This is a genomic window from Cellulophaga sp. RHA_52 (genome assembly GCF_007827205.1).
GTDB lineage: Bacteria > Bacteroidota > Bacteroidia > Flavobacteriales > Flavobacteriaceae > Cellulophaga > Cellulophaga lytica.
In genome coordinates, this window is sequence record NZ_VIRZ01000001.1 from 807,400 (window position 1) to 865,070 (window position 57,671).

The window sequence follows — 57,671 nt, forward strand, 5'->3', positions numbered from 1 at the left end:
ATATATTCTTGATAAAATAGGCGCAATTAATAAGGGTATTAACTGAGCTATTGCTGTGCCCGAAATTAAAGTAAAAACATTTTTAGAAAATTCAGACTTAGTAAACCTATTTTTTAAAAAAGTTATGAAATTATTTCTTTTCATTTAAAAAAGTATGATACTCGCCTTTTAATCCAACAGGTTTAGTGTTTCTAATATTGTGTACAATATTAATAGCTGTTCTAGCTGCATCTAAACCATACCCTTTACCACTAAGTATGTCTTTATATACCATTGTGTGTAAATCTGTAAAACCGCCACTAAACTCTAATTCTTCACCATCTATAGTTATAGATCTAAATGTTGTTTGTCCTTTATCTCTAATGTCTTTTGGTAAATAATCCGAATTAATAGATAAAAACCAACGTACTCTAGCATTTTCAAACTCTAAATAACCTGCTGCTCTGTCTTTTTCATGAACATGCACAATATTTTCTTGTACATCTCCAAATATCCAAGATAACATATCATAAAAGTGCACACCTATATTAGTAGCTATACCACCAGACTTAGAAACATCCCCTTTCCAAGAGGTAAAATACCAATTTCCCCTAGATGTTAAATACGTTAAATCTACTTCAAATTTTGTGTCTTTTTTAGTATTTGCTACTTTTTCCTTTAAAGCTATAATACTTGGGTGAACTCTTAATTGAAGGATATTGTATACTTTTTTACCTGTTTTCTCCTCTACTTTTTGAAGTTTGTCTATATTCCAAGGGTTAAGAACCAATGGTTTTTCACAAATTGCATCTGCTCCACTACGTAATGCAAAACGTATATGTGCATCATGCAAATAATTAGGAGAACAGATACTTACATAATCTAAATAAGTTCCTTTGTCATATTTGAGTTTCTCAATATGCCTGTCAAAACGTTCAAATTCCACAAAAAAGTCGGCATTAGGGAAGTGAGAATCTATTACACCGACACTGTCTCCTTTATCATAAGCAGCAAGTAAGCTGTTATTAGTATCTTTGATAGCTTTCATATGTCTTGGTGCTATGTAACCAGCAGCTCCTATTAATGCAAAATTTTTCATTTATAGCAATTTTATTAAATTAGTGGATATATATTCTACTTCTTCTTCTGTTAAATATGGATTCATTGGTAAGCTCATTATTTCTTGAGACACTTTTTCTGCCATAGGAAAATCACCTTGTTTTCCTCCAAGGTAATTAAAACATTCCTGTAAGTGTAAAGGTACAGGGTAATGTACTGCTGTAGGTATTCCTAATGACTTTAAAGATTCCTGAATCTCACTTCTGTTTTTTACACGAATTGAATACTGTGCCCAAACAGATGTTCTATCTTGTTCTACAAAAGGAATTATTGTATGATTCTTTAGTAGTTCAGAATATTTTAAAGCTACATTATTTCTTCTAGAAACATCTACATTATAGTGTTTTAGCTTTTCATTTAAAACAGCCGCCTGTAAAGCATCTAAACGCCCACCCATACCTATATATTTATGATGGTATCTTTTTGTTTGCCCATGCAATCTAAGACTTTTTATTTTTTCTGCTAATTCGTCATCATTTGTAAAAACCGCACCACCATCTCCGAAACACCCTAAAGGTTTTGCTGGAAAAAAACTAGTACAAGCTATATGACTAAGATTGCAGCTTTTTTTATTCTCATAAGTTGCCCCAAAGCTTTGTGCCGCATCTTCAATAACAATTAAGTTATGTTTTTCTGCTATTTTATTTATCTCTAACATATTAGAAACCTGACCAAATAAGGAAACTGGCATTATTGCTTTAGTCCTATCTGTTATAGCCTCTTCAATTTTAGAACTATCAATATTGTAGGTTTTTTCATCAATATCTACAAACACTGGTTTAGCTTTTAGAAAAGCAATTGTTTCTGCTGTTGCTATAAAAGTAAATGGAGTTGTAATAATTTCATCTCCTGGTTGTATATCTACAGCCATCATTGCTAATAACAAAGCATCTGTACCAGACGCACAGGAAATACTATGCTTTACTCCTACAAAATTCGAAAGTCTATCTTCTAACTCTAAAACAATTGGTCCCATTATAAAACTAGACTTGTTCAAAACATCAGACATTGCTGCATCTATATTCTCTTTGTGCTCTTGGTATGCTAACCCTAAATTGGCAAAATCTATTTTCATAAAACTTAATCTATACGAGTTACGGAATTATTCTCTAATTTATATTTTTGGTTACTTTCTGGACAAACTGCAATATCTACATCATTAAAATTTAATCTATGTCCATACTCACTAACCCAACCTATTTGCTTGGACGGGTTACCTACAACTAAAGCATAAGCTTTTATTGTTTTTGTCACAACAGATCCAGCCCCTACTAAAGCGTATTCTCCAATATCATTACCACAAACTATAGTAGCATTAGCACCTATTGATGCTCCTTTTTTTACTATGGTTTTGGAGTACTGCCCTCTTCTGTTAACAGCACTTCTAGGGTTAATAACATTAGTGAAAACCATTGAAGGACCTAAAAAAACGTCATCTTCACAGATTACTCCAGTATACAAAGAGACATTGTTTTGAACCTTAACGTTATTGCCTAATATTACATCTGGAGAAATGACTACATTTTGACCAATATTGCAATTATTCCCAAGTGTACAGTTTGACATTATATGACTAAAGTGCCATATTTTTGTTCCTTCACCAATAATACAATCGTCATCAACAAACGCTGAATTATGTGAAAAATAAGATTTATTATTCATCTTTAATCTATATTAAAAACTATTAAACACTCCCCTCACCAATTCTGTAATACACAAAACCTATTTCTTGAAGTTTATTTTTATTTAACACCCCTCTACCGTCAAAAACAAAGGCTGGTTTGTGCATATTATCATAAATACGTTGCCAATCATACGTATTAAACTCCTCCCATTCTGTTAAAATAGCAATAGCATGCGAGTCTTTACAAGCCTCATATGCATTACCACTAACTTTTAACCTATTATTCACCTCATCGGTTTCAATAGAACCTAATGCATTAATATCTGTATAAATTTGAGATTCTTTTACTTTAGGGTCCCAAACAGATATCTTTGCCTGTTCTGACAGTAATTCTTCTGCTACATATATTGCAGGAGACTCTCTAGTGTCGTTTGTATCTTTTTTAAATGCCCAACCCAAAAATGCAATTTTTTTGTCTGAAACTGTATTATATAGTGTTTTAACAATATTATGTGCAAATCTTCTTTTTTGATGATCATTAAGAATAATTACCTGCTCCCAATAATCTGCTACTTCGTTTAATCCATAGGATTTGGCTATATAAACTAAGTTTAATATATCTTTTTGAAAACATGAGCCACCAAAACCAACTGACGACTTTAAAAATTTTGGACCAATACGACTATCCATTCCTATTGCCTTTGCGACTTCATCTACATCTGCTCCTGTAATTTCACATAGCTCACTCATTGCATTTATAGAAGACACTCTTTGCGCTAAAAATGCGTTTGCTGTTAGTTTAGATAATTCTGAAGACCATAAGTTGGTTGTTAAAATTTTATCTTTAGGCACCCAGTGAGCATAAACATCTACCAAAGCCTGTACTGCTTGTTTTCCTTTTTCAGTTTCTTGCTGTCCGCCTATTAACACCCTATCTGGATTGGTTAAATCTGAAACAGCCGTACCTTCTGCTAAAAACTCTGGATTAGATAGTATTTCAAAATTAACATCGTTACCTGTATGGTCTAATATATTTTTAATTGCTTGTGCCGTTCTAACAGGTAAAGTCGACTTTTCAACCACAATTTTATCGGACGTAGCTACGCGTGCTATTTGCCTTGCACAGAGCTCAATATATTTTAAGTCTGCAGCCATGCCTTTGCCCTTACCATAGGTTTTTGTTGGCGTGTTTACAGAAATGAAAATCATATCTGCCTCATCAATAGCTTTATCAATGTCTGTGTCAAAAAATAAATTTCTTCCTCTTGCCTCTGCAACTATATTGGACAAACCAGGTTCATAAATAGGAATATTAGATACATCTGCATCATTCCATTGATCTATTCGTTTCTGATTTAAATCGACAACCGTAATTTCTATTTCAGGACATTTTTGAGCTATAATAGACATTGTTGGTCCACCAACGTATCCTGCCCCAATGCAACAAATTTTCTTTATCACTTTATATATTTTATTGTATCAATCAAAGTTAATCACACAAAAGTGTACTATTCTTAGGCCTTTTAGCAAAACTACGATAATTATTAGCCCTTACAAGCTTTGTAGTCTTATCTAGCTGATTTTTTTTTAATATTTCTTTAGTAAAATCAAACCACGTCATAGGTATTCCGTCTGTAAAGTGTTTAATTCCAAAATCCTTATTATCAGAAATAATTATATCTATAATATACTTAGCTAAGTTGTTTGCATCTGTTGGGCAACCAATTTCTGTATCTATAACGGACAGATTTTCTCCCTTTTTAGCCTTGTTTAAAATAGTTTTATAAAAATTATGCCCAAATTCTGAATACAACCAGGACGTTCTTATAATAAAATATTCTTCTAGTATTTCTTTAATATACTTTTCACCCATTAGTTTAGATTTTCCGTACTCATTAATAGGGTTTGTACTATCTGATATTGTATAAGGAGAGCCTTTTTCTCCGTCAAAAACATAATCAGTAGATATATGCACTAGAGTTACACTATGTTTTCTACATTCTTCTGCTATGTTTTTTGCTCCCTGACCATTGACCAAATAAGCTTTATTGGGAGTTTTTTCTGCCTGATCTACATTTGTATATGCCGCACAGTTAATACAATAGTCAAATTTATATTCCTGAAAAAAAAACCTTAACCTTTCTTCATTAGTTATGTCTAGCTCATCTGAATTACAAAATGTAAATTCCAAATTAGAATAAGCATTCTTTAACACTTGTATACACTGACCTAATTGACCATTTGCTCCAGTTACTAAAATTTTAATCATACCAAAACCTCTTTCAATGTTGGTAAAATCAAGTCTTTTTCTGAAACCTTAATTTCCTCGGGATTAACCTTCCAATCAATGTTTAAAGTTGCATCGTTGTATATTATACCACCTTCAGATTCTTTATTATAATAGTTATCACACTTATATAGAACTTCAGCAGTATCACTAAGAACAGAAAACCCATGAGCAAAACCTCTTGGCACAAATAGTTGTTTTTTATTTTTTGAAGACAATTCAACTGAAAAATATTCTCCGTAAGTTTTAGAATGAGGTCTTAAATCTACCGCCACATCTAAAATAACGCCATTTAAAACACGTATTAACTTTGCCTGTGCATTATTTCCTTTTTGATAATGTAACGCTCTAATAACCCCCCTTGTAGAGAATGATTGATTGTCTTGAACAAAATTAACTTCTTGATCAACAATATCATTAAACCGATTGGTATTGTAGCTTTCAAAAAAATACCCTCTATCATCATTAAATAGTGTAGGTTCTAAAACCAAACAGCCTTGTAACTTAGTTTTTATAACCTTCATCATCATCTATTCAATATTCCTAAAAGATTTTTTCCATAACCACTTTTCATTAATGGTTCTGCCAAAGCTGTAAATTGATCTTTAGTAATGAATTTCATTTCATACGCAGCTGCCTCAATAGCTCCAATGGTTAAACCTTGACGCTCTTCTAAAACCTCTACAAACTGTGATGCCTGCATTAAGGACTGAAAAGTACCTGTATCTAACCAAGCCGTACCACGATCTAATATACTTACACTTAATTTACCTTTTTCTAAATACGCTTTGTTTACGTCTGTAATTTCTAACTCGCCACGCTTACTTGGCTTTATGTTCTTAGCAATTTCCACAACAGTATTGTCATAAAAATAAATACCAGGAACCGCATAATTAGATTTAGGCTCCAACGGTTTTTCTTCTATACTAATGGCCTTACCCTCTTCATTAAACTCAACCACTCCATAGCGTTCTGGATCATATACTCTGTATGCATATATTATTCCGCCATCAGGATCATTATTAGATTGTAATAATTTTGCTAAACCAGATCCGTAAAAAATATTATCACCTAAAACAAGTGCTACCTTATCATCACCTATAAATTCTTCACCAATAATAAAAGCCTCCGCTAATCCATTAGGATTTTCCTGAACAGCATATTGAAAACTGCAGCCATATTTAGCGCCATCACCCAACAAATCTTTAAATAAAGGTAAATCTTTAGGTGTAGATATAATTAAAATCTCTTGTATACCCGCATACATTAATGTTGAAAGCGGATAATAAATCATTGGCTTATCATAAATAGGCATTAACTGCTTGCTTACACTTAATGTAAGTGGATGCAGCCTTGATCCAGAGCCTCCAGCAAGTATAATACCCTTCATAACTCTTTATTTAATTATATTGTTTTTTATAATACTCTTGATAGTTACCAGATGTAACACTTTCTAGCCATTCTTCGTTTTGCAAATACCAATCAATTGTTTTTTCTAAGCCCTCTTTAAAAGTTACAGATGGCTCCCAACCTAATTCTTTATTAATTTTTGACGCGTCTATCGCATACCGTAAATCGTGCCCAGGTCTATCTTTAACATAAGTAATTAGTTTTTCACTATCACCTAAAGGCCTGTTTAGTTTAGCATCCATTAAACTACACAACAACTTTACCAAATCTATATTTTTCCACTCGTTAAATCCGCCTATGTTATACGTCTCTGCGTTTTTACCCTTATGAAAAACCAAATCTATAGCTCTGGCATGATCTATTACATATAGCCAATCTCTAGTGTAATTACCATCTCCATAAACAGGTAATGCCTTTTTATGAATTATGTTATTGATAAATAACGGAATTAACTTTTCAGGAAAATGATTTGGCCCATAATTGTTAGAGCAATTGGTAATTACATAAGGTAACTTATACGTTTCTCCGTATGCTCTTACAAAATGGTCTGAACTTGCTTTAGAAGCTGAGTAGGGCGAATTAGGATCGTACGCCCTAGTTTCTGTAAATAAACCAGATTCTCCCAAAGCTCCGTACACTTCATCAGTACTAATATGATAAAATCGTTTACTTTCCAAGTCATTTTTCCAAAAATCACTGGCTGCATTAAGTAAATTTACTGTTCCAATCACATTTGTTTTCACAAAAGCCATAGGATCGGTAATAGACCTGTCTACATGTGATTCCGCTGCTAAATGAATAACTCCATCAAAATTATATTTTTTGAATATATCTTGAATAAAATTCTCATCTGTAATATCACCCTTTAAAAAGGTATAATTAGAAGAATCTTCTATATCTGATAAATTCTCTAAATTACCAGCATACGTTAAGGCATCTACGTTATAAATATGATATTTTGGATATGACTTAACAAACCTCCTAACTACATGAGATCCAATAAAACCCGCCCCTCCTGTAATTAGTATATGCATTATTTTTTTGAGTAACCTTTTAATATTTTATTAAGCTCTAACAATAATAATAATACAAGCAATACAGATACTAAAAGTATAGGTAGCATAAACTTATACTGATTCGTAATCCCTCCTAATTTTGCCCCTCTGGTAGGGAAATCTGAAATTACATTAAGAATAGTTGCTTTATTGGCCTTTTCTAGATTTAAAGCTACAATTTTTTGCTTCAATTCGTCTCGCTCCTTTAAAAGCTCAATCTCTTTATTTGTTCCACCACCATTATCAGCCAAACTAATATTAGTACCCCCTATTTCTTTAGAGGCTTCTTTAACCATTACATCTTTATACAGTTCTTGAAGCGAAATAATTTCATTTAATTGCTGATTGTATATTTCCTCTTGAAAATTGATGTTCTTATCATTTGTAGCCTTCTGTTCTTTAAAGTACGTATTGGTAGAAATAGACTTTACAATAGCAGGTTGTGCTTTTTTAGCAACTGTACTGTTTGTACTTATCAGGTTTATTTTATGAAAACGAGCATCAAATGTATTAAAGTTTTCTAGGTAAGCTTCAAAATCCAAATTCTTAACGGTTGTAGAATCTAATTCTCTTATAAACTTATCAAACAATAAAACTTTTTGGTTTTCATCTGAATAGGATTCTATCTCTAACTTTTTAATGCTAGCCGCTTCACTTGACGTAATTTTTAACGCATTAGCAAGTGAAATTGAATCTTGTGCTTTAGCAAGTTCATTGTAAAAACTAACATTATTATACAGCTGTTGTACACTATTAAAGTTTGGCTCTACTACCATACTTGAAATATATTTTTGATCGTTTTTAATATCCAAAAATATACCTACACCTATACCAACTACTCCTGCTATTACAAACTTTATAAAGTGCTTTTGAATAAATAATAAAAACATCATTATAACGTGGAAAACACCTTTAAATATGCTTGCTATAAAAGCAACTAGTTTTTTAAAAGCATTTCCTATTAACTGAAATAACTGACCTAAATCTATTTCCTCTGAAGATTGTTGTGGCTGTTGGTTGTTACTCATTTTTACAAATTAAATAATTGTTCTAAAATTTTGTTGGTTATTAAGTATGTTGGTTTTACACCTGTTGTTCCTAAACCACCAGATGCCAATGTACTTCCTGTTTCTAAAGGATTGTCTGAAGCATAATACGCATATCTTACTTTAACATCCTCTTTAATACTTTTTCGTATTTTAGATGCAGCCTGAATTGCTTTTTGGTAATGAACTCCTTCCATTTCTAAACCTATAACTCCCCAAGTAGAATCTTTAAAAAACTGCAGAATATTTTTATTCTGTAAAGACGTTCCCAATACGGTTACCATTGTCCCTTCTAAAACCTTAAGACCGTGACCTTCAAAATCGGCTGCAGAAAGTTCGTTTTTAAAAGGATAGTTATCTGCTGTTCCTTCAAAAATATGAGCGGTAGCAATCATAATATCACCTTTACCACCTTCTAATATTCCGGCTTTACCCATAATAGAAACAGATTCAATGTTTAAAAACTCTTTTGTAGTTCCTTTTTGATACGGTTTTAAAAGCTCATCTATAGTTTCATAAGCTTGCTCTCCAAAGGCATAATCCATTACGAAAATAACAGGTTTTTCATCGTCTTTTAATCCTTCTGGAAGATCAAAACAACACGCTTTATCTCCAAACTTAGCCGAATCAAAAATCTGAACATCAATATTTGTTCCAGAGGTATCATTCAGAGAAATCATTCCGTTTTTCTTGGCATAGGCTGTTACTTTTGCCCTTAGTTTATCATTTTTAGACTTACTTAAATCCTCGTAAATTTCTAAGCTATCTTTTGAATTTGGATACTCTTTAGCCAATGCTTTTTTAGCAAACAAAGAATTCATTACACTGTGCATATTTGCACTAATTATGTGTATTGGTCTATGCAGTATACCGTTTTTTTCTAAAGTCTCTTTTATGGTTAACGCCCAAAGATCTCCGTGAATATGGTGACCTAAACGCTCACGTAAAACAGGACTAAATGTAATTATCCTTTTATCGCCTAATGTTTCTTCTTCTATAGCAAGTTTTCCCATCCAGTAAATGGTACGTAAAAACTTTTCTGGGTTTTCTTTGGTTGCAAATACCTGGTGCATTGCTTTAACCTCTACAAAAGATCTACCCAAAATATTAGCAGTGTAACTTAGCGCAACCTCTAATTCTGCCTGTGATAACTCATCAGACTCTAACGCAGTTTCTAACTTAGTCCAATCTCTTATTGTTTTTTTTGTATCTTCAATTAATACACGTTTGCATATTTTTTCAGACTCAATAAACAAAAAAGTTAAGTGTGTAAGAATATCGTAAATATCAGATCTACCTCTGGTAATTACAATATTCATTTGGTCTTCATCTATACGGTAACAATCTCTTCTTCTTTTTGCAGGTATTATGGCTTTAAAGTGAGATTCTCCATAACCTTCATCTGAAGTTAAGTTAATGTATCTACATTGTTCAATTCCCTCTGGAAGACGCTCTAGAACGTATGTTAAACCGTTTAATTCTGATTTTTCTTCTCCTACGGACCCGTAAATTTCTGGTCTTAATTGCAACAATGCATTGCGTAGTGTTTCTCCCGAAACACCCATTGGCTTGTAAAAACCTCTATTAAACAGGTGCCTCATAGTTATATACAAACGCTCTATGGCATTTGTAGACTCCTGTGCTCTGGTTGTATTTATTATCTTATTCATATTTCTTCTTCGTTGCAAATCTACATAAATTAACACTATATTGTTAAGGTAGACACGTTAGTTTACAGTAAATTCTTTCAATCCTTCAGCAAGTTTTCTATCATTAGACAAACGTTGTACTTTATTTTGACCTCCAAATTTGCCAATATTTACCATATAATTTTTAAAACCGTTTTTTTCAACTTTAGTAACTTTTAAAGTTTGGAGTACTTTACCATCAATTAAATCAAAGTAATAACTATTTTGTTTTTGTAAAGACTCATCTATTGTTTTAACAAACAATTCCATATCCTTTGGCTCATTTTCAAACTCTATAAACCACTCGTGATAAGGCAACTCATTATTTGTTACCGTTTGTGGCGCTACAGTAAACTCATTTATTCTAGCATCGGTTGCTTTAATAGCCATTTGCATTGCCTCTTCTACTTCTTTAGCAATAACGTGCTCTCCAAAAGCTGATATAAAATGTTTTATTCTTCCTGAAACAATTACCTTATAAGGATTTTTAGAAATAAACTGAATGGTATCTCCTAAGTTATAACCCCACAAACCAGCGTTTGTAGAAATTATCATTACATAATTTACTCCTATTTCTATATCTTTTAGAGTGATGCGTTCTGCATCATCCTCATAAAATTCATCAGCCTTTATAAATTCATAAAATATACCAGAATTTAAAAGCAATAGCATTCCGTTTTCTTGCTGTGAATTCTGATATGCAAAAAAGCCTTCACTAGCCGGAAAAAGTTCTATACTATCTACCTTACGACCAATTAAATTTTCAAATTTTGCACGGTAGGGTTCATAATTTACGCCACCATAAATAAAAAGCTGAAATCCTTTAAACAAATCACCAACCTTTTTACCTGTATCGGCCTGTAGTTTCTCAAAATACATTTGCACCCAAGATGGTATACCAGCAATTACGCTCATATTTTCATCTTTAGTCTCTTCAACAATCTTATTTACCTTAGTTTCCCAATCTTCTATACAATTGGTATCCCAACTTGGCAATCTGTTACGCTGCAAATACTTTGGCACATAGTGCGCAGAAATACCTGATAAACGACCAAGTTTTACGCCATTCTTCTCTTGTAAGATAGGACTACCTTGCAAAAAAATCATTCTACCAGTTACAAAATCTGCTTCGCCAGTTTCATTAATATAATTTAAAATGGCATCTCTAGAAGCTTGAATTTGGTATTTAATAGACTCTTTGGTTATGGGTATATATTTTGCTCCTGATGTAGTACCAGATGTTTTTGCAAAATAAGCTGGTTTGCCTGGCCAAAGCACATTAGATTTACCTTCTACAACCTCATCTACATAATTTTTTAATGCCTCATAATCTCTTACAGGTACATTTTTAACAAAGTCACTATGTGTTTTTATAGCATTAAAACTATGGTCTTTACCAAACTTAGTATTAGCTGCTTTTTGTATTAATTGTTTAAATACTTTTTCTTGAGTCTCTATGGGTTTAGAGATCCATTTGGCATTTTTAGCCGCTATATTTTTAGCAAAAATTTTTGCTGCAAAAGATTTTAAAGACATAATTTACTTATTTAAAATCTATATAATTTGTAGGGTTAACAGAGGTACCGTTACTCCACAGCTCAAAATGCAAATGTGGGCCTGTCGTTATTTCTCCTGTATTACCAATAGTTGCAATAACCTCACCTGCTTTTACAATTTCTCCTTGTGCTTTATGTAAAGCGCTATTGTGTTTGTAAACAGACAAAAGATTGTCTTTATGCTCTACAATTATTACGTATCCTGTTTCTGTGGTCCAATCTGCAAATATTACCGTGCCCTGCGCAACAGATTTTATAGGGCTGTCTTTTGGAGCAACAACATCTACTGCAAAGTGTTTTTTATCTTTATCATAGTCCTGTGAAATTGTACCACTAACAGGAGAAAATAAAACTAAAGAAGATTCTGTTTTTGTGTTTCCAAATAAATTGTATTTGTCTTCTAATGCAACTTGAGCTCTTAAATTTAGATCTTCCTTAATTGGGCTAAGATCTACAGTATTAGGATCTATTTTAACCTGTTCAAAAAGCGAATCCCTATTCATTTTATTGTTGGCAACGTCTCCACTTAAAACCATACGTATATTAGATAAATACTTATTGGTATAATTTAAAACATTTACTAAAGAGTCTGTCTTATATGTTAATTCTGTAGCCTGTTTTTTTAATTTGGTAGAAGAGTATCCTGGTATGTATTCTCTTAAAGGCGTAAATGCAATTAAAACCGTGGTTAGAGCAATTAACACAAAAGTAGAAATCCACCCCAAAACAAAAACATTAAGTCTACTAAGCTTAAAGGAAATTTTTTCTTCAAAAGTATCTTCATTAAGAATAACCAAACGATACTTATTTAAAAGCTTGCGTTTAATCTCCTTTCTTTTTTTCCTGTCTTTTGCCATAACAAACAAATATAAACTTTAGAATTTTATTACACTAACAAAAATGGGGTTCAAAGTACCAAAATTAAGTTAAATAGGTATAAAACATTCACTACAAGTACAAAAAGTAATTCTATTTCTAATATTAACATTGTTGTAGTTACTTTTTATTATCTTTGTTTTTCAAAATTAATTATTATGATTTCATCAAATATTATGTTAGCCATACCAGGTGGTGCATCTATAGCACTTATAGTTGTTGCAGTTTTATTACTTTTTGGAGGTAAAAAAATACCTGAATTAATGCGTGGTTTAGGAAGCGGTATTAAAGAGTTTAAAGATGCCTCTAAAGACGATGACTCTAATGACAAGCTAGAAGAGAAAAAGTAAATTACAATATATCTTATTTTACAAACCCTGCACGAAAGTGCGGGGTTTTTTGTTTCTAAAATATAGATTTTACCAAAAAATAAAATTCTCTTACCACATTCTTTAGCATCTTTAAATACATATATACCTCATTTACAACAATTAAAGTTAAAAAAATACAAAGTAACGCTATCTTTGTTTTTAATTAAAAGTTGCTTTGTACAGCTTTAATAATTTCAAAAAACAATCCCTTTTAACCTTAAGTGCTATTAATTATTAACACACTTATACACGAAACTTTAAATAAAGTCGTTAGTTATAAACTGAGACAACTTTAAAAAAAATACTTTTAAAGCTCAACTGTTTCTCAAAAACTTAAACTAAACCCTAGATTTTTTTAACAACTTGTAATGAAAAAACTAATACCTACTTGTTTATTCTTGCTTTCTTTAAGTGTCTTTTCTCAAAAAGAACAAGAGAAGACCACTATTAACAATCCTCAGACTAAAAAAGGATATACTATAGCAAATTTAAAGCCTGCAAATAGCAACTCTTATTTTAGTGATGAAACAACAAACAACAATTCAAATACTAGTAAAAATAAAGTTACAGTTAAGGAAAGTAAGCTAATAAAAAAGGCTTATGAGTATTTTGATATGCTTTGGTATGCTGAAGCAGCAAAATTATTTGAGCAAGCTTTAGAAGAAAATAAAGAAAACTACACAAAAGATATATTGCAAAAGGCTGGAGACTCTCATTATTATAATACAAATATGGAGAGAGCTTATCATTGGTACCAAATATTATATGATACATACAAGGATGATTTAACTCCAGATCAAATTTTTAAATATTCCCACGCTCTTAAAGGAAATGGAAAATACGGGAAAGCAAAACGTTTTATGCGTATGTACAATCGTATGAAAAAAGATGAGCCAACAGGAGTTGAATTAAATACCGAAGATAATGCCCGTAATGAGCAAGTGTTAGATCAAATTCTAAATAAAAAACCTAATTATGAAGTTAAAAACTTAGCTGTAAATACAGAGAATTCAGATTTCTCTCCAATGTTTTATAGTAATGATAAAATAGTTTTTGCTTCTGCAAAAGATTCTTCTTTTTTTAATACCAGAAGATATAAATGGAATAACCAACCGTATTTAGATTTATATGTTGCTAAAATAAATCAGCAATCAGACGATTTAAAAGACGCTATAAAATTCTCTAAAAAAGTAAATACCAAGTATCATGAGGCATCTGTTACTTTTTCTCCAGATAACAAAACAATGTATTTTACCAGAAATAACTATGGCAAAAAATTAAAAAGAGATAAAAACGGCATTAACAACTTAAAGTTATACATGTCTAAAAAAATAAATGGAGAATGGTCAGAGGCTGTAGAACTACCTTTTAATAGTGATGAATACTCAACTGGTCACCCTGCTTTAAGCCCAGACGGCAAACAGCTATATTTTGTGTCTGATATGCCAGGTAGTATTGGTGAAACAGACATTTTTGTAGTAGATGTATTAGAAGATGGCTTATTTTCTACTCCCAAAAACCTAGGTCCAGAAATTAATACAGAACAAAAGGAAATGTTTCCTTTTTTAAACAACAAAAAACTATACTTTTCATCTAACGGACATATAGGTTTAGGTGGTTTAGATGTATATGAAGTTGCCTATGATGAAGAAGGTTTTAAAGATGTTGTTAATGTTGGACAACCAATTAACAGTAATAAGGACGATTTCTCGTATATAATTAATGAGGAAACACAAAAAGGATACTTTGCATCTAATAGAAAAGGTGGCAAAGGTGATGATGATATTTATTCATTTAAAAACTTAATAGTAGAAGAAGTAAATGAAAATGCAATTGCTGGTGTAGTCACAGAAATTGTAACTGGAGATCTAATGCCAAATGCGCTTGTTACTTTATTAGATGAAAACAACATAAAACTAAAAGAAATAGTTACCGAAGAAGATGGCAGCTTTGTTTTTGAAGATTTAGACAGTAACACTAAATACAAATTACAGGCTAATAAAGAAACTTTTTTCGATGAAGAGCTAAACACTGCAACTAAAGAAAACCAAGTAGTAAATGCAGATATTGCAATGAGAAAGTTGCATGATATGATTGCTATTGAAAACGGAATTAAAAAGCTTAAAACAGAAAAAATATTCTTTGATTTTGATAAGTCGTACATAAGACAAGATGCAAGTGTAGAATTAGACAAACTTGTTGATGTTATGACAGAATATCCTAATATGAAAATTAAAATTGAATCCCATACAGATGTAAGAGGTAATAATGCGTATAACAAATACCTATCAGACAAGAGAGCTAAGTCTACAAGAAAATACATTATATCTAAAGGTATAGACGAAAACAGAATAATTAGTGCTATTGGTTATGGAGAAGAACAGTTAATTAACGGTTGTGAAGATGGTGTAAATTGTTCTAGAGAAAAACACCAAGAAAACAGACGATCAGAATTTATAATAGTAGAAATGTAAAAACAGAAAATATACATATTTAAAAAGCTTCTAGGTAAAACTAGAAGCTTTTTTTGTTTACATATGTTACAAGTCTTAGACTATCATAAAGACTTTACTTACAAAAAAAATACAAGCTAACTATCTGATAATGTAGTTCATCGGATAAATATTTTAATTGTTGGAATAGAACCTTTTTACATAACGGTTTAACTAAAATTGTTGCTTTATACCGAGCCCTAATACGATATTTACAACTTAATTAATTAAATGCACGCTCATGAAAGGAATTTTACTTTGTAAAGAAATCTATTTAAATGGATTTAAAAACCTTGGGCACTTTATTTTAAAAAACTATTTCAAGATGTTTTCTTGGTTTTGTTTTACATTAATCGTTATTGCAGCTTATGCTTTAATGTATAGAGTGCTAACCGGGTTCGCTTTTGTTTAAATAGGCAAAAAGGTTTAAACAAAAAGACACAAATTAAAAAACTAACCAATTGCATTTAATAGTGCAATACTATGTGAAAATTAAAGGCTCCAATTTTATTGGAGCCTTTTTAGTTTTATAATGTATAGCTAATACTTAACTAGAAGCCTTCTTAGGCAAAAACTTTAAAGTTTTAATAATAGCTTCCAGCTCAAACATAAAGTCTCTTTTAACAGCTGCAGGGGCAAACGTAAAGCCTTCTACAACTAACTTGCGGTTGTTTTCTTTATCATTTATAATGTATGACACATATGGGCCAGCCATAGAATAATTATAAATCTCCCAACGCCCTCTAATTTCAGCCGCTTTTTCACCTCCTATTTCTGCAGGAAAAACAGATGGTGCAAATGCCTTTTCTGTGTCCATATACGTACCCTCGTTAGGTCCTGGAATATACTTTTTACCTATAGAGTCTCTTTTACTAACAATATCACTAATAAAAGTAGCATTATTACTAAAAGAATCCCACGGTAAAGCATACACAATTAAGTTCATTGTACCGTTTTTAATATCCCTATCTAACCATATAAAATTATCCTCTACTTTACCAATAGAATATACAGATGGTATATCCATTGTTACACCAAACATATCTTCTATACTAGTATCTTGTAACAATGAGCGTTTAAAGTTACCCTGTGTTACTTGCAAATCTGTTTTATTAAATTCTGATATAATATGATCTGCGTTTTTATTGATAGTTTCTATAAGCTCATCTTCTGTAGGAGCAACAATAACTGCTACGTTCTGAGGTCTAGAATAGGTGTTTTTATTAATGTATGATAAGCTTGTTGTATCCTTTTTTTGAACCACTAAAATAGACCTAGATTTACGTACAGCTCCAGTAAATACAGTTTCTGGTAAATGACGCAAGGTAAAAATTGGTTCATTCCAAGCAATTCCTACTACAGATTTGGCAAATTGATCTCTAACATTATCTCCTACCTTGCCTTCCCATAGTTCATTACTCATTACTACTGTAAGCGAGTTTACTTGTCCTATTGATGCTGGTGTAAAATCTTGTTTGGTACTAGCACCATCTTTACATGAAGTTACTGCCAAGCAAGTAACAAAAACTAAGATTAAAATTTTTCTCATCTGATTAAAAAATTGGTTTAACGGTTATATTTTCTTGGTAGAGCAATCGCACAACATAATTTTTGTGCCCAGCTTTAAGTTTTTACCACTAATACCGTTCCAATCTTTTAAATTTTGAACAGAAATTCCAGAATATTTTTGTGCAATGGTCCAAAGTGAGTCTCCAGATTGTACTGTATGCGTTTTTGCACCAGGCGGAATAGGCTTTTGTTTTGGTTCTGGTTTTGCTGCTGCAATGGCTTTAGAATTTCTAGAAAAAATAGTTAAACGCTGCCCTACTCTTAAATTATTGCTTCGCAAACCATTCCATCTTTTAATTTCACTAACCCTAACTCCAAATTTTTCTGCAATTTTACCTAAATAATCACCGCTTCTAACTCTGTATCTAGATTGTGATTCTGCCTTAACCAACTTTGGTAATGGCTTTTCTACCTTTTTTAATTCTTCTTCTGCTAAAACATAAATATCATCTTCATTAGACACAAATTTCCCCATAACACTAGTTGGCAAACGTAGAGCGTGGTTTCTATCTTCTTGAAAAGGAATTATATTTAGTTTGTATGATGGGTTTAAAATTTCTAACTCTTCAACACTTACACTTGTAAATCTCGAAATTTGATCAAAAGTTAGCATACTTTTTACATGAACTGTATCCGTTTCAAAATAAGGTCTGTCTACAACTTCACCATATATGCCGTGCTCTTTTGCATATTCAAAAATATACATTGTAGCCAAAAACGCTGGTACATAACCTGCTGTTTCTCTTGGTAAATGATTTCTAATATTCCAGTAATTCGTATATCCGCCAGAACGTCTAATAGCTTTATTTACATTACCAGGACCAGAGTTGTAGGCAGCAAGTGCCAAGTCCCAATCGTTATAAATACTATATAAGCGTGTTAAATATTCACAAGCTGCTTTGGTAGATTTTATTGGATCACTACGTTCATCTACATAGCTATTAACCTCTAGGTTTTGCTCCTTACCTGTACCGTACATAAATTGCCACAAGCCTGTAGCTCCTACTCTAGATTTTGCTCTAGGGTTTAAGGCAGACTCTACAATAGCTAAATATTTCATCTCTAACGGCATATTAAAATTATCTAGCTCCTGCTCAAACATAGGAAAGTAAAACTGACTAATAGTTAGCATACGTTCCATTAAGCCTCTGTTACGAGATAGGTACGATTTTATAACGCGTTCTAAAGACTCATTATACTCAACATTAAAAGGTGTTTTAGCATTTAAGCGAGCTAGCCTAGCTTTTAACGTATCTGTTGGCAAATCAATAAAACTGACTGGTATATTTTCTATACGTTCAGTAGCAATTTTATTGTAAATAGTATCAAATAAAGAAGCACTTTCTTTTATTTGTTTTAACCAAGCTTTATCATAATTAGCCGCATTTTTATAGTCTGATAATTGATACTTAGTTGCTGAAGAATCTTCAGAAGTAAGCGCAATAATAGGTTGCACTTTTTGTGGTGCATCTACTTGCTTTTTTACAACGGTATCTATAGTGTCATTCTTTACAACACTTAAAATTTCTGTACTTACAGATGTGGTAACAATGCTATCTTTTTCTTGTGCAAAAATAGCGGTACCAGAAAACAGTAGTACTCCTAAAAAAATACGTTTCATTTAAAATTCTCTTTTGGTTAGTTTAGTTGATTGCTTGGTAAAGTCGTGTTTTTTTATTTAAAAATAAAATTTTTAACGCTTTTTAAAGCAATCAACAATTGTGCCTAACCTTATATTATGCGGTAATTGCAGCAATACCTGGTAAAGATTTACCCTCTAAGCTCTCTAACATAGCACCACCACCAGTAGATACATAGCTTACTTTGTCTTGAAAACCAAATTGCTTAACTGCAGCAACAGAGTCTCCACCTCCTACTAATGAAAAAGCTCCTTTTTGGGTAGCTTCTGCAATATAATTTCCTATTTCTATAGTTCCTTTGGCATAACTTTCCATTTCAAAAACACCAATAGGGCCGTTCCATAAAATAGTTTTAGATTTTAAAATTACATCTTTAAAAATCTCTAAAGTTTTTGGCCCTGCATCTAAACCTTGCCATCCTTCTTCAATTTTATCTACATCTGTAATTTTTGTGTTTGCTGTATTGCTAAACTCATCTGCAGCAATAACATCTACAGGAATGTGTACCTCAACTCCTTTTTCTTTTGCTTGTTTTAAAATATCTAGAGCAAGTTCCATTTTATCATCTTCACAGATAGAATCTCCTACTTGTCCGCCTTTTGCTTTAATAAAAGTATACGTCATACCACCACCAATAATTAAGTGGTCTACTTTATCTAAAATGTTTTCAATAATTGTAATTTTAGAAGATACTTTTGCTCCACCTAAAATTGCTGTAACAGGTTTTTCCCCTGTTTGCATTACCTTGTCTATAGCTTCAATTTCTTTAGCTAATAAAGCGCCAAAACACCTGTTCTCTGGAAAAAACTTAGCAACTACAGTTGTAGATGCGTGTGCTCTGTGGGCAGTACCAAAAGCGTCATTAATGTAAACATCTCCCAATTTAGATAACTGCTCTGCAAAGTCATCTCCTCCTTTTTCTTCTTCTGCGTTAAAACGTAAATTCTCTATTAATAACACTTGTCCGTTTTCTAAATTAGCAGCAGCTTTTTCTGCTTCTTCACCAACAGAAGTAGACACAAAATTTACTTGTACACCTAACACATCAGAAACAGTACTGCAAATGTGCTCCAAAGATAAATCTGGTACAACTTGCCCTTTTGGTCTTCCTAAGTGACTCATTAAAACAACACTACCACCATCTTCTAGCACTTTTATAATTGTTGGCTTAGCAGCTTCAATTCGGTTGGTATCTGTTACATTAAAATTTTCATCCATAGGAACATTAAAATCTACACGTATTAATGCTCTCTTATTTTCAAAATTAAAATCGTTTATTGTTTTCATAATGTGTGCTTGTTAAATTTAGCTTAGTTAGACTTACAAACTCCAAATGTAAAGATTTAAGTATAGCCTATAAAACCATTAACAGTATTTTTAGCTTTGCCCAGTGTAAAGACTATATCATTATCATAAAAACTAATTTTGGTATATATTTTTATGTATTTTACATTTATTTTCAATGCTATTTTAAAAAGTAAAAAATAAGCAAAGTTATTTGCTAATATTTTTAAGCATTAGCATTATTTTTAATTTGCTTCATTTGCATATCTTTGACGGTATGCAGTTTCAAGATATTTTAGGACTTTCTCACATAAAAAAACACTTATGTTTAAGTGCAGATGCTGGCCGTATACCACACGCACAACTTTTTGTAGGTAATGAGGGTTGCGGTACATTGCCAATGGCTATTGCGTATGCACAGTATTTGTTGTGTAAAAATATAAACGGAGAAAACTCTGGTGGCATTGAGGCTTGTAATTTAAAGTGTGCTAACTTGTCTCATCCCGATTTGCATTTTGCTTTTCCGGTAACAAATTCAGACAAAGTAAAAAGTCACGCTGTTAGTAACCATTATATGCAAGATTGGAGACAATTTGTAAACGAACAGCCATATGGTAATTTGTTTGATTGGTATAGACTTATTGGTATTGAAAAAAAACAAGGCCAAATTGGTGTAGATGAAGCACAGGATATTGTTAAAAAACTTACTTTAAAATCTTATGAAGGTGGTTACAAAGTAATGATTATGTGGATGGCTGATAAAATGAACATAGCCGCTGCCAATAAACTGCTAAAACTTATTGAAGAGCCACCTGAAAAAACCATATTTATTTTAATTGCAGAAGACGAAGAGCAAATTATACAAACCATACGTTCTAGGTGTCAAATTTTGCACTTTCCGCCCCTAGCAGAAAATGCAATAACTGAAGCACTAATAAAAAAAGGATTAGACCAGCAAACCGCTTTTAAAATTGCACACGAAGCAAACGGAAATTTTAACAAAGCGCTAGATCTAATGAATAACGACTCTGAAGATTTGGTGTTTGAAAAATGGTTTGTACAATGGGTGCGTACTGCTTTTAGAGCAAAAGGAAACAAAGCTGCAATACAAGATTTAATTTTGTGGAGTAATGAAATTGCCAAAACAGGCAGAGAAACACAAAAGAAATTTTTAACGTACTGTATGGCTATAATGCGCCAAGCTATGTTGGTTAATTACAATACCAATGAGCTCGCTTTTATGGAAATGCATGTAGAAGGATTTAAACTAGAAAAATTTGCTCCTTTTATTCATGAAAACAATATTGTAGATATTATTACAGAGCTAGAGCAAGCAATGTACCATATAGAACGTAATGGTAATGCCAAATTAATTTTAACCGATTTATCAATAAAACTAACTAGATTTTTACACAAAAAAGCAAGCTAAAAATGACTAACGTACACGAAAATATCACTGAAATTTTATTATTAATCTTTCTAATTATTACTTTTTTACAAAGTGGTTTTGACAAGGTTGCCGACTGGAAAGGAAATTTATCTTGGCTAACGGGTCATTTTAGTGAAACACCTTTAAAAAATGTAGTTCCGTTGCTATTAGGCATCATTTTAGTTATTGAAGTATTGGCGGGAGCACTTTGCGGTGTTGGTGTTATACAATTTATTTTAGATGGTGAAAGTACTATGGCTATTTACGGTACAATTTTATCATGTATAACACTATTGTTTTTATTGTTTGGCCAACGTGTTGCCAAAGATTATGAAGGTGCTAAAACCATAGTTATTTACTTTATGCCAGCTGTATTTTTATTATATATTTTAGCTAGTAACTAATATACAAAAGCAATTTAAAATTTTAATGCTATTACTTTTAATGGTAATAGCATTTTGTTTTTTATATTATGAAATAACAAAGTACCATTACCTAACTTTAATTTCGGTTACAGTATACATTGTAAACGGAAGATTATTCCTTAGAAGATGACAAGTTTTCCTGTAACTGCCTCTACCCTTTCTGCAACTGCTTTATGCAAGCTGGTTAAAGAAAAATACCAATTAACCGAAGATTTTAAGTGTTTACTATACAGAACAGGTATTAACCACACCTACTTTATAAAAAATAAACATAACACCTATGTACTACGCGTATATTGTTACAATTGGAGAACAAAGCAAGAGATTTTAGAAGAGTTAAAACTTTTAGAGCTGTTAAAGGATAACCAGCATAGTGTTTCTTATGCATTAACAGATAAAAACAAAAATTTTATACAGCAAATACAAGCACCAGAAGGTATACGTTATGCTGTACTTTTTTCTTTTGCTGAAGGAGGAAAAGTTAGGTTTTTAGACCACCAAACAACCTTTGCTATTGGTGCGCTAATGGGAGAAATACACAACACCACTGTAAATAAAACAATAGCGCGTGTTAACTATACCACAGAAACACTAACTACCAAACCCTACAGCTTTACACTTAAATATTTTGATGCCAAATTACCTGAAATGAAATACATTAGGGAAGTAGGTAAAAAGGTTGAAGTAGCCTTTAAAAATAAAAAAATACCAGAAGGTATTATTCATTTAGATATTTGGTATGATAATATGGCCATAACAGACAATAGAAAAATTACAATTTTTGATTTTGATTTTTGTGGTAATGGTTACTTGGTACTAGATGTAGCCTATTTTTGCGCACAACTTTTTCATATAGAAACAGATAAAGAAGCCTATAAACTAAAGATAAAAGAGTTTTTAAAGGGATACCAAACAAAGACTAAATTAAGTAAAACAGAGATAGACTTAATACCTATTGCTGCAACAGCAGTATGGTTGTTTTATTTAGGTGTACAATCACAAAGGTTTGACTGGTCTAACATATTTTTAACGGAAAACTATTTAAAAATGTATTTGGGAAGATTAAAAAACTGGATGAATTTTTGTGAAGAAAACCCCAATACTTTTACACTGTAAGTAGTGCATCTCTTTTTTTAATTAAATAGGTTTTCTCTGCAAAATTTGGCACACTTTCTATAGCTGTGTTTAAGTAACTTATAGCTTTATCAATATTCCCCACACATTGGTAATATTTTGCTTTAACACCATAAAACAAATAAGAGCGTTGCTCTAGCGCATTTGGCTCTAACTTTTGTAAAATTAAATATGCATTTTGCGGTTCATTTAACTGTATATACACCACTGCCATAGATAAAGAAACAATAGTATTTTCTTGGTGCTGTTCTAATTGTTTGTAAAGTTCCAAAATTTGTTTCCAGTTGGTAGCTTCAAAAGTAGGTGCTTTTATATGTTCTGTAACAATAGCAGCTTCAATATGATAAGTAGAAAAATCTGGGTATTCATTAGCTTTTTCTAAAGCATTGACACCTAAATTAATTAGTGGCAAATACCATTTACTGCGGTCTTGATTTTTTAAATCTATACTATTAAAATTTTCATCAACCTTGGCTCCTAATCTAGATGAGTTTAAACACAATAATGAAAATAAAGCATAACTAGCACCACACCTAAACTGTTCTTGGCTTAATATTAATTTAGTTAATCTAAGCGCCTCTCCACAAAGTTCTTTACGCACAAGTAATTTGTTATGGTTAGAGTGAAACCCTTCGTTAAAAATAAGATAAACTACCTCTAACACATTATGCAACCTACTTTGTAATTGCTTTTTAGCAGGCAGCTCAAAGTTCAGTTTTCTTTTAAGTATAGTTTGTTTAGCTCTGGTTAATCTTTTTTTTACAGTTTCAGGTTTTAAAAGTAATGCAGTTGCTATTTCTGATGAGCTAAAACCACCAATAGTTTTTAAAGCAAAAGCTATCTGGTCTTTAGGGTCTAATTTGGGGTGGCAGGCAGTAAAAATCATACGTAGTTCACTATCCTGTATTTCTTCTTTTTCAAATAAATTATTAAATGCAATAGCAGAAGCACTGTAATTTAGTTTTTCAATTCGGCTTTTATCTGCATCTAATTTTCGTAACAAATCAATAACCCTATTTTTAGCAGCAGTAGTAAACCACGCTTCTGCATTGTCTGGAACTTTTTTACGCCACTGCACCGTTGCTTTTGCAAAAGTATCTTGCACAGCATCTTCAATAAGTTCAATATGTTTTAATCCAAATATTCGAATTAAAATAGAAACCATCTTTCCATACTGGTGTCTAAAAAGATGGTCTATAAGTTGCTGATTTTGCATTTTACATTTCGTCAAAAACTAAAACTTCTCTAACTTCTACAGTATTGCCAAGATCATAATCCGGAAAGTCTTGTGCAATTTTACAAGCATGATCTAAATCCTTGGCTTTTACCATATAATAACCGCCAACAATTTCTTTAAGTTCTGCTGCTGTACGGTCTGTAACAGTTCTGTTAGGTCCAGATATTTGCCTAACTTCTGGGTGTAATGCTTCTCCGTGTTTAACAACACCTTCTTTTTGCATTTTTTGGTTCCAAGCAAACCATTTCCCCATTCGTTCTTGCATTTGCTCAGGAGAAAGTCCCAGGTCTGTGTACTCTTTACCAATAAAAATAAGCATAAAATCTTTCATTCTTTTTGTTTTAAAATTAACAATTAATTCATTATCAACTCTATAACGAAACAAAAAAAAATTTGGGGACAACTTTTAACTAACTTTTTTAATTTAGAGTATACAGCTATCAATATAAAAATTATTAATAGACAAAAACTTACAAACTCTTATATTTAAAGCTACTTAAATGTAAATAATCTGTCAAAATATAGTTACAAATAGTAAAAAAACAATCGTTGAATTACATAATTTTACCGTTTAACGAAAACACAATAAAAAAGAAAATACAAACAACAACAGAGACGTTAGTATAGGCACAAGTTAAATTCCCCAAACATAAGTATGCAAAAATTGTGGTTCAGGTACCGTAAATGGTATATAAATTATATTGAGTTTGAAATTACAAACACCAATAAAGGTTTAGAATATTTTAGAGATAAATTATTTATTTCTATTCTATTATTGGTAAACTTTTTTGGTGTATTAGCATATATACCTAGTGTAATTGTTGCCTATATAAATTTTGAAATGAAATTGGTATTGATAAATACCTTGGCTGTTTCTGTACTTTTATTTGTGGTATTTAATAGGTCACTTAGTTTAAATCTGAAAAAACATATCTTTTCTGGAAATTTATTAATACTATCTACGCTATTATTTATTAATAACGGACTTAGCGGTAATGGTGCATTAATATTATTAATGACTACATCTGCAGTAACATTGTATAGCGGTAAAAAAGTCGGCTTTTTTGCATTTGGTTATGCAGTTTTAATGTATGCTTGTGTATTAATTTTCACCAAATTGGGGTATTACAACTTTGTACACACAACGGGTTATAATTTTACAGAATATGTTATAATTAGCTTAAACAACCTATTATTTAATTTAATATTGGTTTTTTCTATTTCATTTTTAATTACCCAATTACACAAAGCCTTACTTAATGAAAACAAGTTACAGAAAGAACTAATTGTTAAACACAACAATGCTGTTGCTGCAAGAAATAAAGCAGAACAATCTGAACAATTAAAATCTGCTTTTTTAGCTAATATTAGTCACGAAATTGGCACACCTATGTACAGTATTTTAGGAACTACAGATTTATTAAAAGATTACAATACTGAAGATAACGGTTATCAAAAATCTTTACAATTAATTGAAGAAAACGGCAATAAACTATTAGATATTATTGCAGATATTGTAAATATCTCTAAGGTAGAATCTGGCTTAATGCCAATAACTCCTACTGCATTTAATGTTAAAACTTGTGTAGAAGAAATATACACTAAATTAAAAACTGAAGTTGTCGAAAAATATATAGATTTTACGTTAACCAATTTAATTAGCACAAACGAATCTTTAATTTATACCGATAAAGAAAAAGTAGAAGCCGTATTAAACCACTTGGTTAAAAATGCTATAAAATATACCGAAAAAGGAAGCATAAATATAAAATGCCATTTACCGGAAGAAGGTATTGTTGCTTTTGAAGTAAAAGATACCGGAATTGGTATACCTAAAGACAAATTTAGATCTATTTTTAAGGCGTTTTACCAAGTAGATACAGATCAAAAAAACGCTTTGCACGGTTCTGGTGTTGGGCTAGCCATATCTAAAGCATATACAGAAATGCTTGGCGGCAAGTTAAGTTTAAAAAACAACCAAGACTCTGGCTCTACATTTGGATTCACAATTTGCACACATTGGCAGTGTCCAGAAAAAAAGAAAAACTTAAAGCCTGTACATAACTAAAAAAATAAAAAAAGTTCTTTTGTAGCTAAAATTTACTGTTTAACGAATAACACCATTGACCACAGCAGAATACTAATAAAATTCTTACTTTTAATAAGTTACACTTATAAAATAAATAGTATAAACTGCCTAAAAATGGTACATAAATGGTGGAAATCTTACACAAATTGGTTTGTAAAATACAGTAATTTTAAAGCAGTAAACAATAAAAAAGGCTTAGAATATTTTAGAGATAAGCTATTTATATCTATACTGTTACTTACTTTTTTTATAGGTGGTATTGCTTATTTTCCTAGTGGATATGTTGCAATAACCAGGGGTGAACTTTTTGTTCTATACATAGATACCCTTGCAATTTTAGCTTTAGTTGCCATTGTTTTTATCAATAAAATTGGTTTTAACACTAAAAAAACAATTTTCTCATACACCTTATTTATTCTCTCTTTTGGACTTTTACTTCATTTAGGTTTTAAAGGAAACGGTAGCATACTTTTATACACAACAACATCACTAATAACACTATATAAAGGAAGAAAAGAAGGCTTAAACTGGGTAATAGTAACAGTTGTGCTGTATTTAATACTATTAGCTGGTTATTATTTTAACTTATTTTATTTTCCTTTTTATGATGATTACGATTTTGATGTACTTGCAGTTGTAACAGTAAACAATGTACTGTTTAATTTTATACTAGTATTTTCTATTTCGTTTTTAATTAAGCAGTTACATAATGCATTAGTAAAAGAAAGTAAATTACAAAAGGAGCTTGTAATAAAGCACAATAAGGCCGTGCTTGCAAGACAAAAAGCAGAAAGCTCAGATAAATTAAAATCGGCTTTTTTAGCCAATATTAGCCACGAAATTGGTACTCCAATGTATGGTATTTTAGGTAGCGCAGACTTTTTAAAAGAGTTGCACAAAAACAACAAAGAGTCTCAAGAATATTTACAGTTAATAGAAGAAAACGGAAATAAGCTTTTAGGTATTATTGAAGACATTGTAAACATATCTAAAGTAGAGAGTGGTTTAATGACCTTAAACAACTCTACATTTAACATTAACTCTGTTATAAATAACACTTTTAATAGCGTAACGGCTATGGCAAAAGAAAAAGGCATACAAATTATTAATAACAACTTAATTAGCAGTAATGAGGCATTGGTGCATACAGATAAAGAAAAGCTAACCACAGTGCTTAAACACCTAATAAACAATGCCATTAAGTATACAGAGCAAGGGACTATAACTTTAAAATGTTATTATAAAAACTTTGATACTATAGAGTTCTCTATAAAAGATACAGGTATTGGTATACCTAAAGACAAGTTTAATGCCATTTTTAAAGCTTTTTACCAGGTAGATACAGACCAAAAAAATGCCTTACACGGTGCAGGTATTGGTTTAGCAATTGCCAAGGCGTATACAGAAATGCTAGGTGGAAAAATGAGTTTAGAAAATAACCAAGAAAACGGAGCCACATTTAAGTTTACTATAAATGCACAAGTATAAAAATTAAAATACTTATTGTAATAAAAAATACCAATTAGTATTTAACAAAATAATACCCAAACATAAGTACTAAAATAGGCAATACTCCAAAAACAAACACACAGCTAAGTGCTGTCCAGAACTGGTAATTACGCTTCTCCTTTTTTATAGCACTTATCACAAGAAAAATAATAGCAAGCAGTAACATTAAAGTTGATAAAATACCTAAATACAAAAGTCGGTCTAAATTATAGATGTTAAATACACTGCTGTAACTTATTTCATTATAAAAGGTAATTATATTTATGATAATCACCCAGACAGAGAAATGAAATGCCCATTTTTTAAAACTAATTCTCTTCATACAGCATTAAATTTATCTAAAATGAAATGATTAACTAACAGAAAAAGGGTTTTTTTCTGCAGGTAAGTCTAAGTTTGCCAATACGTTATCTAAATTTTTAAGCGATTCCTCCTCTACTTGTTTTATATGTACAACCAACTCTTTATCAGCTGTTTTTAAAATATATTGCTCTTTAGTTTTTCTAATGTAGGTAATATCTTTTAATGCAATTTTCTTACCAAAAACTGTTGCTTCCTTTAGTATTCCGTTTTCTAAAACCATACAATAATTGGTAGATTTTAATATACTTTTTAGAAACCAATTAATAGCAATAACCAGTAAAATAAAGCCAATCCATTTTATAGATTCACTTTTAATAGTAAGATATACCGACTTGTATAATGCATAAACAACAAACAAGAATGAGAATAGAATATTGGTACGTACCTTTTTTTTTGTGTATCTGATTTTCATAAAGTCAGCTTTAAATTTATTATTAAAAATTAGAAGAGAAGATTACCTCTCAAATATATAACTTATCGCACTAAAAAATTACGGAAATACGTAATACGCCAAAAATACTTGGTATTTACAGTGTTCTAATACCTCTATTTTTGATTTTAAAGTCATTTAAGAGCGTTTTATTCTTTTTATATACAATTTATTTAATGCAGGTGTACTACTAATTATAAAAGCCTTAAAACAAAAAAAGCCTCAGCATAACGCTGAGGCTCTTTATATGTGTAAACAACAAGATTACTTCTTGTAGTTATCGTTTAAGATTTTAGTAATCTCATCTGTAAGGTCATCTGCGTCTGTACCGTATAAAACGCTACCACCGTCTCCACCACCAAAGATGTATGAGAAACCGTTTGTTTTACCGTAAGCTTTAATTTCTTTTTTAACTTTAGAAACTAAGCTATCCATTTCTGTTTGACTGCTAACTTGTAGTTGTTTTTCTTCTTGCTGCAATTGCTGACCAATAAATTGGCTTTTTTGCTGTAGCATACCGTACTCTTCTTGAGCTTTAGCCTGAGCCATTTTTTGTGCCTTAGCCTGAAAAGCTTGTGCTTCCATTTGAAAAGCTTGCTGTACGCTATCTCTCTTTTTACCAAAAGCTTCTATCTTAGTTTTAAACTTAGCTTCTAAGTCTACTTTCTCTTGGTAGTCGTTCATAAGTTTTACGTTATCTACGTAACCCATTTTACTTTGTTGGCATCCTACTAAACCGATGAATGCAAGTGCAAAAATTATTTTTTTCATTTCTAGGTTTTTAATGTAAACTCCCGAACCGACGGAAAGTTATTTAAGTTGAGCAAAAATAGAAAAGTTTTTGAATCTTAAAGAAAAACAATCTTTAGTTTTAAAATTGATTAAAATTAAATTTCTGACTTTTTTTAAAAAATAAAAGAAAACACGAGTATTAGCATAAACTATTAAAAATAATAATTAATATAATTAAAAACTATTATAATTACAAATTATACTATGTATATAAATAAATAAATCAAATCTATTAAAAAGTGGTTTTTATTGTTATTTCTAATGCATAAAAACAAAAAAAATGACTTAGTACTCGTGACAGGCTCTAAACCCATCTTAAAACGCCTTAAAATGCGTTTTAGTCCTTTTTAAGGATGTAAATTACAGAAGAATGTTCATTGGTTCTCATTGCAGATAAATTAGAACGTAAACCTCTGTAAAAAGCGGTAAACATATTTTGTTTTCCTGTTTTGTATTTTTCAGATAATAATGAAACATAAAAAGCATCAAACAACATTGGCTTGGTTTTTATAAGTTTCATATTGTGCTTTGCAAAAATCTTTTTTATAGCTGTTTTAGAAAAATGCCATAAATGTCTTGGCACATCAAATGCTGCCCAATACTCTTTGTAATATTTTGCATCGTAACTTTTAAAATTTGGAACCGCAATTATTAACGTACCATTTTCTGTTAATTTAGATTTTAGCATTTTTATTTGCTCATCTAAATTTGGCAAATGTTCTAAAACGTGCCAAAGTGTAATTACGCTGTATTTTTTTTCTGGTAGTGTTTCTAAACTACTAAATAAATCTAAACCTTTTTCTGTAGCTTTTTTTCTGGCCGCTTCATTTGGTTCCACTCCAGCACAAGTCCATTTATTATTTTGTGCAGTAATTAAAAAATCTCCTGTACCTGCACCAACATCCAAAACAGATTTTTCTCCTTTGGTGTAATATATAATTAACTGAATCTTTTTTTGCAAACTGTAATTTTTTACAGCTTGGTACATTTTATCTACAACAGTTTCTTTTGCGTCTGTATGAGAAATGTAATCTTCACTTTCATAATAAACATCTAAATTTTCTGGTTGTGGTTCTGTAACCAACATATCCAATTCCTCATTATGGTTTAATGTAAAATTTTCTTGTGTTACAGAATGGTCTTTAGTTTTTAAATAAAAGTTCATTGTAATTGTGCGTAGCTAAATATTCTTTCTTTAAAACACGAAGATAGTTTAAAACTAAAGGACGTGAAAGTGAATTTTTATCCAAGCAATCTTTTCCGTCATCGTCTGTAACGCTTATGGCAATATAATAATTACCTTCTACACGTAACTGAGGCTCTTCATTAAAAAGATCAAAAGGATTGTCACTAGAACCAATAGCTCTATTTGCAACAACTCCTAAAGTAGGAGAAAGTATATCTATACTCTTGTCTTTTTTTTCTACTTCATAAAAAGAAAAATAATAAGGAACGTTGTAAAAAGCATCAATATTATATAATTAATATTTTACATCTACATAATTATAAAATTCACTTTCGTCTTTTGGATCTTCAAAAATAAAAACGTGATGCTTGGTTAATCCTCTCTTAAAAGTTTTGCCTTTAGTAATTTTATAATCTTGAATATTGGGAGCAACCCGCAACGGAATACAAGATTGAACAAAAACTAAAATAACCACAAGAAATACATTTTTCATTTTTTTTATTTTTTGAATTGAATGCCTTTTATCAAAAACAAAAATTGAACCAAGAGTTAGAAGTTAGAAGTTAGAAGTTAGAAGTTAGAAGTTAGAAGTTAGAAGTTAGAAGTTAGAAGAAAATATTTTTTTGAAAATACAAATCCAAAATAACTTAAAAAATAAAGAAGGAATAAAACTAAATTTTGAACACTACACTATTCTAATTTCTTTTAAAAAATAGTTTCACCTATTTACTTTTTTGGGTTGATAAAAAAATAACTTAAGCAGAAAAAATTAGTCAACTGAAAAATTTAAATCTAAAAAAATTTACAAGCCAAAATGAAAAATAAAATCTCTAAATAAAAATTATAAAAAGAAAATAAAGCAAGCTAAAATTAGATCTCAAAAATTGAAACTAGTAAATTTTAAAAAAGAAAAAAAACATTAAAGAAATTGAAAATTGAAAACCATAAAAGAGAATGAAAATTAAAAAATAGATTCATTTTAAAAACTACAAAAAAAGAAAACAGAAAAAACAAAAAACTAAAAATAAAAGTGAAAATTGAATTCTAAAAAAACTAAAAATAAAAGTGAAAATTGAATTCTAAAAAGAGAAAAAATTGATGCAAAAAAATGAAGAAGACGACACAAAAATAATACGTGAAATTTGAACAAAAATTCAATTAAAAAAATAAAATAAATATGAAGAGAAAATAAAAAATCTGAATACAAAAAATAAAAGTTGCTGATAAAAAAAATAGAAACAAAAATCTGAAATCAATTCTAAAAAGGAAGGTATAAAAATCAATATCAGAAAAAATAAAAAAGATGAAATTTGAAGTAAGGATTCTAAAACAATTTAGGTTCGAAAAAATTGAAATTGAAAATTGAAAAACTAAAAATTCAGAACACTTAAATTTTACAATTGATCTAAAAAAGGATAAAATATTTTCTAATTAACCAACAGTAAAAAAGTAAAATTAGATACTGAAAAAATCTAAACTAAGAGCATTAAAAAAACTTAAATAGAATTAAAATTAACTCAAAACAAACACACAATAAACAACACTAACCTACCGTTATAAAAACCATAGAAAAGACAAACAAAAACATCTTTGTTAAAACAAAAAAACCCAATTGTTCCACGTGGAACAATTGGGTAAATCGTCTATATAATAAATAAAATTAGCGACCCATAAATACAAGCAGTACACTTATATCACTTGGCGAAACGCCACTGATTCTAGAGGCTTGCGAGATAGTAACTGGTCTAATTGCCTCTAATTTTTCACGTGCTTCATAAGATAAACTCTTTAATTGTCGATAATCAAAACCTTCAGGAATTTTAATATTTTCTAAACGCTGAAGCTTATCTGCATTGTTCTTTTCCTTGGCAATATAACCTGCATATTTAACCTGAATTTCGGTCTGCTCCATTACCTCTCTATCTATATTTTCAGCTTCAATAAATTCTGAAACAGACTTTAATTTACGCATATGATCCATAGTGACATTTGGCCTAGAAAAGCTCTTAAACATTTTGTGAGATTGTTTAACTGGAGTAGAATTTACAGACTCTAAAATAGGATTTATGTCCTCTGGAACAACACTTGTTTCTCTGAAAAAGTTTACAAAAGCATCAGATTTTTGAAGCTTTTCTTCCATCCTTTTTAGTCTAGAATCTGATGCTAAACCAATTTTATGACCTAATGGAGTAAGCCTAATATCGGCATTATCTTGTCTTAATAATGTTCTATATTCTGCTCTAGAAGTAAACATTCTGTATGGTTCTTCTGTTCCTTTTGTAATTAAATCATCTATTAAAACACCTATATAAGCCTCATCTCTATTTAGTATTAATGGCTCATTTTCTTTCACTTTTTGGTGTGCATTTATACCAGCCATTAGACCCTGACTAGCGGCTTCTTCATACCCTGTTGTACCATTAATTTGACCAGCAAAATACAAGTTATTTACAAGCTTAGTTTCTAGTGTATGCTTTAATTGTGTAGGCGGAAAATAATCATATTCTATAGCATAACCAGGTCTAAAAAACTTCACATTTTCAAACCCAACAACAGAGCGTAAAGCTTTAAATTGTACGTCCTCGGGTAGCGAAGTTGAGAAGCCATTTACATACACTTCTACCGTATCCCAACCCTCAGGTTCTACAAATAATTGGTGCTTATCTTTGTCTGCAAATCTATTAATTTTATCCTCAATAGAAGGGCAATAACGTGGTCCTAAACTCTTAATTCTACCGTTAAACATAGGCGATCTATCAAAGCCTTCGCGCAATAAATCGTGTACTAAAGTACTAGTATGAGTCATAAAACAATCGCGTTGATGCGCTAAAGATTTAGTGTCTGTATAGCTAAATTTCTCTGGAATAACATCTCCTGGCTGCACTATCATTTTAGAATAATCTAATGATCTACCGTCAACTCTAGGTGGTGTTCCGGTCTTCATTCTACCACTTTCAAACCCTAAATCTACTAGTTGTTCTGTGATGCCTGTTGCTGCTTTTTCACCTGCTCTACCACCTCCTAATTGACGTTCACCTATGTGAATTAAACCATTTAAAAAGGTACCATTTGTTAGTACAACAGACTTAGATCTGATCTCAATACCCAAGGAAGTTGTTACTCCGCATACCTTATCTCCTTCTATAATTAGGCCAGAAACCATCTCCTGATAGAAGTCACAATTGGGTGTTCTTTCTAATGCCAAACGCCATTCTTCAGCAAAACGCATACGGTCGTTTTGCGTTCTAGGACTCCACATTGCCGGTCCTTTTGACTTGTTTAACATCTTAAATTGTATAGCAGATTTATCAGAAATAATACCACTATAACCACCTAAAGCGTCAATTTCACGTACAATTTGTCCCTTTGCAATTCCTCCCATTGCAGGATTGCAAGACATTTGCCCTATGGTTTGAAGGTTCATTGTAACCAACAAAGTTTTAGAACCTAAATTTGCGGCGGCAGCGGCTGCTTCCGCGCCTGCGTGGCCACCTCCTACTACAATAACATCGTATTCTTTATCAAACATAATCTTAATGTTCCACGTGGAACAATTTAATTTTTTCTTCTTCTTTACTCCTCATTAATGCCGCTTCTTCAATAGATTTATCCTTGTATCCGGCAAGATGTAGTAAGCCGTGAGCCATAACTCTAAGCATTTCTACATCAAAATCTACCTTAAAATCTACTGCATTTTCTTTAACTCGTTCTACAGAAATGTAGATATCAGAGCTAATAACCTTCCCATCTGTATAATCAAACGTAATAATATCTGTATACGTATCGTGATTTAAATACTGCTGATTGATGTTTAACAAGTATGAATCATCACAGAAAATGTAATTGATATCACCCGTTAAATGCTCTTCAGAAGCTATAATCCTATTAATCCAATCGATATACTTGGTATTATCAATTAAACTAAAATCTGTTTCATAATGAAAATCAATCATTTGTTTTAAAATAACGTTGCACTTTATTTTGAAAAATTTGCTGCAAAGGTAGTGCTTGTCTATTTAAAATTTCTATTTCGTTACGATAATTCTGTAAAGCCTCTGGCTTAGTCGTAATAGGATTGGTAAACTTATTTTTTGCTTTATTAGCTTCTCTTGCACTCTTTTCACCTTGTTTTAAAGCTGCATTTTCTAACTTCAAGAGTTGATGTTGAATATTATTTGCTTTGGTTTGAGTTCTATTTGTTATACCATTTTCAAGTAAATCGTTCTCAAAATCTTCCATTTGTTGCAACAGTTTCTTGGCTAAATTTTTATCTTCTTTTGCAATCATATCATTTAATTGCTGTTCTAAAGCCTGTCTAATTTGCTGTTGTTCTTTGTAAATTTCATAAATTTCTTTTAGTTCTTCCTCAGATAACCCTTGTCCTGCGGCACCATTTTCACCATTTTGGTTTCCGTTTTTGCCTTTAGAATTCTTATTTTCTCCATTGCCACTAGCTCCATTTTTGCCATTTTCACCTTTCTTTCCGCCCTCGCCTTCGCTACCTTTTTCTCCAGTTTTACCTTTTTTACCATCAGATCCCGGCTTGCTCCCACCAGGTTTTTGACCTTCACCAGGCTTTTTACCTTCAGAAGATTTTGAATTTCCCTGTTTACCTAACTTATCCTTTAAGCTATTTTGAGCTTTAATAATATCTGGTAATTGAAAACCTTGCCCCTTTCCTTGTCCTTTGCCAGCACCAGATTTCATACTCTGGTTCATATTATCTAGCAAACTAGCAAGAAAATCTGCCAAACTATTAGATGAGTTAAGAACATATTTTTGATTAGCGGTGGCTAAATAAGTCCTATTTTCTGCTAATTGTTCTAATGATTTATCAATATTATAAAACACTTCAGTAATGTCCTTATTTACCTTTTCTGAAATTTCTGCCTGACGCAAAGAGAGTGCAAACAGACTATCATCTACATGCTCAAACAATGTACGTAATTCTTTTTGGCGCTTAATTGTTGTAGAAAACTTAGCAACATCATCATCTTTTGAGCTAATATCATTATACAATTGCTCCTGTTTAAAAGAGAAAATAACAAGATTTTCTAGAATTTGACGAAGCATTTCAGCATCTTCAGTAATAGATGATCCACTAGAACCAGATGAAGATTGCTGCATTTGAGAACTCATTTGTCTCATTTTATCAGCTGCAGATTTTTGTTTTTTTGCAGCTTTATTACTGGCTTTACTATCAGATTTAGAAGAATTATCACTCCCCTGTTCCTTATTTAGCTCTTCTAAAGCATCATTTTGATCCTGTTTAACGGCGTCTTGTTTTGCTTTATTAGCCTTAATATCTAATGGTTTTTGTAATTTTTGATTGTCCTTTTCAAGCTCATCAAGTTCTTTAGTTAAATCTTCAAAGGCTTTGTTTAATTTTTCCTGCTCCTCTTTTTCAAAATTTTGGTCCTGTTTAAGCTCTGATAGTACCTCTTGTTTCTCTGCAAGTTTCTCTAAATCTTGTGCTAATTGGGCCAATTTTTCTGTAACATAATATTTTTTTGTGAGCTCTAAAAGCTGTTCTAGGTTACGCTCACTATTTTTTTGGCTCTTACCGAGTTCTTCTAAACGCTTAGTTAACTGATCTTTATTTATTTTATCTGCTACTTTATTTAGTTCTTCAAGTAATTTTTGGTTCTTTTTTGCTTGTTGTTCCTGACGTTCTAAACGTTCTTGAAGTAATTTATTCTGTTTATCGTCTGTATTACTCTTTTGTAAATTCTCTTTTAATTGCTTGCTAAACTTCTCCATCATTTGCTCTTGCTGTTGTTGCTTTTGCAAATAATCCTTAACCTCAGACTGTTCGGTATAATTTAAAGAAGTTTTTTCCTTTTGTTTGTTATTTAATTCCTTTAAAACATCTTTTTGTTCTTTAAACTTATCTAAAGAATTATCTAAATTATTTAAAAGTTGTTGCTGTTGCTGTAGACTATTATTTTTAAGTGCGTTATCATCTAATAAGACTGTACTAAACACTTGACTTTTAGTGGTTTTACCATTATGTATAGCATCATTATCTGTAACAATAAAGTAAAAATTATATTCAACATTAGGTTCTAAACTTAAACCAGATGGAAATGTATAATAAAATTGTGCTACATTACTATTAGGTGATGAAATATTGATTATTTGCTTATTTTCTATAGAATTACTTGGATAACAAACTAGTTTTATACTAATCAGTTTATAATCATCAGATGCAGTACCAGAATAATATAACACATTAGGGTTTAAGCTATCTTTAACTTGGTTGACTTGCAATGCAGGGCTAGCATCTTTTACAACAGTAAACTTATATTCTAATTTTTCAAAATTTGAAACATTTTTGTTAGAGGTGCTAATACTATAGTGGGTACTTTGGTATATATTTTTAGTGGTTGTAAAAATGTTTTCTTTTTTATTAAAGCCAATTTTTGAATCCTTCACCTGTAAAGAAATACTATCTATATGATTGCCTTTTATAGTCCACTGAACTTTGGTTCCTTCAGGAAAAGTAGCATTACCAGTACTTTGAAGAGTTTCTGGTTGCCTGTTAGTATATGAAGGATACATTAATTTCATATTAAAATTCTCTAGAAAAGGGACCTCTAAAACAGTAAGGCTATATTGTTTAGATGTAATACCATTAGCTAAAAAATAAAAAGAAGTGCTCTTATCTGGAGAAACAAAAGTATGCTCATAAAAACCATTATTTTCTTGTAAAAAAAACTCATTACCGTTAGCAATAATAGATATATTTTCTGGTTTAATATCACCTTCAGTTGTAACCTTAAGTGTAATATCTTCACCTTTTAAAACACGTAAATTATTGTTAATCAATTTAAAAGAAAAAGGAGCAGGTTTTTCAAAAGCCATTTTATAGTTAACAACCCTATCATAGGATCCAAAAAAAGAACTTAAATTTCCAGATAACCAAACCAATATTATTACTACTAGTGGTACTAGCAAATATTTAGCGTATTTAAAATTTTCAGAAAAATTTATTGCTTTAACGAAAGGAACAGCATCTAACTTTTTAGAGCGTTGTTCTATACTGGCCAATAAAAGCTCAGATGTTTGTTGGTTATCTGCTAAATCTAACAAATTATACAACTTATCACCTACCTCAGGAAAATGTTTACCAATTAAAATTGCTGCATCCTTATTAGAAATTCCTTTTTTAAGCTGAAATAAATAAAAAAGAGGTGTTAAAATATAAGCATATAAAAGGTAAAAAGTAATTGCTAAAAGTGTTAAAAGCAACAACAATCTACCTGTAGAATTAAACCATAATAGGTACTCAAGCCCTAATATTACTAATAAAGTCAGCAATCCAAAACTAATAAAAAGGAGTAATCCTTTAAGTAACTTTTGGGTATAAAACCTTCTAGTAAAGGCCCTTAATTTTTGTAAAATATGGTCTAAACTATTCAAAATCTGTGATATTTAATACCAAGATACCCACAGTTTAAGAAAAACATAGAAAAAAATTGTTAAAAAGTGAGTATAACACTTTAATAGGACAAATAACTAACTGTATCTTTGTAGCAATAAATATATATTATGAGTTCTAAAGTAAGAGTACGTTTTGCTCCAAGTCCTACCGGACCGTTACATATTGGTGGTGTGCGCACTGCCCTATTTAACTACCTTTTTGCAAAAAAAAATGGTGGAGATTTTATTTTGAGAATAGAAGATACAGATCAAAATAGATATGTAGAAGGTGCTGAGCAATATATAATTGACAGTTTAAACTGGTGTGGAATTGCTTTTGATGAAGGTCCTGGAAAAGAAGGAAAATTTGGTCCGTACAGACAAAGTGAACGTAAACATTTATACAAAGAATATGCAGATGAGCTAATTGCAAATGGTAAAGCATATTATGCTTTTGATACTGCAGAAAGTTTAGATGAACATAGAAAAAACCACGAAGCTAATGGTAAAACTTTTATTTACAACTGGCATAATCGTTTAAAATTAAACAACTCACTAGCACTAAGTAAGGAAGAAGTAGATGCCAAATTAGCTAATAATGAGCCATTTGTAATACGTTTTAAAACTCCTGAAAACGAAAAATTAGAACTTAACGATATAATACGTGGTACTATGCATATAGATACTAATGTATTAGATGATAAAGTATTGTTTAAAAGTGATGGAATGCCAACGTATCATTTAGCAAATATTGTTGATGATCATTTAATGGAAATTACTCACGTAATACGTGGTGAAGAATGGTTACCATCTTTAGCCTTACACAAACAATTGTATGATGCTTTTGGCTGGCAAGCACCAGAATTTGCTCATTTACCATTAATTATGAAGCCTGTAGGTAAAGGTAAATTAAGCAAAAGAGATGGAGAAAAGCTTGGGTTTCCTGTGTTTCCGTTATCATGGAAAGAGTCCACTGGCTATAAAGAAGAAGGGTATTTTCCGGAAGCAGTTGTAAACTTTTTAGCTTTACTTGGCTGGAATCCAGGTACTGAGCAAGAATTGTTTAGTTTAGATGAGCTTGTAAAAGAATTTTCTTTAGAGCGTGTAAATAAGTCTGGAGCTCGTTTTGATCCAGATAAAACCAAATGGTATAATACACAGTACTTACAAGCAAAAGATAATGCAGAAATTGCAACATTATTAATGCCTACTATTTTAAGTCACGTACAAGAAACTCATCCGTTAGCAAAACAAGAAACTGTTGAGCGTTTGGTTGACTTATTAAAAGAGAGAGCAACTTTTGTAAAAGATATTTGGGATTTAGCAGACTATTTTTACGTTGCACCAAAAGAATATGCACCAAAAGCAGTAAAAAAACAATGGAAAGAAGGTACTCCAGACATATTAAACCAGTTGGTATCTGTTTTGGAATCAATAACAGACTTTAGCTCAATCAATACAGAAACAATTGTAAAACAATGGATTACAGATAAGGAATTGTCTTTTGGTAAAGTAATGCCTCCTTTTAGATTGGTATTAGTTGGCGATATGAAAGGACCACACGTTTTTGATATTGTTGAATTATTAGGAAAAGAAGAAACTATTAAAAGAATACAAACTGCTATAGATAAATTAGCGTAAACTATATACCTTATTAAGCAAAAGCTACAAATGAATATTATCATTTGTAGCTTTTTTTTTATAAAAATGTAACATATCCCCTATTTTAATTACATATATATGTACAGTATTTGTACATTTAAAACATAAACCTAAAAACCTTAAAAAATTATGGGAAGTTATTTATTAATACCACTAATAGTATTTGTAGTATTTGTAATATTTTCAGCTGCATTTGTAGTTAAACAACAAACAGCTGCTATTATTGAAACATTTGGTAAATTTAGTAGCATTAGACAATCTGGTCTGCAATTTAAAATACCTTTTATGCAACGTATTGCTGGTAGATTAAGCTTAAAAATTCAGCAATTAGATGTAATTATTGAAACAAAAACTTTAGATGATGTATTTGTAAGATTAAAAGTTTCTGTTCAATATAAAGTAATAAAGGATAAAGTATATGATGCTTTTTATAAACTAGATTATCCGCATGATCAAATAACATCTTACGTTTTTGATGTAGTACGTGCAGAAGTACCAAAAATGAAATTGGACGATGTTTTTGTTAAAAAAGATGATATTGCACTTGCAGTAAAAGCAGAACTTAATGATGCAATGTTAGATTACGGTTTTGATATTATTAAAACATTAGTAACTGATATTGACCCAGATGCACAAGTAAAACAAGCTATGAACCGTATTAATGCATCTGAAAGAGAGAAGATTGCAGCGCAATTTGAAGGAGATGCGGCACGTATTTTAATAGTAGAAAAAGCAAAAGCTGAAGCAGAAAGTAAGCGTTTACAAGGACAAGGTATTGCAGATCAACGTAGAGAAATTGCACGTGGATTAGAAGAATCTGTAGAAGTACTTAACAAAGTTGGTATAAATTCTCAAGAAGCTTCTGCCCTAATTGTTGTTACCCAACATTATGATACATTACAATCTATAGGTGAAGAAACAAATACTAATTTAATATTATTACCAAATTCACCACAAGCTGGTAGTGATATGTTAAATAATATGGTTGCATCATTTACAGCAAGTAATATGATTGGTGAGTCTATGAAAAAAACAAATACTCCTAAAAAAGGAGATCAAAAAAAATTAGACAAACCAAAAGATGAATAGAAAAAAGTAATCTAATAAAAATTAGAAAATCCGATAGAAATTTAAATTTCTATCGGATTTTTTTATACTTATAAAATTTTACAAAAATTAAAAAGCAAAACTTGCTAAAAAAGGAACTTTTAAGACAAAAAACTATTTAAATGAGCTTACAGAGCGTTATACTAAACCACCCTTATAATGACATTAAGTTTTTAAAAAAAACGTTTAAAACTCACTAAAAAAAGCCTTTTTTAATAAGAAATGTTAATGATTTTTACATTAGCATCAATAAAACTTATACTAGCTTTTTTGCTGAATTTTTGCCCAAGAATCTCGTAATCCCACAGTTTTATTAAAAACCAAATTTTCAGCTGTACTATCAGTATCAATATTAAAGTAACCCATTCTTTGAAACTGAAAACGATCTCCAATATTTGCATCTTTTAAACTTGGCTCAACAAAACCTTTAATTACTTGTAAAGAATCTGGATTTATAAATTCCATAAAATCTTTATCTTTATGAGTATCCGGGCTTTCATCTGTAAATAACCTATCATACAATCTAATTTCAGATTCAATTGCATGTTGTACAGATACCCAATGTAAAGTTCCTTTTACTTTTCGTAAACTTTCTTCGGTACCACTACCACTTTTACTTAAAGTATCATATGTACATTGAATTTCAGTAATATTCCCATCGGTATCTTTTGTGCAAGATTCTGCCTTAATAATATATGCACCTTTTAAACGAACCTCTTTACCTAATTTTAATCTAAAGAATTTTTTATTAGCCTCTTCTCTAAAATCAGCTTTTTCAATATAAATTTCTCTAGAAAATGGTATTTTTCTACTACCAGAATCAGGATCTTCAGGGTTATTTTCTACGTCTAACCACTCTTCTTGTCCCTCTGGATAATTGGTAATTACAACTTTTACAGGGTCTAAAACACCCATTACTCTAGGTGCAATTTTATTTAAATGTTCACGAACATGAAACTCTAATAATGATACATCTATAAGGTTCTCTCTTTTTGCAATACCTATTGTATCTGCAAAATTACGAATAGACTCTGGTGTGAAACCCCTTCTACGCATACCAGAAATAGTAGGCATTCTAGGGTCATCCCAAGATTTTACAACTCCTTCTTCTACCAATTTAAGCAACTTTCTTTTACTTACAACGGTATGGCTAAGATTACGTCTTGCAAACTCTCTTTGTTTTGGTCTTGTTTTAGATTCATCATATACTTGGTCTAAAAACCAGTCATACAATTCTCTATGCATAGCAAACTCTAACGTACAAAAAGAATGAGAAACTTGTTCTAAGTAATCACTTTCTCCATGAGTCCAATCATACATAGGATAAATACACCAATCGGTATTTGTTCTGTGGTGGGCTTTGTGTAATATACGGTACATAATAGGATCTCTCATAAGCATATTAGAGGAGGTCATATCTATTTTAGCACGTAAAACGTGTTCGCCTTCTTTAAATTCACCATTTTTCATACGTTGAAAAAGGTCTAAATTTTCTTCTACAGACCTGTTTCTAAAGGGACTAGCAACACCAGGTGTTGTAGGCGTACCTTTTTGTTCTGCCATAGCATCAGAAGATTGACTATCTACATAGGCCTTATTTTGCTTTATAAGAAAAATTGCCCAATCATACAACTTCTGAAAATAATCTGAAGCAAAGCACTCATGCTCCCATTTATAGCCTAACCAAGAGACATCTTTCTTAATTGCATCTACGTACTCTTGTTCTTCTTTTGCCGGGTTTGTATCGTCAAAACGCAGATTAACAGGTGCATTGTAACGTAAACCTAACCCAAAATTTAAACAAATAGAACTAGCGTGTCCTATATGTAAATACCCGTTAGGTTCTGGTGGAAAACGAAAACGTAAATCCTCTTTTGAGAAACCATTTTTCAGGTCTTCCTCGATAATGTGCTCTATAAAATTTAATGATTTTTCGCCTTCATTCATAGGATAAAATTAAGCTGTAAAGGTACAAAATTAGATTAATTATAGGTGCTAAAAAATCGGTCACCATACAATAAAGCCATTTTCACAACATATTTAAATACTACTACAACAATAAATTTATGAACAAGTTATAAACAACCATATTTGTTAAAGCAAATTTCGCACACGCGTTAAAATGTTTGCAAAAATTTTAAACGTTTAATCTAACTAACTATGTCCCCAGACAATAAATAGTTACAAAAAAAATCATCTCATGAGAACAACACCTACTACAGCTCTTTTGGTACTTTTATTGTTATTTAGCTACTCGCTAACAACAACAGCCCAAATTTTAAATGCTCCAGAACCCATTGCCGACCCAAGTGGTGGTGGTACAAGCGGATGGACTGCCGCATGTGCATCATCTGGATTTAACTCTTACTGGGTAAACTTTACCTGGATAAATGCTCCTGCAGTTAACAGTGACAACAAATTTATTTTAGAATTATCTGACTCTAATGGCAACTTTGGTAGCCCTGTAGTATTAGCTACATTAGATGATAAAAACTCTAATTATGACTTTAACATACAGTTTGCATTGCCTACAGACACTAGAGGCGAAAATTACAAAATACGAGTAAAAAGTACTAGTCCAGAGAAAGTGAGTCCGACTGCGGGTCCTTACTCTATGTACTATGTAGACTTTAACTCGCCAATATTAATGAGTCAAGATGGTAACGGTAATATACCATCTGGCGGTACCATAGAAGTTTGTGATGGTACAGCAATAACAATGGCTCCACATAATGTACCTAATGCTAGTAGTTACAAGTATAACTGGTATAAAAGCGGTACATTATTATCAGAAAAAGGACCATCATTAACTACAACAGAAGCAGGTATGTATTCTGTACAGATAGATTATGGTTCTATATGTTCTGGATCTGCTAGCACAGATTCTAATATTATAGAAGTTACAACGGGGACAAGTTTAGGAGTTGCCTTAAATACACCTTCTAAAACAAGTTTATGTTCTACAGAAACAGAAACACTTACTGCAAACATATCTGGCCAAGGCTTAACGTATGTTTGGTATAAGGATGATGTTGCTATTACATCACCAACTGTAGATAACCATACATATACAGTAGATGGCTCTACACCAGGTTTTGAAGGTAACTATGCAGTAGAAATAAGTGGCCCAGGAGCTTGTTTAGAGCGTTCTGCAGCTATTTCTATAACAACTGCATCTAATGTTACATTAACAAGAGATAATGAAGCTAACCTTGTTATTTTACCAACTAAAACTAAAACATTACAAGTAACTAGTAGCAGTACAGCTGTAACTTATGCTTGGTACAAAGATGGAGTAGTACTTAGTGGAGAGACTACAAATACATTAGTTGTGAATAGTGCAGGAGAATATTTTGCGCGTATAACAGACAATGGTGGCAGTTGCCCATTTACAATAGATTCTGATAAAACAACAGTAGTAAGTCCGGCTTCTTTTAACATAGCAATAGATTATACAGCTGCTTATACAGACTGCCAAAACACAACAACAACATTAGATGTAAAAACAATTGAAGCTGTTGCTGCAGATGGTACAAAAACAGATGTTACAGCAGATCTTAAAAATGAATTTACATACCAATGGAAAAAAGATGGTGTGGCAATTTCTGGCGAAACTAACAATGCTATTGCACTATCAGATATTACTGCAAATGGAGATTATACATTAAATGCAAGCATAAGTGGCTACAGCGCTACAGATTCTAACACTTTAGGCGTAACATTATTAACATCAGAAACCGTAGCTATTACAGCAAGTAGTACTACTTTTTGTAACCCAAGCAATCCGGTAGTAATAAGTACAACAACAGCATTAGCAGGTGAAACCTTTACTTGGTACAAGAATGGTGTTAGTTATAATACTACAGATGAAACTTTAACTAGTACAGAAACAGGAACATTTGTTTTAGAGGTACTAAAAAATGGCTGTCCGTTACGTTCTAACGAAGTTGTTATTTCTCCTTTAAATGAAGATTTAATAACGTTAGACAGCTCAGATCCAGTTATTCTTATAGAAGGACAAACTAAAACAATATCTGCAAGCGGTGGTACAAGTTACCAGTGGTTAGATGCAGCTAATGTAGAATTAAGCACAAGTTCATCTGTAAGTTTAACAGCAGAAGGCACATACACGCTTATAGCAAAAATAGACGACTGTGAAGTTATAAAACAATTTACAGTTTCATACAAAGATACTTTTAACGTTCCTAACGTAGTAACACCTAATGGTGATGGTAAAAACGACCTTTGGGTATTACCAAACTCTTACTCTAACAACCCTAATGCTACTGTTATTATTTACAACAGTAATGGTGAGGAAATTTTAAATGAAAAAGGTTACAAAAACAATTGGCCAACTTCATCTATGAGTTTCCCTAAGCAAAATATGGTGTTTTACTATAAGATTATTGATGACAAAGGTGGTCAAAAACAAGGGACTATAACAATTATAAGATAATTTAAAATGTTTAAGTTTAAGTACATATACTTTCTATTATTAGTGATGGTGCTAACCAATGTTAGTGCCCAAGAGGTTAATCCATACCTATCATACGATGTTCCATCGCAGAACCTTTTAAAATATAATAGGTTCTTAATAAACCCTACGTTTTCTACGGTAAGGGAAGACAAGTCGTACATAAACTTATTACACAGAAACCAATCGGTAGAATTTACAGATAACAATCAAAACTACTTTTTAAGCTATAGTGGACGTATTAATGACCGTACAGGTTTAGGTTTAAGTATATACCAGCAAACAGCTGGTACACTAACAAATTACGGTGTACTTGCTAACTATGCTTACGGTGTAAAACTAAACGACAAAAGTAACTTTACTTTTGGAGCCAATATGTCTTACTATGCCAGTGGTTTAGATAAAAGTAGAGTAAACGCTGCAGATCCAGACGATCCGTTTTTAAATGGTCAAAGAGACAATTTATTACAGTTTCAGCCTGGTGTTAACTTGTCTTATGGTAAGTTTGATATTGGTTTATATGCAGAAAACTTATTTGATTATAACCTAAAAACAAGCGAATCTATTACAGAATTTGCAGATAAAACTTTCTCTGGTCACTTACAATATACACATCAATTTGATAAAACATCTGGTATTTTAGAACAAGGTAGATTAATGCCTTTGGCTAGAGTACGTAAAGGTGGGCAAGAAGATGTTGTGCTTGGCGGTAGCCTTATATTAGATTTACCTAAACTTGGATGGGCCCAAGTTGGTTATGATGACCATTATGGTGCCGCTGCAGGTTTAGGTTTTAATCTAAACAAACGATTATCATTAGGGTATACTATGGAAAAAGGTATATCTGGTGATTTAGATAATTTTGGTGTAACTCATGAAATCTCTGTTGCATACTCATTTACTCCAAACTTAACAGAAGACAGAGTAATGTTAGAAGATGATAGTGATAATGAACTTGCATTTAATGAAGAAGATACAAACTTAGACGAAGAATTAGAATCTGAAAAATTTGAAGAACTTAAAAAACGATTGGCTGAAAATGACCAAGTTTTGGCAGAGTTAATGTACAGACAAGATTCTTTAGAAATAAACAGACAAAGAGATTTAGAAAAAAGGTTTGAAAGAGTGTTACGTATGGTACGTAGTGAAACTCAAGGTAAAAGACCAGATTTAGAAGAGAGAGCTAAAAAAATGTATTTCATTAATAATGATGAAAATGCAGTTGCAGAAAACACTATTAATAAACCAAACGGTATAGAAAAAGATGTAACAACTGTTGTTACTCCAAAGACCTCAACTTCTGGCTACCAAAATGCTACTAATAACACTGTTGAAAATGCAACTGTAGCAACAGATGCAACTAAAACAAAAAATGCAGTAGCAAATAATAGTACAACAAAAAAAGTAACTAAAAACGCTTCTACAATAAAAAGAAGAAAATTTAAACACTTAAACGGTGTACAAGATGGCTACTATGTAATTGCTAATGTATACAAAGGGCAAGGGTATTTAAATAAATTTATTAAAGACCTTGAAGATAATGGCTTATCTGCAGATTATATAAGAGATCCAAAAACAGATTTAAAGTATGTGTATTTAGAAAGATATGATACTTGGAAAGAAGCAGAAGCAGCGCATAACTCACAACTTAACGGCGCATACGATTATGATATGTGGATTATGAATGTAGACAATGGTACAAATACAGATAGCAGGTATAACAATACTGGCTATGCAGCTACTACTACAAAAGACAAAACAAAAACAAGAGATAAGTATAGTAATGACAATCCTAAATTTAGAAACCCTGTACAGAAAGACAATGTTGCAGGTACTTATCCAACACCCAAAATTGTAAAATTTAATGGTGTAGACTCTGGTTATTATATAATTGCAAATGTTTTTGCAAGTGCTAAAAATGCAAACAACTTTGTTAAGCTACTAAACAAGCAAGGCTTAAACGCTAGCTATTTTATAAACCCAGAAAATAATTATAGATATGTGTATTTAAAAAAGCATGGTACATGGAACAATGCTTTACTGTCATACTATTCTAATATTAACAGCTCTTACCAAGACCGTATGTGGATAATGAGAGTTACTCAAAACAACATAGCGTAATGGATAAGATTTTTTCTAAAATAATACTTTTTTGTGCTCTATTGCTGACTTGTATTGCATTAGCTAACACAAAAAATACCAATAAGTATACTGTAAAATTCAATGACAGTATAACAACTAACAACTCAACTCAAATTAATTACTCACCAACAAACACTAAAAACATTCAACCTAATGAATAAGTTTTTAAAATCGCTTTTAATTATTTTTTTCTTAACTATATCTCATTTAGGGTTTAGCCAAGTTAAAAATAATTTTGAACCTAGATATGACAACAGTATCCGTGGAGACTTAACTATTATAGCTAATAATATTGTAAACCGTGAAGGTGATGAAGGTTATTGGGTAGGTAATTGGTGGTCTGGCTATACATATGTGTCAGATCCAAAAGTTCCTAATGATCCATATAACCAAACAGGAAGTAGCTCTACTGCTAATGATAGTTGGGATATGCAATACATAGATATAGATGGTGATGCATCTACATTTAGTTCTAGTAGTGCAGAGTTAACTGTGCCAGATGCCAGTTGCTCTAGAGTTAGGTATGTTGGTTTATATTGGTCTGCTGTTTATGCAAATGAAACAGACCGTAGTAACATTGGAAATATTAAGTTTAAAACACCAGGTGGTTCATATGTAGATATCTCTGCAGATGAAGTACTTTTTGATGGTTTTGGTGATACAGATTTTGGCTATTACAGTCCATATGCTTGTTATAAAGATATAACATCATTAGTTACTGGCTTAGCAGACCCTAATGGAGAATACACAATTGCTAATGTAAGAGCAAGTGTAGGTGAAACTCCTTCGGGTGGTGTATCTGGTGGATGGACAATGGTTGTGGTTTATGAAAACCCTACATACCCAGGTAAATACATTACTACTTTTGATGGTTATGCAGGTATTAAATCTGGAGAATCTGTAGATATTCCTGTATCTGGTTTTACAACATTACCAGCTCCTTTCCCTGTAAATGCAAGGTTAGGGGTAAGTACATTAGAAGGTGACAACGGTATAACTGGTGACGGTTTATCTATTAAAGCAAGCGGTAGACCAACTTATACTCCTTTAGGTACAGCAACAGGAAGTATAAATAGAAATAACAATTTTTTTGACAGTAATGTCACTTTTGAAAATAATATCGTAACTACTCGTAACCCCAACAGTGTAAACACATTAGGATGGGATGCAGACCTTTTTACAATACCTAATACAGGTTGGTCTACCATCCCTAATGATGAAACAAGTGCTATATTAAGAGCCACTTCTACACAAGACAAATACGATATTTTCTTTACATCTTTTGATGTAGAAATTATAGAACCACAAATGCACTTAGCCAAAAGGGTAGAGGACATTGGTGGTACAGATATTACCGGGCAAGGTGTAAACCTAGGTCAGGTTTTAGACTACGTTTTATCATTCCAAAATGTTGGTAATGATGATGCAGATAATTACACCATTAGAGATGTATTACCTGTAAATGTAACCTTAGATGAAACTAACATTACAATGCCTGCAGGAGTATCTTATACTTATAACCCTGCTACTAGAACAGTTTTATTTACAATACCAAATGACTTAGTAGTACAAGGCGGGCCTTTAGAAAGCATACGTATGCGTGTACGTGTAGCAGAAAATTGCTTTGATTTTATAGATGCATGTTCAGATCTTATTCAAAACTTAGCATACTCTACTTACAGAGGTGTAATTAACACAAATGAAATTACAGATGACCCTAGTGTTACAGATTTTGATACTTGTGGATTTACAACACCTGGTGCAACAAACTTTTTATTAGATGATTTAGAAAACTGTGACTATAGTAGAAGTGTAGAAATTTGTGGTGCAGATGCAGTTCTAGATTCAGGTGATGGTTTTGATGACTATGTTTGGTATAAAGATGAAAACGGAAACGGTGTTATAGACAGCGGAGATACTGTTATTAATGACGGTAATCCAGATGGAGATTTAAGTACAATTGTTGTAGATGATATAGGAGTATATATAGTTGATAAAATAATTGCAGATCCTTGTAAAGGTTTTCAAGAAATTATAACTGTAACACGTTTTGGAACCACACAAACTAACCCAATAATAGATTTAATAAACGATACTTCTAACACAGTTGATGGTGAAGTAACAATTTGTCCTATTGATGGTGACCCATTACCAAAAATATTTTTATGTGGTTTAAATGATGTAGAACCAATAAGTATTAATATTCCTGATGCTACAAGCATACAATGGGAAAAATTAGACGAAGGTAGTTGTACAGCTTCAGTAGAAGATTGTGCTAATAAAAACGGAACCTGTACTTGGAGCCAAGTGGCAACAGGCCAAACATTTAATGCAGAAGACGAAGGACAATATAGAGTAGTAATTAACTATTTAAATGGTTGTTTTACAAGGTTCTACTTTAATGTATTTAAAAACGATTTAGACCCTAGAGCAACAGTAGAAGATATTATTTGTACTACAGATGGTAGCATTAGTGTTACTAACGTACCAGCTAATTATGATTTTCAGTTATTAGATGCAGCTACAGGTACTATTCTTGTTCCTTATAGTGCTAATAATGGTCCTGTTTTTCCAATAACAAATAATGGAGCCTACACAGTAGAAATGCGTCAGCAAGGTGTAGTAGACGGTTGTGTGTTTAGATTAGAAGATATAGGAGTACTAAGAAGAGACTATGTAGTTAATATTACAACTAAAGATACAGATTGTAATGGTTTAGGAGAAATTAGAATTTCTGCTGAAGATGTTGAGCCTCAATACTATTTTTCTATTTCTCAAGGAGGAGTAGAGGTAGATACTTTTGGACCTACAGATGATAATGACCATACTTTTTTAGGTTTAAATGATGGTGTTTATGATGTTACCGTAAGAACTGATGATGGTTGTACATTAACTAGAGAAGTGACCATTAATGATGTATCTGACTTAGCTGCTTCTGCGTTAACAACAAAATCTATAGACTGTACAGATGGTATTATATCTGTAACAGCAACTGGTGGTGTTGCAGACCCAACTTATACATATGCAATTTGGAGTAAAGATGGTGTAGACTTATACCCAGCTCCTTTTACATTAAGTGATATTCCTGCAAGTGCATACCAAACAACAGAAGACTTTTACTTTAGTGATGCAGATGCTGGTACTTACGAATTTATAGTTGTAGGAAGTAATAATTGTTATGTTATTACTAATGAAGCTACAGTAGATATAGCACCTGCAATTACATATAATCCTAACATTACAGATGAAACCTGTTTTGGTGCAGAAGATGGTAGTTTTGATATTAATATTACAAATAGTAATGGTTATACTTTATCATACAGTTTATTGTATCCAGACGGCACAACAACTAGTGTAAACAACTCTGGTAATTTTTCATCATTACCACAAGGAGATTACATACTTACGATAACACAAACAATAGGTGGTACATCATGTGATTTTGATGAACCTTTTACTATTGGTGGTCCTACAGATGGTGTTACAGGTGATGCTGTTTTAGTTGATGATTATACATGTTTACAAGAAGCAACAATACAAGCTCAAAATGTAACTGGTGGTGCAGCTCCTTATGAATATAGTATAGATGGTGTTAATTTTAACTCAGGTGCAGGTGCAGACACATTTGCAAACCTAACTAACGGTAGTTATACTATTACAATTAGAGATGCTAATATGTGTACGTTTGTAACAAATGAAATTGTTATAGATGCATTAAATCCGCCAACAGATTTAGACTTTACAGCAACAGCTCCTAACTGCCCTACACAAACATCTAATGTTACAGTAACAGTTACCAATGGTACAGCTCCTTATGTTTTTGATATTATTGCTCCAACAGCAATAGCAGCTACAAGCACAACAGGAAACACAGCAACATTTAATGGTTTAGCTCCAGACACTTATACTTTTAGAGTAACAGATGCTAAAGGTTGTGAATATGAAGAGAGTTTTACAATTAGACCAGTAGATCCTATTTCTGTAGTTGGTAATTTAGTTAGTAATATTTCTTGTTTTGATGATATAGATGGCGAAGCAAATTTTGAAGTATCAGGTTTTAATTCTACATACAATTATGTAATAACAGGACCAACAACTATACCAGGAGGTACAGGAGTAAATCTTGCTACAATTTCTTTAACAAATTTAGATAATGGTACATACACAATAACTGTTACAGATACAGAAACTAATTGTACTGCAACTGCAGATGTTATTATAAATGCACCAACTGCTGCTTTAGCACTAAATGTTAACCCAACACAACCAACTTGTACAACAGATGGTAGTGTAGTTTTAACTGCTACTGGTGGTTGGGGTAGTAACGAATTTACAATTACGTATCCAGATGGTACAACTACATTTACTAATGGTACCGGTACGTTTGATAACTTAAACCAAACAGGAACTTTTAATGTTAGTGTAGAGGATGCTAATGGTTGTATTGTTACATCAAGCTTTGATTTAGATGCTTCAATAGCTCCTACTTTAGAAATTGTTCCAAATAACGATTGCTTTACGGCAGCTGCAGGACTAGAACTTACAGCTAATGTTACAGCTGGCGGAGATGGCACTTATCAATATAGAATAAATGGAGGCGCTTACAGCACAAATAACGTGTTCTCTGGCTTAAATCCGGGTACGTATACTATAGATGTTATAGATGGTAAAAACTGTACAGGAACAGCCTCTATTACAGTAAACCCAGAATTAACTGTTACGGCAACCGTAGATAATATTACAGCTTGTGATACAGATACAGAAGTAACTATTACTCCTGCTGGTGGTAGTGGCGTAAATTATGTATATGCAATTGTTGCTGATGGTACTACTCCGGCTGCAACAGATTTTACAAATGTTAATCCTAGAACGGTAACAACTGGTGCTGGTGATTATGATGTGTATGTGCGTGATAATAACGGTACAGGAACTTTTTGTGAGGCTATGTACGATTTAAACATTGCACAAGATCCTGCATTAACAGTATCTACAACAAGTACAGACATACTTTGTAGTGGCGAAGCACAATCTACCATAACAATAACTGCTGGTGGTGGAGAAGCGCCTTACCAATATAGTATAGATGGTGGTGCAACATTTGTACCAACAAACACATTTAATAATTTACCTGCAAATAGTTATAATATTGTAGTTAGAGACGCTAATTTATGTACTGTAACAGATACACATACTATAACAGAACCTTTTACTTTATCTGCTTCTGCAGCAGTAACAGCTTTATACGAGTGTAACCCAACAACTGGTGCTGAGGTTAGAATTACAAATGCACAAGGTGGTACACCTGCATATGAATATAGTTTTGATGGTGGTGTTAACTACAGTACAAACTCAATATCAAACTTATTACCTGGTACACATACATTGTATATTAGAGATGCAAATTTATGTACTTATGAAATGACAGTAACTGTAGATGCTGCTCCTGAGGCACCTACATTTGCTCCGTCAATTTCTTATGATTGTGAAGGTTTAGGTGAAATTACAGTTACACCTAGTAGTACAGATTTTGATTATGTATACTCTATAGATGGTTCATTTAACACGCCAGATAATACAAGTAATATCTTTACAGATGTAGCAGCAGGTACACATACAATTAGAGTAGATTATACTTCTAATGCAGCTCCTACACCAAGTAATTTATTATCAGAAGATTTTGGTTTTGGTGCAAATACATCAATAACACAAATAGATCCTTTATACTGTTATGAGCCACAAGATGGTACAGTAAGAACTTGTGATCCTGGTGTACATACCAGAATTAATGATGGTGAATACTCGGTTACACAAGCCATAGCTTTACCTTTTGGTACTTGGAGAAGTCCTAACGACCATACAGGTAACGCTAACGGAAGGTTTTTAGCAATGAATGTTGGTGGTGTTGCTGGTGTTGGTGGTATTGTATATGCTAAAAGAGGTATAGAGGTTATACCAAACAGAGATATTACAATATCTACATGGGCATACAACTTATTAAGAGCCGGTACAAGTGGAGGTGATCCTACAATAGAAATAGAATTAGTAGACGCTGGTGGTGTTGTAATTACTAGTGTTGCTACTGGTAATATTCCTAAAAATAATAATGCTGATGACTGGCATAATTATACTGTAACATTAAACCCTGGTGCTAATACAAACCTTGATATTGTTATACGCACAAATTCTGCGGTTGTTGATGGAAATGATATTGCAATAGATGATATACAAGCATTTCAATTACCAGAAGTTTGTTCTTCTTCTGTAACTTTTGACGTTGTAGTTGAAGCAGGTAAAGCTTTTACAGCAAACATTACAAACCCTGTAAACATTTCTTGTTTTGGTGGTAATGATGGTGAATTTGTTATTAATGCAGCAAATTTTGGCGCTGGCGGATATGAATATTCTTTAGATGGTGGTGCAACCTATTCTGGCCCTTTTACAACTTCGCAAACCGTAACTGGTTTAACTGCACAAAACTATACTATTGAAGTTAGAGATGCTGATGATAATGCATGTAGTATTCCATTAACACAAGAATTAACTGAACCAACAGAAGTTACTGCTACTGCATCTATCACAGATGAATTTACATGTAATAATACAGGTGCTACAATTACTGCTGTTGCAAATGGTGGTACTCCAACGTATAACTATCAATTAGAAATATACAATACAGTAACAACAAATTATACTGTTTTTAGAGGATACCAATCTTCTGCAATATTTACAGATGTGCCTGCAAATGCAGCTAATGAAAATTATATTGTAAGAGTACAAGATGATAACTTATGTACTAATGCTATTACACCTGCAGTAACTGTTACTACCCCAGAAGTACCAACTTTTACAGTAACACCAACAGCGTGTTACTCTGGTGCAAATGATGGTGAAATACAAGTAGATGTTACTTCTGTTCCTGGTAATGAAAACTTCCAGTTTAGTATTAATGGTGGTGCTTGGATTACACCAACTCCAGCAACTGCAACTACTTATACTTTTACTAATTTAGCAAACGGTACTTACACAATAGACGTTAAAGATGGTTATGGTTGTGTTGGCGTACAAGAAACAGTTGTTTTAAACCCTGTAATAAACGCAACAATAGATGTTGTACATATTAGCTCTTGTGCAGATGGTAGTATTACTATTAATGCAACTGGTGGAGATGGTAATTTAGCTTATGCTTTTGTAACTTCAGGAACTCCTGTAACTGCTGCAGATTTTAGTAATGTAAATAATTATAGTGTAGCCGCTATTGATGCTGGTGACTATGATGTTTATGTATGGGATAATAACGCAGCAGATCCACATTGTGAATATATGGAGACTGTTACAGTTAACCCTGCAACTCCGTTAACTTATAATACAGTACCTACAGATCCTACTTGCCATGATGGTACAGGAACTATAGAAATTACAGTTACCTCTGGTATATCTCCTTACACATATGAAATTATTGATTTAGATAACGGCGGAGCTTCTAATGAAACTACAACTAATGTAATAAACAATACTAAAACATTTTTCAATTTAGCACCTGGTAACTATACAATTAATGTTACAGATGCAAGCGGATGTACAATAGAAACAACTCCTGTATTAATTAATAATCCAGATGAATTAGTAACAGATATAGAGTCTATATTATCTGGTAATTGTGACCCTGCAACAGGATTTAGATTTATCAATTATACAACAACATTAAATGGAACATTAGAATTTAGTCATGATGGTGGTACTACTTGGCAAACATCTGATGAGTTTGATGCTCCTGCATACACATTAACTTCTGGTGATGCTGTAGACCCTTCTATTAGAACTGTAGATGCTTCTGGTAACACCTTATGTAGATTAGATTTACCTAGATATATTATATCTTATCCATTAGATAATTTAGATATAACAATTTCAGCAATTATTGTTGATTGTAATGAATTACAGGTAACTGTACAAGGTAACGAGGGTACAGCTCCTTATCAATATACCTATACAGACGATCCTGTTAATTTTGATGCAACTTCACCTATTAATCCTTGGACTACTCCTGCAAAAGGACTATCAGATCCTCATACCTTTACAGGTTTAATACCAGGTAGAACGTATGTATTTCTTGTAAGAGATGCTAATGGTTGTGTTAGACAAAGTGATAGAAATGTAAACGATTTAATAACATTACCATTAGAAATTACATCTACTTCTGTACCTGCTTGTTTTGGTATGACAAATGGTAGTATTACATATACAATTACAGATAATCAAGCTCCATTTGGTACAGAATACAGATGGGAAGTTTTTAATATGACAACTGGTACTCCTGTTTCTGTAGCAAATAGTGGAGGTAATATTCCATTTTCTTCTCCACAAACAGTTACAGTATCTGGTTTAGGAGCTGGAGAATACTTTATACAAGTTACCGAAAGAGATGGTGGGGTAGATAGTTGTATATCTGCATCAGAAAATCTATTGTTAGAAGAGTTAGATGATATTACAGCAACATTAAATAAAATTCAAGATATTTCTTGTGCTACACCTGGTCTTATTCAAATAGAAAACATTAATGGTGGTGGCGGTACTTATACTTTTACTGTAACTGGTCCTGCTCCTTTTACAACTATTACAGGTACTACAGATAATCCAATAGAAATTCCTGCTAATTCTCCTGCTGGTACTTATAACGTAACTATTCAAGATCAATATAGTTGTGCTAAAGATTTAGGAGATGTTATAATGACATTAACTCCTAATCCAACAATAGATAATATAAATGTAAATAATTGTGCAATACCAAATACTTTACAAATTAATGCAACTAGTACAGCTGCTCAAATACTATATTCTATAGATGGTGGTGTAACATATGTAGATAATGGAGGTTTATTTACTAATCTTTCTGTTGGTACATATAACATATCTATAAAAGATAGTAACGGTTGTATAGCTACAGATAGTGCTACTATTTACCCAGTATTAGAGGCTAATGTTGAGCTTACTAAACTAATGGATTGTACTCCTGGAACCGCTGAAATTACAATTGAAGCAACAAATGGTTCTGGAGATTATGATTATGAAATCACAAACGGTTTAGGAACTGTTGTTGCTAGAACAGCATTACCAACAAATCCTTATGTAGCAACTGTACCAGTTGTAGAAAATTATACTGTTACTGTTTATGATAATAATACAACTGGTCCTGAATGTTTTAGAAGATTTACAATAGATGTTCCTGCTGCCGTAACTCCAATATTTACACACACATTTACAGATATTACATGTAATAGTGCAGATGATGGTACTATAACTTTATACCAAACAGATAATGGAATAAACCCATTAACATATACAATTACACCTTTAGCTGGTACTTATGATGCTGCTACAAGCACATTCTCAGACTTACCTCCTAATACATATACAGTAACTGCAACAGGTACAAATGGTTGTACAACAGATATTACTAATATTGTAATTAGTGAACCAAACCCTATTGTCATTGCAAACGCAGATGTTGTAGAATTTGGTTGTACACCTACAAGTGGTAACACTAATAATAATGCTAGTATTAGCATAGATAATACTGCTGCTAATATTACTGGTGGTAGTAATACTTATGTTATTTATGAATTTATAAATGATAACAATACGCCTGCAACTGGTGATGATATTATTGTACAATCTGGTTCTAATAATGTTTACATAGAAACTAATACTGCTGGTGGTTCTTATACTATTAACGTATATGATGATAAAGGCTGTGTTGGTACAATAGAAGCAGATATTGCTCCTTATGATGAATTGTTAACAGCTTCTGCTGCAATTACAGGTGATATTACTTGTGATCCTGGTACAGATGGTGAAATAACTATTACTGCTACTTCAAATACAAATGATATTTCTAAATTTGAGTATAGTATTGACAACGGAACAACATGGCAACCTTCAAATGTTTTTGGTGGTTTAGATGTTGGTACTCACAATTTCTTAGTAAGACATACAGATACTGGTTGTGTTATAACAACATCAGAAACTATAACTAGTCCAGATGTATTAGAATTAGATGCAACTGTATTAAGTAATGTAATTTGTTTTGGTGGTAATGATGGTAGTGTAGAATTTAATTTACATGATAATGCTAATGTTACCTATACAGGTGCAATAGCATACATTCTTTACCAAGATATAAACAATACTCCTGCAAATACTGGAGATGATACACAAACTCCAGGTATTGCACCAAATGGTAATTTTGTAATTAATAATTTAGTAGCTGGTACGTA

The 57,671-nt window shown here is 31.8% G+C and carries 39 protein-coding genes (2 of these 39 only partly in view); 13 read left to right on the forward strand and 26 right to left on the reverse strand.

The window, feature by feature from the left end:
- The 13 genes from JM80_RS03630 to JM80_RS03690 form a co-directional block, all read right to left on the reverse strand.
- Positions 1-144: the start of a lipopolysaccharide biosynthesis protein gene (locus JM80_RS03630; protein ID WP_144709249.1), read on the reverse strand. Its footprint begins 1,146 nt before the window's first position; 144 of the gene's 1,290 nt are visible here — the first part of the coding sequence; its start codon is at positions 142-144; the stop codon falls past the left edge of the window.
- Positions 131-1,078, reverse strand: a complete 948-nt coding sequence (locus JM80_RS03635) for a Gfo/Idh/MocA family protein (protein WP_144709250.1) — start codon at positions 1,076-1,078, stop codon at positions 131-133. Before JM80_RS03635 ends, JM80_RS03630 begins: the two co-directional genes overlap by 14 nt.
- Positions 1,079-2,173 carry a DegT/DnrJ/EryC1/StrS aminotransferase family protein gene (locus tag JM80_RS03640; RefSeq protein WP_144709251.1) on the reverse strand — a complete coding sequence of 365 codons (1,095 nt, stop codon included), beginning with the start codon at positions 2,171-2,173 and terminating at the stop codon, positions 1,079-1,081.
- A gap of 5 nt (positions 2,174-2,178) precedes the next feature.
- Positions 2,179-2,760, reverse strand: a complete 582-nt coding sequence (locus tag JM80_RS03645) for an acyltransferase (RefSeq protein ID WP_144709252.1) — start codon at positions 2,758-2,760, stop codon at positions 2,179-2,181.
- 22 nt (positions 2,761-2,782) lie between these two features.
- Positions 2,783-4,132: a nucleotide sugar dehydrogenase gene (locus JM80_RS03650; RefSeq protein ID WP_370511834.1), complete on the reverse strand. Its 1,350-nt coding sequence runs from the start codon at positions 4,130-4,132 to the stop codon at positions 2,783-2,785.
- A gap of 79 nt (positions 4,133-4,211) precedes the next feature.
- Complete coding sequence (gene rfbD, locus JM80_RS03655) at positions 4,212-4,991, reverse strand: dTDP-4-dehydrorhamnose reductase (RefSeq protein WP_144709254.1); 780 nt, start codon at positions 4,989-4,991, stop codon at positions 4,212-4,214.
- The gene (gene rfbC, locus JM80_RS03660) at positions 4,988-5,533 is read right to left on the reverse strand and encodes a dTDP-4-dehydrorhamnose 3,5-epimerase (RefSeq protein ID WP_186439779.1); all 546 of its coding nucleotides are present in this window, start codon (positions 5,531-5,533) and stop codon (positions 4,988-4,990) included. Before rfbC ends, rfbD begins: the two co-directional genes overlap by 4 nt.
- Positions 5,534-5,535: 2 nt before the next feature.
- A complete protein-coding gene (rfbA, locus tag JM80_RS03665) occupies positions 5,536-6,399 on the reverse strand; it encodes a glucose-1-phosphate thymidylyltransferase RfbA (protein ID WP_013620924.1) in 864 nt (287 codons plus the stop codon).
- A gap of 10 nt (positions 6,400-6,409) precedes the next feature.
- A complete protein-coding gene (gene rfbB, locus JM80_RS03670; protein ID WP_013620923.1) occupies positions 6,410-7,453 on the reverse strand; it encodes a dTDP-glucose 4,6-dehydratase in 1,044 nt (347 codons plus the stop codon).
- On the reverse strand, positions 7,453-8,502 hold the full coding sequence (locus JM80_RS03675; RefSeq protein WP_144709257.1) for a hypothetical protein: 1,050 nt from the start codon (positions 8,500-8,502) through the stop codon (positions 7,453-7,455). The genes rfbB and JM80_RS03675 overlap by 1 nt, the downstream gene beginning before the upstream one ends.
- Positions 8,503-8,504: 2 nt before the next feature.
- Complete coding sequence (locus JM80_RS03680; RefSeq protein ID WP_034644244.1) at positions 8,505-10,190, reverse strand: hypothetical protein; 1,686 nt, start codon at positions 10,188-10,190, stop codon at positions 8,505-8,507.
- A 57-nt stretch (positions 10,191-10,247) separates the two neighbouring features.
- Positions 10,248-11,744: a GH3 auxin-responsive promoter family protein gene (locus tag JM80_RS03685; protein WP_144709258.1), complete on the reverse strand. Its 1,497-nt coding sequence runs from the start codon at positions 11,742-11,744 to the stop codon at positions 10,248-10,250.
- Positions 11,745-11,751: 7 nt separating this feature from the next.
- Positions 11,752-12,621, reverse strand: coding sequence for a M23 family metallopeptidase (locus JM80_RS03690; protein WP_013620919.1), 870 nt, complete (start codon positions 12,619-12,621; stop codon positions 11,752-11,754).
- Positions 12,622-12,798: 177 nt separating this feature from the next.
- On the opposite strand from JM80_RS03690, the gene JM80_RS03695 reads away from it, so the two are divergent.
- The 3 genes from JM80_RS03695 (at position 12,799) to JM80_RS16655 (ending at position 15,915) form a co-directional block, all read left to right on the forward strand.
- Positions 12,799-12,990: a twin-arginine translocase TatA/TatE family subunit gene (locus JM80_RS03695; protein WP_013620918.1), complete on the forward strand. Its 192-nt coding sequence runs from the start codon at positions 12,799-12,801 to the stop codon at positions 12,988-12,990.
- A 389-nt stretch (positions 12,991-13,379) separates the two neighbouring features.
- Positions 13,380-15,485 (forward strand): OmpA family protein, encoded by a 2,106-nt coding sequence (locus JM80_RS03700; RefSeq protein ID WP_144709259.1) that lies wholly within the window; start codon positions 13,380-13,382, stop codon positions 15,483-15,485.
- A gap of 259 nt (positions 15,486-15,744) precedes the next feature.
- Positions 15,745-15,915: a DUF6747 family protein gene (locus JM80_RS16655; RefSeq protein ID WP_013620916.1), complete on the forward strand. Its 171-nt coding sequence runs from the start codon at positions 15,745-15,747 to the stop codon at positions 15,913-15,915.
- Between the two features lie 135 nt (positions 15,916-16,050).
- Here the strand turns inward: JM80_RS16655 and JM80_RS03705 are convergent, their stop codons facing one another.
- The 3 genes from JM80_RS03705 to pgk form a co-directional block, all read right to left on the reverse strand.
- Entirely contained in the window at positions 16,051-17,052 is a 1,002-nt protein-coding gene (locus tag JM80_RS03705; protein ID WP_144709260.1) for a DUF4837 family protein, read from the reverse strand.
- Between the two features lie 24 nt (positions 17,053-17,076).
- Complete coding sequence (locus tag JM80_RS03710) at positions 17,077-18,693, reverse strand: lytic transglycosylase domain-containing protein (protein WP_144709261.1); 1,617 nt, start codon at positions 18,691-18,693, stop codon at positions 17,077-17,079.
- 115 nt (positions 18,694-18,808) lie between these two features.
- Positions 18,809-19,999 (reverse strand): phosphoglycerate kinase, encoded by a 1,191-nt coding sequence (pgk, locus tag JM80_RS03715; RefSeq protein ID WP_034644256.1) that lies wholly within the window; start codon positions 19,997-19,999, stop codon positions 18,809-18,811.
- A 274-nt stretch (positions 20,000-20,273) separates the two neighbouring features.
- On the opposite strand from pgk, the gene JM80_RS03720 reads away from it, so the two are divergent.
- The 3 genes from JM80_RS03720 (at position 20,274) to JM80_RS03730 (ending at position 22,966) form a co-directional block, all read left to right on the forward strand.
- A complete protein-coding gene (locus JM80_RS03720; RefSeq protein WP_013620912.1) occupies positions 20,274-21,425 on the forward strand; it encodes an ATP-binding protein in 1,152 nt (383 codons plus the stop codon).
- Positions 21,426-21,427: 2 nt separating this feature from the next.
- Positions 21,428-21,829 carry a hypothetical protein gene (locus JM80_RS03725; RefSeq protein WP_013620911.1) on the forward strand — a complete coding sequence of 134 codons (402 nt, stop codon included), beginning with the start codon at positions 21,428-21,430 and terminating at the stop codon, positions 21,827-21,829.
- A gap of 147 nt (positions 21,830-21,976) precedes the next feature.
- Positions 21,977-22,966: a phosphotransferase gene (locus JM80_RS03730; protein WP_144709262.1), complete on the forward strand. Its 990-nt coding sequence runs from the start codon at positions 21,977-21,979 to the stop codon at positions 22,964-22,966.
- Here the strand turns inward: JM80_RS03730 and JM80_RS03735 are convergent.
- Both JM80_RS03735 and JM80_RS03740 read right to left on the reverse strand, forming a co-directional pair.
- Positions 22,956-24,200, reverse strand: coding sequence for an RNA polymerase sigma factor (locus JM80_RS03735; protein ID WP_144709263.1), 1,245 nt, complete (start codon positions 24,198-24,200; stop codon positions 22,956-22,958). The genes JM80_RS03730 and JM80_RS03735 overlap by 11 nt on opposite strands.
- A 1-nt stretch (position 24,201) precedes the next feature.
- Positions 24,202-24,552: a YciI family protein gene (locus tag JM80_RS03740; RefSeq protein WP_144709264.1), complete on the reverse strand. Its 351-nt coding sequence runs from the start codon at positions 24,550-24,552 to the stop codon at positions 24,202-24,204.
- A gap of 324 nt (positions 24,553-24,876) precedes the next feature.
- Here JM80_RS03740 and JM80_RS03745 point away from each other — a divergent pair, with 324 nt between their 5' ends.
- Together JM80_RS03745 and JM80_RS03750 are read left to right on the forward strand one after the other, a co-directional pair.
- On the forward strand, positions 24,877-26,289 hold the full coding sequence (locus tag JM80_RS03745; RefSeq protein WP_089118187.1) for a HAMP domain-containing sensor histidine kinase: 1,413 nt from the start codon (positions 24,877-24,879) through the stop codon (positions 26,287-26,289).
- 135 nt (positions 26,290-26,424) lie between these two features.
- The gene (locus tag JM80_RS03750) at positions 26,425-27,798 is read left to right on the forward strand and encodes a HAMP domain-containing sensor histidine kinase (protein ID WP_144709265.1); all 1,374 of its coding nucleotides are present in this window, start codon (positions 26,425-26,427) and stop codon (positions 27,796-27,798) included.
- 373 nt (positions 27,799-28,171) lie between these two features.
- On the opposite strand, the gene JM80_RS03755 is transcribed toward JM80_RS03750, so the two are convergent.
- The 7 genes from JM80_RS03755 to JM80_RS03785 all read right to left on the reverse strand — a co-directional run bounded on the left by JM80_RS03755 (position 28,172) and on the right by JM80_RS03785 (position 38,012).
- A complete protein-coding gene (locus JM80_RS03755) occupies positions 28,172-28,594 on the reverse strand; it encodes a hypothetical protein (RefSeq protein ID WP_144709266.1) in 423 nt (140 codons plus the stop codon).
- A gap of 282 nt (positions 28,595-28,876) precedes the next feature.
- The gene (locus JM80_RS03760; RefSeq protein WP_034644270.1) at positions 28,877-29,383 is read right to left on the reverse strand and encodes an OmpH family outer membrane protein; all 507 of its coding nucleotides are present in this window, start codon (positions 29,381-29,383) and stop codon (positions 28,877-28,879) included.
- A gap of 358 nt (positions 29,384-29,741) precedes the next feature.
- The gene (locus JM80_RS03765) at positions 29,742-30,569 is read right to left on the reverse strand and encodes a class I SAM-dependent methyltransferase (RefSeq protein WP_144709267.1); all 828 of its coding nucleotides are present in this window, start codon (positions 30,567-30,569) and stop codon (positions 29,742-29,744) included.
- A gap of 316 nt (positions 30,570-30,885) precedes the next feature.
- Positions 30,886-31,083: a hypothetical protein gene (locus JM80_RS03770; RefSeq protein WP_144709268.1), complete on the reverse strand. Its 198-nt coding sequence runs from the start codon at positions 31,081-31,083 to the stop codon at positions 30,886-30,888.
- Positions 31,084-32,250: 1,167 nt separating this feature from the next.
- A complete protein-coding gene (gene mnmG, locus JM80_RS03775; protein ID WP_034644277.1) occupies positions 32,251-34,119 on the reverse strand; it encodes a tRNA uridine-5-carboxymethylaminomethyl(34) synthesis enzyme MnmG in 1,869 nt (622 codons plus the stop codon).
- A 4-nt stretch (positions 34,120-34,123) separates the two neighbouring features.
- Positions 34,124-34,543 carry an rRNA maturation RNase YbeY gene (gene ybeY / locus JM80_RS03780; RefSeq protein WP_034644278.1) on the reverse strand — a complete coding sequence of 140 codons (420 nt, stop codon included), beginning with the start codon at positions 34,541-34,543 and terminating at the stop codon, positions 34,124-34,126.
- Complete coding sequence (locus tag JM80_RS03785; protein ID WP_144709269.1) at positions 34,536-38,012, reverse strand: DUF4175 family protein; 3,477 nt, start codon at positions 38,010-38,012, stop codon at positions 34,536-34,538. The genes ybeY and JM80_RS03785 overlap by 8 nt, the downstream gene beginning before the upstream one ends.
- A 129-nt stretch (positions 38,013-38,141) precedes the next feature.
- Between JM80_RS03785 and gltX the strand changes: the two genes are divergently transcribed.
- Positions 38,142-39,653 (forward strand): glutamate--tRNA ligase, encoded by a 1,512-nt coding sequence (gene gltX / locus JM80_RS03790; RefSeq protein WP_144709270.1) that lies wholly within the window; start codon positions 38,142-38,144, stop codon positions 39,651-39,653.
- A gap of 150 nt (positions 39,654-39,803) precedes the next feature.
- On the forward strand, positions 39,804-40,763 hold the full coding sequence (locus tag JM80_RS03795; RefSeq protein WP_013620897.1) for an SPFH domain-containing protein: 960 nt from the start codon (positions 39,804-39,806) through the stop codon (positions 40,761-40,763).
- Between the two features lie 279 nt (positions 40,764-41,042).
- Here JM80_RS03795 and JM80_RS03800 read toward each other — a convergent pair whose 3' ends face one another.
- Positions 41,043-42,728, reverse strand: a complete 1,686-nt coding sequence (locus JM80_RS03800; protein WP_144709271.1) for a glutamine--tRNA ligase/YqeY domain fusion protein — start codon at positions 42,726-42,728, stop codon at positions 41,043-41,045.
- Between the two features lie 253 nt (positions 42,729-42,981).
- On the opposite strand from JM80_RS03800, the gene JM80_RS03805 reads away from it, so the two are divergent.
- The 3 genes from JM80_RS03805 to JM80_RS03815 all read left to right on the forward strand — a co-directional run.
- The gene (locus JM80_RS03805) at positions 42,982-45,237 is read left to right on the forward strand and encodes a gliding motility-associated C-terminal domain-containing protein (RefSeq protein ID WP_013620895.1); all 2,256 of its coding nucleotides are present in this window, start codon (positions 42,982-42,984) and stop codon (positions 45,235-45,237) included.
- 6 nt (positions 45,238-45,243) lie between these two features.
- Positions 45,244-47,376, forward strand: a complete 2,133-nt coding sequence (locus JM80_RS03810) for a type IX secretion system membrane protein PorP/SprF (protein WP_144709272.1) — start codon at positions 45,244-45,246, stop codon at positions 47,374-47,376.
- A 174-nt stretch (positions 47,377-47,550) separates the two neighbouring features.
- Positions 47,551-57,671, forward strand: the 5' portion of a protein-coding gene (locus JM80_RS03815) for a T9SS type B sorting domain-containing protein (protein WP_144709273.1). 4,201 nt of this gene lie beyond the right edge of the window; 10,121 of the gene's 14,322 nt are visible here — the first part of the coding sequence; its start codon is at positions 47,551-47,553; the stop codon falls past the right edge of the window.

Excerpts from the sequence above, each read along its gene's own strand:
- JM80_RS03765 (WP_144709267.1), bottom strand. The coding sequence starts at position 30,569 with ATGAACTTTTATTTAAAAACTAAAGACCATTCTGTAACACAAGAAAAT.
- JM80_RS03770 (WP_144709268.1), bottom strand. The coding sequence starts at position 31,083 with ATGAAAAATGTATTTCTTGTGGTTATTTTAGTTTTTGTTCAATCTTGT.
- JM80_RS03710 (WP_144709261.1), bottom strand. The coding sequence starts at position 18,693 with ATGAAACGTATTTTTTTAGGAGTACTACTGTTTTCTGGTACCGCTATT.
- JM80_RS03735 (WP_144709263.1), bottom strand. The coding sequence starts at position 24,200 with ATGCAAAATCAGCAACTTATAGACCATCTTTTTAGACACCAGTATGGA.
- JM80_RS03720 (WP_013620912.1), top strand. The coding sequence starts at position 20,274 with ATGCAGTTTCAAGATATTTTAGGACTTTCTCACATAAAAAAACACTTA.
- JM80_RS03690 (WP_013620919.1), bottom strand. The coding sequence starts at position 12,621 with ATGGCAAAAGACAGGAAAAAAAGAAAGGAGATTAAACGCAAGCTTTTA.
- gltX (WP_144709270.1), top strand. The coding sequence starts at position 38,142 with ATGAGTTCTAAAGTAAGAGTACGTTTTGCTCCAAGTCCTACCGGACCG.
- rfbB (WP_013620923.1), bottom strand. The coding sequence starts at position 7,453 with ATGCATATACTAATTACAGGAGGGGCGGGTTTTATTGGATCTCATGTA.
- JM80_RS03705 (WP_144709260.1), bottom strand. The coding sequence starts at position 17,052 with ATGAGAAAAATTTTAATCTTAGTTTTTGTTACTTGCTTGGCAGTAACT.
- pgk (WP_034644256.1), bottom strand. The coding sequence starts at position 19,999 with ATGAAAACAATAAACGATTTTAATTTTGAAAATAAGAGAGCATTAATA.
- rfbC (WP_186439779.1), bottom strand. The coding sequence starts at position 5,533 with ATGAAGGTTATAAAAACTAAGTTACAAGGCTGTTTGGTTTTAGAACCT.
- rfbA (WP_013620924.1), bottom strand. The coding sequence starts at position 6,399 with ATGAAGGGTATTATACTTGCTGGAGGCTCTGGATCAAGGCTGCATCCA.
- JM80_RS03730 (WP_144709262.1), top strand. The coding sequence starts at position 21,977 with ATGACAAGTTTTCCTGTAACTGCCTCTACCCTTTCTGCAACTGCTTTA.
- JM80_RS03750 (WP_144709265.1), top strand. The coding sequence starts at position 26,425 with ATGGTACATAAATGGTGGAAATCTTACACAAATTGGTTTGTAAAATAC.
- JM80_RS03795 (WP_013620897.1), top strand. The coding sequence starts at position 39,804 with ATGGGAAGTTATTTATTAATACCACTAATAGTATTTGTAGTATTTGTA.
- rfbD (WP_144709254.1), bottom strand. The coding sequence starts at position 4,991 with ATGATTAAAATTTTAGTAACTGGAGCAAATGGTCAATTAGGTCAGTGT.
- JM80_RS03800 (WP_144709271.1), bottom strand. The coding sequence starts at position 42,728 with ATGAATGAAGGCGAAAAATCATTAAATTTTATAGAGCACATTATCGAG.
- JM80_RS03725 (WP_013620911.1), top strand. The coding sequence starts at position 21,428 with ATGACTAACGTACACGAAAATATCACTGAAATTTTATTATTAATCTTT.
- JM80_RS03700 (WP_144709259.1), top strand. The coding sequence starts at position 13,380 with ATGAAAAAACTAATACCTACTTGTTTATTCTTGCTTTCTTTAAGTGTC.
- JM80_RS03760 (WP_034644270.1), bottom strand. The coding sequence starts at position 29,383 with ATGAAAAAAATAATTTTTGCACTTGCATTCATCGGTTTAGTAGGATGC.
- JM80_RS03680 (WP_034644244.1), bottom strand. The coding sequence starts at position 10,190 with ATGAATAAGATAATAAATACAACCAGAGCACAGGAGTCTACAAATGCC.
- mnmG (WP_034644277.1), bottom strand. The coding sequence starts at position 34,119 with ATGTTTGATAAAGAATACGATGTTATTGTAGTAGGAGGTGGCCACGCA.
- JM80_RS03685 (WP_144709258.1), bottom strand. The coding sequence starts at position 11,744 with ATGTCTTTAAAATCTTTTGCAGCAAAAATTTTTGCTAAAAATATAGCG.
- JM80_RS03650 (WP_370511834.1), bottom strand. The coding sequence starts at position 4,132 with ATGTCTATTATAGCTCAAAAATGTCCTGAAATAGAAATTACGGTTGTC.
- JM80_RS03810 (WP_144709272.1), top strand. The coding sequence starts at position 45,244 with ATGTTTAAGTTTAAGTACATATACTTTCTATTATTAGTGATGGTGCTA.
- JM80_RS16655 (WP_013620916.1), top strand. The coding sequence starts at position 15,745 with ATGAAAGGAATTTTACTTTGTAAAGAAATCTATTTAAATGGATTTAAA.
- JM80_RS03645 (WP_144709252.1), bottom strand. The coding sequence starts at position 2,760 with ATGAATAATAAATCTTATTTTTCACATAATTCAGCGTTTGTTGATGAC.
- JM80_RS03675 (WP_144709257.1), bottom strand. The coding sequence starts at position 8,502 with ATGAGTAACAACCAACAGCCACAACAATCTTCAGAGGAAATAGATTTA.
- JM80_RS03635 (WP_144709250.1), bottom strand. The coding sequence starts at position 1,078 with ATGAAAAATTTTGCATTAATAGGAGCTGCTGGTTACATAGCACCAAGA.
- JM80_RS03745 (WP_089118187.1), top strand. The coding sequence starts at position 24,877 with ATGCAAAAATTGTGGTTCAGGTACCGTAAATGGTATATAAATTATATT.
- JM80_RS03740 (WP_144709264.1), bottom strand. The coding sequence starts at position 24,552 with ATGAAAGATTTTATGCTTATTTTTATTGGTAAAGAGTACACAGACCTG.
- ybeY (WP_034644278.1), bottom strand. The coding sequence starts at position 34,543 with ATGATTGATTTTCATTATGAAACAGATTTTAGTTTAATTGATAATACC.
- JM80_RS03695 (WP_013620918.1), top strand. The coding sequence starts at position 12,799 with ATGATTTCATCAAATATTATGTTAGCCATACCAGGTGGTGCATCTATA.
- JM80_RS03805 (WP_013620895.1), top strand. The coding sequence starts at position 42,982 with ATGAGAACAACACCTACTACAGCTCTTTTGGTACTTTTATTGTTATTT.
- JM80_RS03755 (WP_144709266.1), bottom strand. The coding sequence starts at position 28,594 with ATGAAAATCAGATACACAAAAAAAAAGGTACGTACCAATATTCTATTC.
- JM80_RS03640 (WP_144709251.1), bottom strand. The coding sequence starts at position 2,173 with ATGAAAATAGATTTTGCCAATTTAGGGTTAGCATACCAAGAGCACAAA.